The sequence below is a fragment of the Vibrio sp. 1727 genome (genome assembly GCF_033344415.1).
In the GTDB taxonomy this organism is placed as follows: Bacteria; Pseudomonadota; Gammaproteobacteria; order Enterobacterales; family Vibrionaceae; genus Vibrio; species Vibrio alginolyticus.
On record NZ_JAWPOT010000007.1, the window covers coordinates 1 to 57,671 of the forward strand.

Here is a 57,671-nt window from a genome sequence, read left to right on the forward strand (position 1 = left end):
GCTACGATGCTTGATGGGTGTAGCCGATCAGATCGTATCTTTTTGATTTAGTTCCATCGATTTAAGCAACAAAGCCGTCTTTAGGCTATGAGTTTTCTCATGCATTTAATGATACCACTTCATTTGCTCAAGCAGCTCGTTACAGCGAAATGGATGTTAAGCTAAGACAAATGTATTCGTACGTTTACTCGGCTGACGTGCCTGCGTTGGGGCCGGTTTTGGACCCATCAAATGAACGCAAAACCATACTTCGGGGTGCTTCAACAGAAGATGGGTCATCTGATGCTTTTAATATCGATAATCGTTTGATGCACCAAGTAAATTGGCGAAGTGTTGAGCATAACTTGATGTTGGGCATAGATTTTCAAATGATCAGTATCGATGGTAAAGATTTTGCCAATGACCCTATCGTTGCTAATGGTAATGCATTATTAAACACACCAATGGGAGCTTTGCCCGATCCTAGGTTTAATGTATTTAATCCTACTTATTCGGATAACATAATGTTACTCGATCCGAATACGCTACAACCATTGAGCGAAACCGATAAACAAAGAACGAAAATCGATAATCAGCAGCTCGGCGTCTACTTTCAAGATCATATGCTGATCAACGATAAATGGGCGATGTTATTGGGCGCACGTTACGACGATACAAGTAATGAAGTACATAATGTTACCACGGGTGCTCGCACGAAAGTCGATCATGGAGAGTGGACGTTTAGCGTGGGAACGGCTTATATTTCTAATTCTGGCTTCACGCCATACTTTAGTTACTCTCAGTACTTTGATCCAATTATTCAAGAAGACAGCAATGGTAAGCCAGCGAAGCCTGAAAGCGGTGATCAATTTGAAATCGGTATGAAATACCAACCGGATTCATTTGATGGCTATTTCAATATTGCAACGTATCGGGCAACAAAAGAAAACTTGGCTCGTATCTACTTGAGTGAATTAACGCAAATAGGAAAAATAGAAAATAACGGCGTTGAGTTTGAAGCTGTAGCTAATGTGACACCATCCTTAACATTGATCGGGAACATTGCGTACGTTGATGCAGAGATAAAAGAAGACATCAATAAGGCATGGGTTGGCAAAACACCTTCCCAAGTGGCGAATACCGTATCATCAGCTTGGGCACATTATCGTTTCTTTGATGGACCTCTTGATGGCTTTGCTGTTGGCTTAGGCGCGCGCTATACAGGTGAGTCATACGGAGACAATGAAGAGAGACTAAAAGTACCAAGTTATTTCTTAATGGATGCGACGGTCAGTTATCGAATCGGCGATTACAAGCTACAAGTCGCAGCTAAAAACATCGCGGATAAAAAGTACATAGCGACATGTGATGGTTTTTGTTGGTATGGCGACCGACAAAATGTTATTGCAAGTTTAACTTACGACTGGTGAGTTAACGTATAAATAAACACCCCTAACTTTAGGGGTGTTTATTTAGAAATCGGCTTTACGGACAAAGTGCGGGTTTTTGTACTTTTTCTGCGGACCAAACGATGATACGACAAGTTTGTTCCATAATGTTTTGTCAAACTCACCCTTTGGAATCGAAGGGTAGAGGGTTTCCTCTTCTTCTCTTGCAAAGTTCATATATTGTTTCTTTTTAATTTGATTGTACTTTTTGGCGATCTGGTTATGTTTTCTTACCCACTCCAGCTTGTAATTGTGGAGCACTTTTTCACCATCTTCGAGACTCATTCGAGATAGGAACAGTCGCTTGTATGAGACCTTTCTGTCCAGCATTGTGCGCATAACGGTTTGGATATATTTACCGTGATGCGTAATGGTAATGTCGTTTTCATCAACAGGAGTGACACACCAGCCTTTAGGTAAAAAGTCTGGCTTCTTAAATTGCTTATTACGCTCCATTAGCGCCTGATGTAAAACTAAATCAGAGGTGCCGCGGAACGTCTTTTGCCATTTACCGATACGAATTTGAATCGAACCAGGCAAGCGATAGATGTTAGTAAACTTATCTTTGTCCATGGACTTGTGTCATGAGATTAATGTGCATAATTAGAAAGCGGAATTCAGCCCAATGCCACAGGCAGTAGACTTAAGTACCGTACGATTTTACAACGACCTTGCGTGATATAGCGAGGGGTTATGTCAATAATAGGTAAGAAATAGAAAATTAGTTCACATTATGAAGAAATTGGAAGCTTACAAGGCTAAATTTTGAAGTTACACCAATTATGCCCATGCCGACTAAATAAAAGAAGGCACGGGCATAAAATCACACCGCTTCTTCGAGTTGCTTGGTGTCTTCTTCAATCTGTTGTAGGTGTCGGTTTGCTTGCTGTAACTGATACATTTGAGCATAACGACCATTTTGCGTTAAGAGTGCTTTGTGTGTGCCTTTCTCGACTAACTCCCCATGATGAAGAACAATGATTTGGTCTGCATCTAGGATAGTTGACAGCCGATGAGCAATAACAACGAGCGTCATGTCTTGTCTGAGTACCGCCAAGCTCTTTTGGATTAAAGCCTCTGTTCCTGAGTCAATATTTGCGGTTGCTTCATCTAATATCAATATCTTAGGTTTTACCACAAGCACACGTGCTAACGCCAAAAGCTGTTTCTGACCCGCAGATAAATTAGTTTCGCCTTGACCTAACTGCGTGTCTAGCCCGTTAGGGTAACGATGAATTTGTTCTGCCAAACCTACCTTGTCTAACGCATCCCATATTTGATTGTCATCAACCGCCCGACTGAGAGAGATGTTTTCTCTGACTGAAGCAGGGAGAATATGTGGATCTTGTTGGACCATTGCCACATCTTTGCGAAGTACGTCTTTCCCTAATGTTTTAAGTGGACGACCATCTATGAGCAGTTCGCCACATTGCGTTGGATAAAAGCCCATTAACAGTGACGCTAATGTGCTTTTACCGCTTCCTGTATGCCCGACAAGCGCGATAAAGTCTTGGTGGTTGGCCTTCAACGAAATGTCTTTTAGGACGTCCTGTTTACCATCGTAGCTAAATGTGAGATCTCTAAGTTCGATAGCACCTGACCTTAATGGTTGATGATTGTCCCCGTAAGTTTGTTCTTTCGCGTCAATTAATTCAAAAACACGTTCGCTTGATACTAACGCTTGCTGAAGTAGAGCAAGTTGCTGAGTCATCTCAATTAGTGGTTCAGTAACTCGCGCAAGATAACTGATAAATGCATACAGTACCCCCACACCAATCAACTCAATACCATTAAAACCAAAGATCGCAACCAAGCAAAGCAACGCAAGACCAGCGAGTAAGTCCATTAATGGTCTTAGCAGATAGCCGTTTAGCCGAATCACTCGTTTAGATGCCACCAGATGCTCTGCGGTTAGCTCGTTGAACTGTTTATTAAAACGCTCTTCTTGTTGCATTAATTGAATGACACTCATCCCTTGAATGGATTCACTCAGATTCGCATTTATATCGGTCAATAGGTCACGCATCTTTCGGTAGCTTTCTGTACTTAGCTGCTTAAACAAGTACATAAAGCCGATGACGATCGGCAGCAATACAAGCACAACGAGTGTGAGCTTCCAGCTCATGAAAAACATAACGCCAAGCATTACGACAATCATGACCACGTTTTTCACCACGGTCGCGATCAAAAGCTCATAAAATTGCTGTAAAGATTCCGTATCGTTGGTGATTCGCGACACCAATTTTCCAGCAGGAGTGTAATCAAACGCAGATAACGGCTGCTTAATCACGCCAGAAAATACTTGCTTACGAATCGCTTTGATCGTGTTAGCCGCGACAATGCTAAATTGCAATGACTGAAAATACTGGAATGTTGCCGATACGATCTGAAGAGCGATATAACCTACTGCTAGCGAAATCAGAACATTTTGTGAATAGTCACCTTTAGCGATGTGCTCATCAATGAAATATTGAATCAACCAAGGGCCGCCGGCGCTAGCTAACGCTGCAATAAACAGCAAGGCGAGTCCTTTAGTCATTGGCTTTGGTTGAGATAATGGGTAAGACATTAACCGTTTAAACGTGCTGGTCTGGTTCATTCATTATTCCTCCATCGCCTGTTCTAGTTTTTGGTACTCGAACATTTCGGCGTACCATCCCTGATGCGCTAATAAAGCGCTATGTTGCCCACGTTCAGTAATGTGGCCGTGATTCAAGACAATGATCTCGTCTGCTGCTTCCAATGCGGTGAGGCGGTGTGCAATAACGATTAGGGCTTGATCACGGTAGTGTGTTTCCAAATTCTTAAGGATTTGATGTTCGGTCCGTCCATCAACAGCGGAAAGTGCATCGTCCAAAACCAACACTTGGGCATTCAGCAGCATAGCGCGTGCTATCGCAATACGTTGTTTTTGCCCGCCGGAGAGTGTAATGCCTTTTTCACCAACTTCTGTTTGGTAGCCTTCAGGAAACTTCTCAATATCGTCATGTATACAGGCTAACTTTGCTGCTCTATAGACTTCTTCTTTCTCTGCATTAGGGTTGCCTAAGGCAATATTGTCGAAGATAGATTTGGAGAATAGAAACGGACTTTGGTTAACGACAGCAAAGCGGTTTCGCCACTGTGGAAGTAGGGCATCCTTGATCTCGACATCACCGAATTTAATTGAGCCGTTTTCTAAATCATGTTGACGCAAAAGTAGTGTTAACAGGGTCGATTTTCCGCTTCCTACAGGCCCTGCAACTCCCAACATTTTTCCGGGTTCAAGTTCGATGTTTACTTCCGTCAAAGCGGGCGGTAAATCACTAGACCAGTGGAAATCGTCGATATCAATTTTTAACGGAAGTGGTTTATTTTCTATTGGCTTATTACCACTGATAATTTCTGGCTTTTCATCAAAGATCTCTTGTAGTCGGTTCCATGCAGCTGAGCCTCTTTCTAAAATGTTAAATAGGAATGCGAATGCCAGCATCGGCCATATCATCAACCCTAAATACATCGTAAATGCGGTCAGATCACCAAGCGTGATCTCACCTTTATCAACAAGGTAAGCACCAGCAGCGACACTAAGAAGGAAAGAAAGACCGATGGTTAACTGAATTGCCGGGTCAAATCTAGCATCGACTCTTGCAACAGCGATGTTCTTTTCGCCAGTATCATCCACAACCTCTTCAAAACGTTGCTGCTCTTGGTTTTCTAATCCGAAAGCACGCAGCATTCGCACGCCATTAAGTGACTCTTGTGTCATGTCTGACATGGTAGAAAAGGCTTCCTGAGCGACACGAAAGCGTTGATGTAGGATGCGCACAATAAAGAAGATGATGATGGCAAGAAATGGCATTGGAAGAAGCGCCATTACGGTGAGCTTCCAGCTTACTTGCGTTACCATAATGATTAAAACCGCAATACCAGTGATCAAAGAGTCTGCGGCGGTTAAAACCCCTTCGCCGGCTGTCATAACGATATTACGCACATCATTAGTGCCACGAGCCATCAGATCCCCCGTCTTGTAACGTTCAAAAAAACGAGGTGGCTGTGTCGATAAATGCCTATATAGACGGTTACGTAGAATGGTCCCGAGCTCCCAGCTTGCGCCGAAAAGCCAAATTCGCCATAAGATGCGACACCCATAAATGGTAAAGATCAGTACAGTTAACCCTGACAGCCATAGAATCAGCGTATTTGTATCTAAAGTGTTGTCTACGACGCCGTCAACTATGATGCCAACTGCTTTGGGCGGAACAAGCTGTAGTGCTGATATCACAGCGAAAAGCAGAATGGATCCGACATAGTGCCTCCACTTTTGTTGGAAATACCAACGTAGCTGCCAGAATATTCTCATTACGCCTCCCGCTTTAAATTATTGAATTTGTTATAGAACTATTATTGAGCGAAATGATGAGTTTACAAGCACAAGTTATAGGCGGGTTTAAAAACGATAGATTGTTTCAATTATAGCCATGTGTCGGCGCAAATTACTGGTTTTATCTCTATGAGCTAACTGTGCGACGACATTATGTGAAATAGTTGTTAATGGTTGTTTTGGAGCCATTACCTTGCAATAACGATGAAGACACCAAAAGTAAAAGTGTTACTGCCACTCTATATGGGAATTAGCAATCGTCAGTTTGTATTTTGTATTTCACTTGGCCACCTGGAGTTTCTGGGTAGTAAACTTCGACATAGCACATATGTTCTGGACCAACAGGCTTGTTTGCAAAACCAATAAGGAAGTAGGGCTCGTCTGGGCTGTCTACCCCATACCAAGTGTTGATAGTGAGTTGCGGATCAAAGCCTGCTAGCTCTTTTGCTGGAATAACATTTTTGATAAATCCAAAGTAACCAATTAGGTCGTTATGGCCGTCATTATCTAGATCAATGTTATATTGTATGCCGCCATCTACTGTCTCTTGAGATTGAATCACTGCTTTGGTGTAGACAAAGTTGTTGGCGGTCATGAGTGCTTCTCTGGCTCCATATAGAACCGCCACTCTGGCATCTTTTTGTAAGCCAAGAAATTTAGGAAATGCAACGACGCTTACAATACCAAGAATGATGATGCACACAATGAGTTCAATAAGAGTAAATCCTTGAGAGCGACGCACAGCCTTTCTCCATGTTTTAGAAACGAATAGGCGGCTATTCTGATATAGAAACGTTCAGGTCAAGTATTAAAAAAGAATGATAATAAGAGATCGGGATTGCAAATCTCAAATATAAAACAAGTTGCTTATTTTCGAGATGAGGAGTGATTTTGATAAAAACCAAGGAATGAACTCGAGAGGATAAAATCCTCCCGAGTAAAGCGACTAAGATTCGTGTGTCAGAGCACTGCTGTTACGTTTAAAAATGAATCGCCAAATAAATAAGACAATTGCGATGTAACCTAATCCTACACCAAGCGCTTGCCAGTGCATGCCGTTATACATCGCGATTGGCATCAAAGAGATGATGAAGATGTCAGTGATTGAGCCAGGGACATAAGCGATGGCGTAATCATCAAGCACCTTGCTACGCATTTTTGGATCAACAATACGAAGCAACGCAATACCCATGGCAACCGTACCGGTTAACCAACCCCAAGAGAAAATGCCTTTCTCGAACCAATCTTCTCCCATGATACGTGGGGCAACCCAGAAGATTAGCCATAGTGTGAAGGCGATACCGCCGATTGCAAGCACTACTATCGGCATTAAATACTGGGCTAAGACGGTAATCTTGATGGCTGAGATACCAAAGATAATCAAATAATCGGTACTGATGCCCGCAGCATGTTTGAATGCACCGTCACAAAGATAGCGTGAAGCTTTCGTTTGTTTCGCGACGATTCGCACGAGCATGCCGCCAAGGAAGCCAGTTACGAACGTAGGGATTTGTACCTTATCGTGGAAAGAAGATAAGTAGTTAGCCGCTACATACGAGAAAGCTGTTACCACTACAACCAACGCCGCGTGAATCGCAAAAGAATCAACCGACAGGGAAGACATGGTGTCTTTCATTACCGGTTCTTGATCATCAGGCTTAACAAGGCCTTTGCGTTCGTGTTCGTCCATGCTCTCGAAGGTCGTAAAGCTACGAATCCAACCCATCTTCAATGCGAATTGCAGCATGAGCATGCCGACAGAAATCGAGATGAAAATACCCACGGTTGCGAACGTTAAGCCAAGTGTGAAGCCATCTTCCCAGCCAAGCCCCGTGAAGATTTCACCAACAACAGATGCAGAGCCATGTCCGCCCATAAAACCCGCAGACATTGTCACACCAAAGCCAGGATTAATCTCTGGCCAGAAGAAGGTTGTGAGAACTAGACCAAACATTGCCGCAAACAACCACTGAGAAACAGAAGCGATTTGGTTAAACGCCCACAATGAGCCAGCACGCTGTGCGACGGTTTTAGGTGATGGAACATCCGTTGCCAGACCTAACGCAGAAAAAAGTGCAGCAGTTAATAGGCTTGCGTTAGCGGTAAACGTATCGGTCCAAGGCAGTACGTCTAACAGGGCTGGTCCAAAAATTAGACCGAATAATCCCGCGAGAACCGCCGATGGAATGTACATACGTTGTAGTAGTGGCGTGTGAACGCGAATGACTTTTGCCAAAATCAATAGTAAGCCAGCAATGGCTAAGTCAGTCAGCATTAGACCTTTAGGCATTTTATCCTCCAGTAAATGCAGTCAAGGGGTAGCGTCCTTGTGACCAACCTTGATTGAAAAATCGCTCCCAACGAAAAAAGTCACATACGTGACCAAAAGTGTTGAGAAATCAATGTCGTTTTCATAAGCAAAGGAATGTGCTTATGCAGTTTGAAATGAGTGCAAATGTCGTGATTGCGCACGAACTTGAAGAGAAATTAGATTAAATTTCTCGATGTTATTTTGATAGTTCACTCAGGAAAGGCGGCAATCCTAGTCACTTTGTCAGAGCAATGCAATTGATGGGAACCAACAAATGATGTTCAATAAATGAGCGCTCTTTACTAACAGCATGAAAAATAAAGATAATTAGCAAGAAATAATATTTGTTGTATCGACAACAAAAGTTGATTGAGTGGTTAAATTGTCGCCGCTTTATGGTGTGGCGTTACGGATTCACATGCGAAAGAACAAAATCAACCAAGGTGCGGTTTTTAAGGGAAAGCTGTTTTGAACGGTAAAGCAGATGTATCGGTTTTGGCTTGGGGGCATGTTGCTGGAGAATTTCTACCAAGGCACCAGATTGGATTTCCTGCTCAACTAAGATCTTTGGTTGCAGAAGAACACCAGAGCCTTTTAACGCGGCAAACTTAAGTACATCGCCATTATTAGACGTTAATCGGGTGTTGCTGTTTCCAAAGGTATTAGATGGCATGTTCACCACTTGTTGGCTTTCTCCTTGGTGATACTGAAACCCCAAACAATGATGATGTTCAAGGTCATCAAGCGATTGGATAGGGGCATGTTGCTCAAGGTAAGAGGGTGAGGCGCAGTAAGTCATGTGGTATTCACCCAATTTTCTCGCGACTAACGACGAATCGACCAATTCACCGATTCGAATAATCACGTCAGCTTCGCTTCGATATGGGTCAATCAAATTGTTGTCCAACATCAGCTCAACGTTCAAATCGGGAAATTCAGCTAAGAAGTCAGCCACGATAGGAGCAATGACCTTTTTGCCATACGTGACAGGGCAGTTAACTTTTACTGTTCCGGTTGGACGGTTGATCAGCGTCTGGATTAGGTTCTCTGCGTTGGTGATGTCTTCAATAATGCGGTGGCACTCTTGATAGTAGAGCCTGCCAGCTTCGGTCAGGGACTGTTTGCGCGTGGTGCGATGAATCAGTTGTGTACCTAAGCTTTGCTCAAGAAAGCTCACGTGTTTGCCAACCATGGTCGGTGAAATATCAAAGTGGTGTGCAGCATTACGAAAGCTACCATGTTCGACCACGTAAGCGAAAACTTTCATGCTTGTTAATTTATCCATTGCACACCTAGAGTTGATAAAGAAATAACTAAAGCAGAGTTTATCAATCAAATGAGGTTAATTACAGTGGGCGTATGATTAAGAATGGAGAAAGAGATCCATCATGAGCGAGACGATTTTTGTTACCGCCGAACTGAAAATGAATGCCGATAAGCCAAGACAACAAGTGGTTGAAGCCATTGAACAATTTTGCCTTGATATGCAAAGCGAAGCGGGGTGCTTGCAAGCGAATGCGACCTACGATTCTAAAGATCCACAACGTGTGATTCTTTGGGAGCGATATGAAAACCGCGCCGCGATTGAAGCGCATTTTGCTATGCCGCATACACAAGCGTTTATTGCGGCTGAAATGGCGGAGTTAGTTCAAGCATTCGAAACCCAAGCTCAATAGGAGACGTGAACATGAAATGGGGCATTTTAGGCACAAGCTTTATCTCAGGTGTCATGGCTGAGGCAATCCAAGGCGATGACAAGAGTGAACTGTACGCGGTTGCTGGGCGTTCGGAACAGAACTTGAACGCATTTGCTGAGCAATATGGTATCGAGAACACGTTCAACGATTACGATGCGTTGATTGCCGATGAGCAAGTCGACATTATTTACATCGCATTGCCAAATCACCTTCATCATGACTTTATCGTTAAAGCGGCAGAGCAGGGGAAAGCGATCCTGTGTGAAAAGTCACTCTCGGTAGATATGGAAAAAACCGAGTTGGCACTAAAAGCAGTCGAGACGCACAAGGTATTCTTTGCTGAAGGCTTAATGTATTTACATCACCCGTTGATCAGCGAGTTGGTTTCGGTGCTTAAATCGGGAGAGATTGGTGAACTTCGCTCGATGCATACTTCTTACATTGCATCGATTGCGCAGTTTGTGAATCCAGATAGTAAAGGTGCTTTGTATAACTTAGGTTGCTACCCAATGTCATTGGTGCATTTGGTGGTGAAAACCATGTTGGGTGAACAAACCTTTGAGAACCGTTCAATGACAGCGATTGGTCGACAAGGTAACGATGGGAATATCTGTGAATCGAGTTTGATGATGCAATTCGGTGAGCAACAAACCGCGAGCGTACACACCGCTGAAGATCACGGATTGAAACACCAATTCACCATTCTGGGTAGCAAAGGCTGTATTACGTTAGATTCAAACCCATGGCTACCAACGCAAGAAAACCAGTTTAGTGTGGAAATTTACGAGACGTCGAAGCGTGAAGTGTTTGTTCCGGCGGCAGGGGATGCTTTCTTCTATCAAGTGCGCAATATTCGCCAGGCGGTTGAAGCAGGGCGTACATCGTTAGAGAACCCTTGTGCAACGTGGGAAGACTCTCACCGTATTATGCAGCTACTGACGGAGTGGGAATCACTGGCTTCAAAGTAAGTTTGTACTTGAACCAATGAACATTAAAACGGCACACTAAATATAATGATTAGTGCGCCGTTATTGTTTTGTGTGCAGTCTGGATTAAATACGGTTATCGCCGGTGCTGAACGCAATAATTTGGCTGATCTCAGACAGGCTTCTGCCACTTTCTTGCTGCCATTGAACAAACGCTTTGTTGGTGGCATCGAGCGATTTCTTCGTATCTTTGCCACCTTCAATGATCTTGCAATTACGCAGGTAAGCTTCAACGTCGCTAGACAAGATGAAGGTATCAACGCCCATTTGACGCAGTGTGTAAGGGCCTGTATTTCCGCCTAGGCGATTACCACGTTTCTTCAAATACGCCCATAGGTCGGTGATTTTCTCTTGCGGCCAATCGGCAACCATTTTGCCAAACGAACCGTATTCGATTTTTGCTTCGTGGATCATACGAGCGTTGGCAGGAATCGACATGACTTTAGTGAGGTGGCGAATGATGCGTTTGTCGGTTGCTTTGGTTTCCCATTGCTCATCTGACAGCATCAACAGCGGCTCAATCTTAAATCCGAAGAACACTTCTTCGAAGTTCGGCCACTTGTTGCGAACCACGCTCCACGAAATCCCACTTTGGAATACTTTCATCGAAAAAGCGGCCAGCCAACGGTCGTCGGGAATCGCTGCCAATTCTTCTTTGCTTAGTGGATGAGACAAAAGTGCTTCAAGTTGATCTTCACCACCTTTACGCTCAGCAGCGCGCTGATAAATCGCGTCAAATTTTTCGATACTCATAAAAGAAGTTAGTCCTAGTTTATGTCGATATTTGCGAAACATACTACGCTTAAGTGGCTGAATCGTAAATTGATGGAGTGTCACAAATGAAGAAGGTCACATTAACGTTTGTCGGGGAAGGTTCGGATCGTATTGCGGAAAAATTCTATGCGTGGATGACGGACGGTGGGTTGGAAGACAGCATGATTGAGAATTTATCTGACCGTGAAATCTCAGTTGTCGGCATCAGTGATATGGATAATGAAACGCGTGATGTGGTGATCAATACGGAAATGAACTAACGAGTTGTCTTTGGTCAGCAAGTCGAATCAGATAAAACAAAGCCCTTCACGAGAAGGGCTTTGTTGCGTTTATAAGCATGGGAGCTTAGTTGTTTACCAGCGTCAGACCGCTTGGGAGTGCATCACCGAAGATACGCTTCGATTCGCTCTCAGATAGCTCTTTGACTTCTTCAACCAGTGATACCCAAGATTCAGGCACCTTGCTTTGCTTCAACTTAGCCAGTACCTGCTCACGGTAGTCGTCTGAGATATCGAATAGGCGGTCGCCCGTCTTACGACAAATCATTACGGCTGCGAAAGCGATCATTGGCTCTTTCTGCCAGTTCTGTTCCAACAGCTTAGGTAACCATTGTTCCGCTTGTTCACGAGGAATGACATTGTGCTGGCTGCCATACAAAGGCGTACGTGATGCCAAGCGACCCATTGCCCACCAGTGCGCTTGCTCGAACTGGTTATGGTTGATGGCTTTGCTCAAGAACCACGTAGCCAATAGAACTTTGTCTTCGACTTCTAGATGCTCTAGAGAGGCAGACAAGCGAACCATCGACTCGTAACCCATGTCTTGCGCTGCTTTGGCGGATTGTGGGTTTTTCATCGCGCCAGGGTGTAGGTATTTCGCGATGTCCGCCAAAATAGTTTCTTGCTGCTCTTGGCTTAAACCACCGGCGATGCGACGCCAGAATACCCACCAGTCAGTCCAACCTTGATGGTTCTTAAACTGAATGTTTTGCTGGTAGAGACCCCAAACTTGCTCAATGCGCCATGAGTCGGTTGGATCGCCAAAGCCCGGACGCAGTGCAAAACCTGCCAAACGAAGCCAGTTTTTCTCGTGTTGTTCAGAACGACGGCGACGCTTACGACCTTGTGCAAAGGTATCGAACAGTTGACGTAGGGTAGTGAAATCCCATTCATCACGTTTGCCCAGTTTCTTCTCAAGATCTTTGGCTAAGGTTTTGATCTCTTTACTTTCCGCGCTTTTCTTATTACCGCTGTAAAGGCGAGCGACCAGCTCCTTACATTCGTTCAGTTTAGGGTGAAGCTTAACTTGCTCGCTGTCATCGGTTTGCTTGTTACGAACTTCGAATTCTAGCTCCCAACGTTTGCTATCGTCTTCTGCGCTGACACATTCCATCTTAAGTGTGCCGACTTCAGTCAACTGACATGCCAGTTGTACTTCTACACGCTCTTTCTGGTTGGCTTGCAGTTCGGCACCTTCACCTTCAAGGGTGGTGATATAAGGCGGCAAAGGAGCAAACAAGTCCGGATCAACGTCAACCATCACACCGTTTTGAATGGCGGTGTTATTGGTTAAGGTGTCGTGGGTAGAAGTCAGCAGGTTAAAGCGAACGGGCTCACCTAGGGTAAGCGAGAAACGACGACCACTTAAGCGGATTTCGTGACCTTCTTCTGTACCTTTTGCAAGCAAACAAAGCGCTTTGCCCATCTTGTTTTTCTCTTGAAGGTGCAAGAAGTAAGAACGCGCTGCGCCACCACCAATTTTAAGTTGTGCGCCACGACGCGCTTTACCAAATGCAACAGCACCCAGTGCAACCGACCAATCTGGATGTGGGTTGTCTAATACCGTAACTGGTGCGCCGCGCCAATCGGAAAGTAGGGTAGTGACACGCTCAGTCACAAGCTCACTGTTGAACACACCACCATTGAGTAGCAAACCGACTGGAATGGCATTTTGTTTGTCGTCTTCAATGCCAAGTGCGGCACGAGAGACTTGCTGATGCGTCGTTAAGAACTCGGCAACGTGTTTGCTCACTGCTGGGTCGGCAACGTATGGAAGACCAAACTCGACAACCGCGCTGCGGCGTTTATCTGGTACTTCACTGAAATCAGAAAGCGGGAAGAAGCCATCTAAAGCGATTTGGTGCACTTCTTGTTTGCTCAGCCCAATACTCTTTGTTCCGCCAAGAAGTTTCGAGCCGCTGCCCAGCATGGTGATTTTCACTTCTTCAGGTGCACTCGCTGAAAGTAGGTTTTCTTTCGCCTTGCGAGTTTGCTGAATCAGCTTAGTTAGGCTTGCTGCAGTGAGCTTCTTACTTTGGTTGAAGCGGCTCTCTGCAAGGTGTGCTAATGCTAAGTCGAGGTTATCACCACCCAGCATCAAGTGTTCGCCAACACCAATACGATCAAGGGCTAGTTCATCTTGAGAAGAGAAACTGGCTTCAATCAAGCTCAAGTCGGTAGTACCACCGCCCACATCACACACCAGAATCAGCGGTAACTCTTTGAGTTCATCAGCTGCGGTTTGCTGGTGGCGTGCGTACCAATCGTAACATACGGCTTGTGGCTCTTCGAGCAGGACGATTTTCTTCAAACCAGCTAGCTGTGCAGCTTCAAGCGTGAGTTTACGAGCGGTTTCATCGAACGACGCTGGAACGGTCACAACCACATCTTGGTCTTCTAGCTTATTGCTAGGGTGACGGTAGTTCCATGCTTGACGAATGTGGTTGAGGTAGCTTGCGCTGGCAATGACGGGGGATACTTTGTCCACGTCTTGCGCGCCAGCCCAAGGAAGAATGTCTGAACTACGATCCACTGCTTGGTGTGATAGCCAGCTTTTAGCACTGGATACCTGACGTCCTTCCACCTTAGCGCCTAATTCACGAGCCCATTCACCCACGATTACATTACTAATATCGCCAGATACAGGTTCGTTTTCCCAAGGGAGTGTTAGGTCAGAAGGGGAGATTTGACCAACCGCAGGGTGATAGCGGAAAGAGGGCAGCAATGGTTTACGAACCACTTCACCCGGACCAATCAATTGGTCGATGTCGAATAGGGATACTTCGGATTGTTCAAGGTTGTCGGTGATTTCACAATACGCCACCACAGTGTTTGTGGTGCCAAGGTCAATACCAACAAGAAAACGAGGAGATGCCATACAAAACCAAACCTTCGTGTATTTAAAAACGGCACCCGATTGGATGCCGTTTGACTTCTAATTATTGTTCTTCGTTTGAGTCACTTTTCGCGTCTTCGCGCACATCGAACTCAACATGCCATTTTTGCCCGTTATCTGCGGCGATGGCTTCTAAGTAAAGCGTGCCAAGCTCTGTGACGCGAGAAGCAAGAGTTACTGGAACCACTTCACCTTCACGACGACCTTCAGATACAGGCAACGTTACTTGGATTTCTGGAAGCTCTTCAAGCTCTTCTGGTGCCCAGTAGTCTAGGTGAGTACCTGCTAGGTCATCACGACGAACGGTTGAGCCGAAGAATTGGAAGTTAACTGGCTGACCGATGATCAAACCAAACTCTTGGCTTGGTACGTCAACGCTGGAACCTTCTTCCATACCAAATGGTGCAACGCAAAGTGCTTCCATTGGAGGCGCCATGCCAGGAATCGCTGGCATTGCACTTTCGATACCCACGTAGTACGCCGAAGCAATACCACCGCGGATACGAACGCCTTGACCACGACGTACAGAGCCGTAGTAAGCCGCACCGCTAGCAACCGCAAGGTCTAGATCCACACCTGTTAGGCGTTTCGCCATTTCAGCATCTGCTTCAAGGAGCCATTCGTTGATCGTGTCTTCTAGACGAGTTGCTAGAAGTTTCGATTTCAGAACACCACCGTTGAATAGGGTTGCTGTTGGCTTGATGAAGTCAGCCGATTGCGTCGCATCCGCACCTGGCATACCAGGCATGTTAGCGAATGGGTTGAAATCTTGGGCTGCTGCTTCTGCGTCATTTCCTGAAGCAGAAAGGGCGTTAGCTTGTTTAGACAAGAACGCAGCAATGTGACGAGTAATGCCTGCATCTTGTGCGTAAGGCAGACCCATTTGCGTTAGTGCACCACGGTTACGTTGAACAGGGTGGTCCGTAATCGCAACTTGAGGGAAGAAGCCGTCAACCAGTGTTTGTTGTACTTCTTCTTGAGTCAGTTCTGTTTTCAGCGTTGCGCCAAGCAGTTTAGAACCACGGCTTGGTACTACGATTGGCACTGACTGAAGTTCGCTGTCGTTCAATAACGCTTCTTTCGCGTCACGACATGCGTGTGTCATTGCCTGAACTTGCCATGGCTGTAGCTCTTTGCCTTCTTGCGCTAGCTTCATCTTCAAGCGGTACGCAAGTGCAAGATCCATGTTGTCACCGCCAAGTAGGATGTGTTCACCTACCGCGATACGGTTCAGAGTTAGGTTGCCGCCGTCTTCAGTTACTTCAACCAAAGAAAGGTCGGTTGTACCACCACCGATATCGACCACAAGCACGATGTCGCCAACTTCAACTTCGTCGCGCCATTTGTCGTTGCTGTTATCAATCCAGTTGTAAAGCGCAGCTTGTGGCTCTTCTAGAAGCGTTAGGTGCACAAAGCCAACGTTACGTGCTGCTTCTGCAGTTAGATCGCGAGCAGCAGGATCAAAAGAAGCAGGAACCGTAATAGTCACGTCTTGATCGGCAAGGTTGTGATTTGGGTTCGCGTGATTCCAAGCGTCTTTTAGATGCTCTAGGTAAAGCTCTGTCGCACGAAGAGGGGAGACTTTTTCCACTTCTTCTGGGCTACCTGCTGGCAGGAAAGCATCACGACGGTTTACACCAGCGTGGCAAAGCCAAGATTTCGCACTTGCAACAAGACGAATTGGCGTTTTCGAACCTAGGTTACGTGCAATTGCACCAACTAGAGCTTTTGGCTCGCTCGACCACGGAAGAACGCGTGATTGCGGGTTCATTTCGTGCTCGTGCGGCTGGTAAAGGAAAGAGCCTAATTGGCTACGAGTTTCTACCGTACCCGGCGCAGTCAACTGCGGGATAGGCATCACTTCAACGCGAGCGTCTTCGTTGTGTGTATCAACAAAAGACATGACACAGTGTGTTGTACCTAAGTCGATACCAACACTGAATTTAGGCGTCTGTTGAGCTTCAACAGACGCTTCTTGAGAATGGTTTTCTTGGTTCATGTGTTCCATTACAGCTCAACCTCAGCTGGAGCGATCACAGATGCATCGTAGTTCTCAGCCAGTTTAGGCAACGTCATTGATGTTGCTTTCCACCCTTTGTGAACTAGCGTGCCGTTGAATGGCGCGCTGCCTGTTACGTTGCCAGTTAGGCGGATTTCTTGTGGGTTGAAGCCTTCTTCAACCGTAATGCGAGTTTCTTCGTCTTCGTTACGAACGTGCGCTAGCGTCACGTAGTCGTTCAGTACTTTCTGACCGCCAGTGTGGATTACGCGAGCAGCTGCGCCTACTTCTTCATCAGAGAATGACGTTAGGTCTTCTTTTAGGAAGTCAATCAAACGAGCTTCTTGTTGCATGATAGAAAGCAGCTGCATTGCAGAGTCCGTTGACGCGGTTGCAAGTTTTGATTCAACTTCCACCACTTTTTCGACGACTTTCTCTACTTCCACTACTTTTTCTACTTCAACGATCTTCTCAACTGGTTTCTCAACCTCGACGATTTTCTCGACTGGTTTTTCTACCACTTTCTCGACCACTTTTGATTTGCGCGACACTGCAACTAGAAGAAGCAAAACGCTCGATGCGGTTAGGCCAGCGTGAAGCATATCGAACGTTTGAGGAATTAGGTTCAAATCAATGTTCATGACGTTTTTTCTCTTTCTATTGATTTATTGGTGCTCAGTATTGGCTCATATTTGTTCACTAAAACGATCGTCTTTGCGATCTTGCACCAAGTTTAGACATTAAAATGATGACGGATGGTAGCATATTCAAGGCTTAAGGCTGTAATAATTCGTGACTATACCGTACGAACAGCGTGAAAAATCGACGATCAGACTCCCCAATATAGGTTGTTGCTTGATGTTTGTGCATTGCTAACGCAGTATTTCAATAGATCCCGAAGTTTAACTTACGGAAGTATCAAAAATTACGATATGACACAAAGCACCGCTCATAAGAGCTTTATAAAACGACATTCAGACTCTATTTTAGCTTTTTTGGCGACTTTATGTGTCACTGCTGGTGTAGTAGGTGCTGCTTATACAATGCAGCAACGGTATACACAGACGACGTTTGATACTTTAGCCGACCGACAAGCAGAATCACTTAAAGCAAACGTCGAGAATGATCTAAAGTTCATTGGTGCGGGCGCAAACTTTTTCCATTCGATTGAGCGAAGCTATTGGCCATCGTTTCCCATGTATGCGGAACAAGTGATTAATAGCTCACGAAGTCTCATTGGACTTCAATGGATGCAAAAGGTCGAATTCGAAGATCTTGATGAACATATTTTAAAGACCCGTCAAAAATTTCCAAATTTCCAACCGTTTACCGTTCCTAAAGATGGTCCCAAAACCTACGGGTACATTTTTGAACACAATGAGCCAATTTTTATCGCGTCGGATATCTACCCAAGAACACCGGAAAACCTTTCTCTATTGGGTTTCTATTTTTCGCGCAAACGCTTCGATTTAATCTTGGATGATATTTCCGAAAATGGGCGAGCGAATGTCTCGGATAAAGTTCGCTTACTGCAAGATGGTTATGACAAGTCCATACCTAAGACTGGGTTGCTGGTGTTCCATCCAGTGTTCGACTTCGAGAACAAATATTTATTAGGAGTAGTGACCGGTGTTATCCGAAGTACGGTTTACTTTGAGGATTTGATTACGAAAACCGCGACGGAGCTCGATATGTCGGTGCGCGTAGAAGACTTGGGATTCGACGCAGCAGATGACCCTGTTCTCTTTCAAAGTTCTAGCTGGGATAACATTCGAGGAACCGTTATAAGCCGAACCATTCAACTGCCTAACCGTGAATGGCGTATTGACTTTAAACTTTCTGACGCAGTCTCAGCTTGGGAGCGTTCTATTTTAGCGGGCACGACGCTAGCCGGATTGGTAATCGCCTTTTTGATCAGTTGGATTGTGAATTTACAGTCTCGAGAAAAAGAGCGCTTAGCGGTCATGTTGGAGCTTAAAACCGTTGAATTAAAAAGAATGGCAGAGCGAGACCCTCTAACTCAACTACTGAATCGCCGAGCATTCAACGATCACTTGCTTAATCAGATAAACAAAGGTGTTAACTTCGCCTTGGTTGGTTTTGATATCGACCACTTCAAAGTGATTAATGACAAACACGGCCATTTAGGTGGAGATGAAGCGTTGCAACATGTCACTAAGCTGGTCAGTGCTAATTTAAAACCGGGAGATAAGTTTTACCGCGCTGGTGGTGACGAGTTTTGTATTATTTCTAAAGTCATTGATAGAGCGGTGCTAGAAGCTTACCTAGAAAAGTTACGGAGTGTTGTGGCAAGTACGGCTTTTGATTATGGTGATGCGTCAATCATCTGTACGTTGAGTATCGGTGCGGTTATCCATAAAGAAGAAGATCCTGAGAGCTTGTATCACAAAATGGACAGTCAACTCTATTTGAGTAAAAAAAACGGCCGTAATAATGTGTCGATCGGCGATTAAATGGGCGCACAAATTCGAGTTTTACGCCGTGTTACGATAGAATCGCACGCTTTAAATTTTATGTTAGGAACCAAGGCAAACTATGAACCATAACCGTATTGTATGCTTCGATTTAGAAATGTGTTGCTGGAACGAAAATGGCGTCGGCAGCACGGGTGAAATTATCGAAGTGGGGTTAGCTGAAATAGATTTGTCTAAAGGTGAGATAGTCAAGCGTGCTCAATACTACGTGAAACCAGAACACGATGAAGTGTCTCTGTTTTGCGCTGAGTTAACGGGCATCACACCACGTAAGATTGAAAAACAAGGACGCCCACTAGAAGAAGTGCTTAAATCCATGGTTAAGAACTTCGGTGGTCGCAACAAAATCTTTGCATCTTGGGGGCGAGATGACCTCATTCTTCTAGAAGAGTGTAAGCAAAAAGGTATTGAAGCACCGTTCACAGAGTTCATCAACTTAGCGACACTCTACCGTATTCAAAATCGTCTTAAAGATAAACGTATAGGCCATCGAGCCGCTCAAGAAGCAAAAGGAATAGACTGGGAAGGGCGTCAACACTCTGGCTATGTAGATGCATACAACTTAGCTAAGCTTGCTTTGACCATGTTTTAGTTATTCGAACCTAGCTAGCTTGTAATTAAATAATCATCCAACCATTGTTGTTTTGTCATGCAGTCTGTTTAGTGTGGAAAGAGCTAAACACATACCTTGACCAGTATTTTAATAACAATGTCGTTGGCTTATTGAAAAACGCGCAGAGTGCGCGTTTTTTTATGGCTACAGAAGCGATATCTGTTGTCATTCTAGGGGTAGCTTAGAGTTAGCCAGCGACTTATATACTCATCTCGTCACTTTACTGAGACTGTAACTTCGCTCGAATGAACTCGCTGTGATCAACATAGAGTAGCTCTGCTGTTTTACGGATCACCGCGTCTTCTAGCGGGTCAATTTCGCCGTCTGCGTAAGCGACTTCCCACATGCTTTTGATTAAGTTGTAACGAGTTTCTTGAGTCAGTTCTCTTAGTTGAGAGGTAAAGTCGTACAGCGAAGCGGAATCTTTTATTTTCTGTTGCGCTTGCTCTAACAAAGTATTTGATTCTTCTTCATTTAACGAAAGCAGTTTCATCAATAAAGAGCGCTTTGTTTCTTGTTCTCTATCATCGACACTATGGTCTGCGCCAGAAACTTCACAAAGCAAACACGCGATAGCCATGTTAGGGGAAAGTGTGTTGGTTTGGCTTAAATCAGAGCCATCAATGAGTTGTTTAAATAATGATGTGAGAGAATTAAACATAATGAACACCGAGCTATTGTTTATTTGGTTAACATGGTAATAAATACGGAAGATCTCAAGGTGCGATACCAAATTTAGCACGCCGTTGACATTTAAGAACGGCCACTTTCTCCCCAAAAAAACTAAACTCCTGAGTTAGTTCAAGGTGACTTGCCTCTTACAAAGGGCAAGTCATTTTGGGATTGATACTCAGCTTTCAGCACGTGTCGGTGGAAAATGAACTTCGTCACCATCACTCGTCAGAATACTAATTTGACTTGGTTTGCCTTCATCATCAAGGCGTAGCTCACCAATGGCACTATGGTTAACCAAGCGATAAAAGTTGTGCGTACTTGGTGCGCGTTTGTAAATCTTGAGTCGTTTACGTTTTGTGAACCAGTTTAAAGGTGAGCGAGGGCTGTATAGCAGTCTATCTAGGCCATCACAAATATTGAGCAGTTGTGTAGGGAACTGATTTTTAATTCCACTACAGGTGATTTGATAGATATTCGGACTGTTTTTTCGATAGCGGAGCTTAATATCGTATGCAAAAGAGTAGTGCACATCACCAGACAGAATGACAAAGTTAGTCGGGGTTTTGGTGTGAGTGAAAATACTGATCAAGGTATTCGCACTGCCTGGATGCGCCATCCAGTTTTCAGCATCAACCATCAATGGTTTACCAAGCATGGTCACCACACGTTGTAGTGCTTCGATAAATTTCACACCAAACATTGGCGCGGCAGAAACAATAACAACCTTGTCTTGATGCACGAGCTCCTGATGGAACTCAATCATCGCTTCCCAGTCCATTAAGCCAGAAGGTTTGTTCATTTTAGACTCAGAACGCCAGCGTCTGGTTCGTGTATCTAGCACGACAACTTTTGGTGTCGTAGGAATGGTGTAGTGCCAATTCTCAAAGCGATACAAATATTGAATAAATGCATCTTGGGTTTGCGAGCCTCGCTCATCGATAAAGCGTTGAGCGAGGCTCATAAATTCATCATTGAATTTTTCTGGCGCATTTCCCCAACCTTGGCAAAGCCAGTAAGCAATCAAGCTATTACCGATAATGCGTTTTGCAAACGTGTTGCTGTATGCGGCTTGTTCCCAGCCTATGGTGAGATTCCAATCGTCGGTGACATCGTGATCATCAAAAATCATATAGGTTGGAATGTGAGCGAGTAAGCGTTGAACCTTGTCCAGACCTGCGACGAATTTATCAATTTGTTTTTTTTCTTCGCGCCATTGCTGCTGCCATTTGGGTTCAAGAACTTCTCCGCCGACAGTAAATTCGTTTTCTAATAAACGATCCGTTCGAACAAGCTTCCACAAGGTCGGAGACCAAACCAATAAGTACATTGCAAAGCACTCAGCAAAGCTTATTAGGTGATTCTCACACTCTTTGGCGCTGAATATTGGTGTCCCTCGGTGTGGAAAAAACTTACTTAGTAAACTGTCATCACTCACATAATGAGGCAACAATTTATCTCGACCATAATAGCAAGCAGGGTGTTGGTAGAGCTCATTGGTATTTTTTATCGGAGCTTGATCGAATTCTTCGCCTGGCAAACCCAATAAAGCTATGACTTGCTCAATGGCATCGAGAGTGGGGCCTGCAACATGGTCTGCATAGATTTGATCACCACTCATGATGAGCATATCCGGTCTTTCTTCAATGGATTGAGACGCGATTTTATGATCCGCAGCGACCAATGTATCATCACTGAAGTGATGGGGATTACGGCAAGAGCCATGTAGGAGATAATCCGCTTTTTCACTAACGAGGAACTCAATACCCAAGTTTGGCGTATTATCTCGCTCATAAGTCAGGTGAGGGAGCAGTTCCGTCACTAATCCATATTGCGTTTTTATTTGATAGCGTAACGCTTGATGGGTTGGAAACTCGCCTTCTAATTTAAGTAAGCAACACCACGCATTGAGGCCGATTTGAAGCTGTTCTTTTTGTTCACTTAAAGGGGCTTGATAAAGGATGGAGGCATTTTCATCCGTAATTTGCACCATACCCTCCAAGCGTTGGGTGGTGACTAGCCAAATATTGATTTCAGTTGCGGTCACTTTACGTAGGATCGGACCTGCAACGACAAGAGGAAGTGAAGAAATTTCAGTCGTGTTCATCAATGCTGGCAAAACGGCTCCTTATGTGTCAGCTTCTTCTTCTAATATTTCGATAACTTGCGAGCTACTAAGTTCATGTCCCATAAGGAACAAACCAAGCATCGCATCGGCTTTTGACGCGTTATCACTGTCTTCATCCAAAATTTGCTGAAGCCGAGTTCTAATTAGGTCGATTTCGTGTTCGACGAAGCCACGCCCTTCTTCGTCACCTTGACCATCTTCTGGTGCATTATCAAAGTGCAAAAACAACATGTCACCATCGAGTTGAGTCCCTATCAACCTCTCTGGCAGCCATGCTTCTCCCATCACAATGTCTGGGTCTGTATCTGCGGGTAAATGATTCAAGGTAGAGATGAGTTCTGATGCTTTCACTTTTTACTTCATTATGTTTGATTTAGAACTAAGCTAGAGTTTAAGCGCTTGTTGTGATGGTAAAATATTCGCAAACAAGCTCACCTAGTCGTGCAATATTAATATGATCTTGGGACTCAAACTGTCACGAGGATGACAACATTTGCCATTGTAACGGCTATCATCAGCAGAACATAAGCTTTTAATGGCAAATCATTGATGTTTGCCTGCTTCTCAACCAACATTTTTCGAACTCATGAAGAGATTAATTCTAACAACACTCGCTTTACCTTTAGCTGCGGCAGTTTCTTCTGCGCATGGTTCAGAAGAACAAACGTGGGGGATTGCTGCGATGTATCGCACAGCATCGATTCCGTTTTATACCGCCGATAATGACTCTACGGTGAGTACATTTGTACCAATGATGTTCTTTGAAAACCAACATGTGTATATCAATGGCATTGAAGGTGGCGCTTTTTTGTATAACGAGAGTGATTCCGACTGGCGCGCGAGCGCACTCATGCGATTGAGATTTGTCGATATTCCCATGTCGCTACAAAATGCTAATGAAGGGGACAGAGTCGATTTCGGTGGGCAAGTGCGTTATAGCATTAACGACAATTGGCGCGCAGAAGTAGAGTTGATGACGGACGACGAACTCCAGTTTCACTCTAATTACCGCCTTGCTGCCAATTATGTATTTGGTGATTGGGAATTAGAGCCATCGATTACGATTCGATACAAAGACGCTGATTTCAATAGTGAATACTATTCCTTTAAGGATATTACTGGCGAGAGAATTGGAGCTGGACTTGACACCAATCTTGGTATTAAAGCTCGTTACCATGTAACTTCAAATTTGTATTTATTGGGTGAGACGAGTGTTACTCGCTTAGATGATAACGCCTACAACAGTCAGCTTGTAGAAGATCGATATCAGGGAGAAGTGTTTGTCGGTTTTGGCTTTTTCAACGATAAAAGCAAAGCTCCGAAACCAACACTGAGCAATAAAGCATACCTACGTATTGCGCATGGTTGGGCGACGCCTTCGAACATCGGTGAAATATTTAGCTTTGAGAGAGAAAAAGACCCATACGACAATCAACTTACTTCATTGTTTTATGGGCATCCATTAACGGATGAGCTGTTTGGTTTTCCTCTTGATATTTATTTAACTCCAGGGTTGGTTCATCACTGGTCGTCCAGTGTTCAGTCTGCGAGCACAGAATACGTCATGGCGATTAAGGCTTATTATACGGTTAATTGGCCTACGACTTGGCGATTTGGTGTAGCGGAAGGTGTGTCATACATTGATAGCATTACCTATATTGAAGGCACAGAAATGGAAGACAAGGGTTATACACCAAGCAAGTTGCTCAACTACCTAGATTTCTCGTTTGATGTCAATGTAGGCGATCTCTTCAACCAAAAGAGCTGGAACAATATGTGGGTGGGCTATTCATTGCATCACCGCTCGGCGATTTTTGAAAGCGCTTCCCAGTTTGGGCGAATTAAAGGTGGGAGCAACTACAATACTATTTATTTCCAGTTCGAGTTTTAGCGCATCGCGAGATGCATATAGGTCGGATTTGCAACTGACTTATTTATCGCCCATTATGAGTAATGATGAATAATACTATGCTGCTTTCAACGAGAAATTTCGTATATCGTGCCAGAGTTAAGGCTGTTTGTGATGCATCTGATGAATCGGATGGCATGAGCACCATGAGTATCGACTCCTCATTCAATATTCAAATTGAAGCGATAAATTGTACTAACTATGAATTTGCTAAACGCTTTTTTGCCATTCACGGAGAAGGGCATTTGGAGGGAGATGAATGGTTGGTGTTGTACGTCAACTCTCTTGACGTTAAGGCGGGAGACAATATAGAAATCCGTAGCGATGTCGCGTTTAATGCGATGATCGAGAATATGATAAGCGAAGCTGAGCGGTCTTTAGAAAAAGTCTACCTTGATGCAATACGCAACTTGGAGAAAGTGAATCGTCTTTGACGATGTAAGAGACCCTATAAATACGTTCAAGGCATCAGGATCCAAAAAGGGATTGGCGCGAACCAATCCCTTTTGTATTCTGGTTTATTCTAACTTACGCCATTGTTGCAAGTTGGCTTTGCGCTTCTGAAATGCCTTTTGCAGCCGCATCTTCACCCATGTTTAGCGCTTCTGCGTAAACAAATTCTACATCAGTGATTCCTACAAAACCCAGTACAGTGCGTAGGTATGGCGTAACGTTGTCAGTTGGTGAATCTTTATGAATACCACCACGAGTCGTTACTACAATCGCCTTTTTACCTTTAATCAAACCTTGAACGCCGTTTTCTGTGTATTTGAATGTCACGCCTGCACGAGCAATCAAATCAATCCAGTTTTTAAGCTGAGTCGGGATGGTGAAGTTGTACATTGGAGCGGCAATAACCAAAGTGTCTGCGGCCTTTACTTCTTCAATAAGGGTGTCAGACAAGTCGACTACCGCTTGCTGTTCTTGTGAAAGATCTTCCGTAGCGCGCAGTGCAGTCGCAACGGCGAAGTCCAAAACAGGTAGCGGGTTTGCAGCCAAATCACGAACAGTAAGCTTGTCTTGGTCTACATTTTTGATGAAGTCTTCAACCAATTTGTTTGATTGAGAGTAATCGCCAAGGATGCTTGATTTTAGAGCTAGTACACGAGACATAATGGTTATTCCTTAAATAAGTGCTTTCGACTATGGGAGCCATTATAAGCAACGTAAGTGAGTTCAAAAGCCTAGCGATTCGCTGAACATGTTCGAAAAAATTGAATGAGCTTTCGGTTATCTTGTTACAGATCTTGTGTGATACAATCCGCGCAGTTTTTGTAATGAAAAGAATAGGAAACGCTTTGACTTCGTCACAGCCCCCAAAAAAGAATCTAGCTGAAGAGCAAGCGACACCGTCAAATGGTGCGCAAAAAGCGACAGCGAAACAAGCTCAAACACCTCAGGCTCAAGTGAATAGTGCTGCATCTCTGCGTAAAGCGCTGAATCAGTGCATGATGCGCGACCGTTTCCGCTTGAGTAAACGTATTTCTGGTGCAAGCAAAATTAAGAAGGACGCAGCGCGTCATGCTGTGTTCGACGAAATCGCATTAGACATCGCAAAATCCATGATGGTTGCAGAGCAGCGCAGCAACTACAAACCAACGATTGAGTACCCAGAAATCCTGCCTGTAAGCCAAAAACGTGACGATATTGCGAAAGCGATCGAAGAAAACCAAGTGGTTATCGTCGCGGGTGAAACCGGTTCTGGTAAAACCACTCAGCTACCAAAAATCTGTGCTGAGCTTGGTCGCGGTAAATTTGGTCTGATTGGTCATACTCAGCCTCGTCGTCTTGCAGCGCGTTCGGTTGCTAACCGTATTGCCGAAGAGATGGAAACCAAGCTTGGTGAGTTTGTTGGTTACAAGGTTCGATTCAACGATCAGATCTCTGAAAATACCCAAATCAAATTGATGACGGACGGTATCTTGTTGGCTGAAATTCAGCATGACCGTTTCTTGAATCAATACGACACCATCATTATCGATGAAGCGCACGAGCGCAGCCTCAACATCGATTTCATCTTGGGTTACTTGAAAGAGTTGCTGCCACGTCGTCCTGATTTGAAAGTGATCATCACGTCGGCAACCATCGACCCAGAACGCTTCTCAAAACACTTCAACAATGCACCCATCATTGAAGTATCGGGTCGTACTTACCCGGTAGAAACACGTTACCGCCCACTAAGCGGTGATGACGACAATGATCGTGACCAGCTTGAAGGCATCTTCGAAGCGGTAGATGAACTGTGCGATGAAGGTTTAGGTGACATCCTGATTTTCATGAACGGTGAACGTGAAATCCGTGATACCGCAGATGCATTGTCCAAACGTAATCTGAAGAGCACGGAAATTGTGCCGCTTTACGCGCGTTTGTCGGCAGGTGAGCAGAATAAGATTTTCCAACCTCATACTGGTCGCCGAATTGTACTGGCAACCAACGTGGCAGAAACCTCGCTAACTGTTCCGGGCATTAAGTACGTTATCGACCCGGGTACGGCGCGTATCAGTCGATACAGTTACCGTACTAAGGTTCAGCGTCTTCCAATTGAGCCAGTTTCTCAGGCGAGTGCGAACCAGCGAAAAGGTCGTTGTGGTCGTGTGGAAGAGGGTATTTGTATTCGTCTGTACTCAGAGGAAGATTTTGAGTCACGCCCAGAGTTTACTGATCCTGAAATCCTACGTACCAATCTAGCGTCGGTTATCTTGCAAATGACGGCACTTGGTTTGGGTGATATTCAAGCGTTTCCGTTTGTGGAAGCACCGGATAAACGTAACATCCAAGACGGCGTGCGTTTGCTGGAAGAGCTTGGTGCGATTAACTCTGAGGTAAAAGACCCGAAAAAGCGCCTGACTTCCATTGGTCGCCAATTAGCGCGTTTGCCAATCGATCCGCGCTTGGCGCGTATGGTATTGGAAGCGCCAAAATATGGTGCGCTTAAAGAAGTGATGATCATCGCAGCTGCCTTGTCGATTCAAGATCCACGCGAGCGTCCTTCCGACAAACAACAATCTTCAGACGATAAACATCGTCGCTTCTTCCATGAAGAGTCGGACTTCCTGACATTTGTGAATTTGTGGGAATACATCCAAAAGCAGCAAAAAGCCTTGTCTAGCAATCAGTTCCGCAAACAGTGTAAGCAAGACTATTTGAACTACTTGCGCGTTCGCGAGTGGCAAGACGTGTACTTCCAAATTCATCAGTCGATGCGTGAGATGGAGTTCAAGCTTAACGACGAGCCCGCTTCTTACCATGGCGTACACAATGCCATTTTGGTTGGTTTGCTGTCGCACATCGGCATGAAAGACCAAGAAAAGAATGAATATCAAGGCGCGCGTAATGCTCGTTTCCATATCTTCCCTGCATCAGGTCTATTCAAGAAACAGCCTAAGTGGATCATGTCTGCTGAGTTGGTGGAAACCTCAAAACTTTGGGGTCGTATCATCGCAAAGATTCAGCCAGAATGGATTGAGCCGTTAGCTAAACACCTTATTAAACGCAGTTACAGCGAACCACATTGGTCGAAGAAACGCGCTGCGGTGATGGCGCACGAAAAAGTCATGCTTTACGGCGTACCAATCGTACCGAAACGCTTGGTCAACTACGGCAGTATCGATTCGACCATAAGTCGCGAAATCTTCATTCGTAGTGCATTGGTTGAGGGTGAATGGGAAACCAAACACGCGTTCTTTAAGCAAAACCGTAAGCTTCTGCAAGAAGTGGAAGAGCTTGAGCATAAATCTCGTCGTCGAGACATCTTAGTGGATGATGATGAGCTGTTTGATTTCTATGACCAACGCGTTGGCACCGAAGTGGTGTCTGGTAAGCATTTCGATACGTGGTGGAAAAAGGCATCTAAAGAAAATCCGGAACTGCTGAACTTTGAAAAAGAGATGCTATTCAAGGGTGATGCTAGCCATGTGACCGATTTGGATTACCCGAACTTCTGGCATCAAAATGGTTTGAAGCTCAAATTGAGTTACCAATTTGAACCAGGCGATGATAGTGACGGTGTCACAGTGCATTTGCCGTTGCCGATTTTAAACCAAGTTGAACCAGCGGGCTTTGACTGGCAGATCCCAGGTTTACGCCATGAGCTTGTGGTTAGCTTGATTAAATCGTTGCCAAAGACAATTCGTAAGAACTTTGTGCCTGCGCCGAACTATGCCGATGCATTCTTAGCGCGCGTTACGCCAATGGAAGCTCCGCTGTTAGATTCATTGGAGAAAGAGTTGCGACGCATGACGGGCGTAGAAGTGCTGCGTGAAGACTGGAACTTGGAACAAGTACCTGAGCACTTGAAAGTCACGTTTCGTGCGGTTGATCACCGAAATCGTAAACTGAAGGAAAACAAAGACCTTCATGAACTGAAAGAAAGTTTGAAAGACAAAGTTCAAGAAACGCTTTCCAAAGTTGCGGATGACGATATCGAACAGCAAGGTCTGCATACGTGGAGTTTTGGAGAATTGCCGAAAGTGTATCAACAAAAACGTGGCGGCTACGATGTAAAAGCGTATCCGGCGCTTGTTGATACCAAAGACAGCGTTGAAATCAAACTCTACGAAACGGAGTACGAGCAGATCACCGCAATGCGCGCTGGCCAGCGTCGTTTGATTTTGTTGAATGTACCGTCTCCAATTAAATATTTGCACGCTAACTTACCGAACAAATCGAAGTTGGGGTTGTATTTTAACCCTTACGGCAAAGTGCTTGATCTGATAGATGACTGCATTGCCTGCGGTGTCGATAAGCTTATTGAAGAGCAGGGTGGTTTAGTTTGGGAGCCAGAGAAGTTCGAAGCATTGAAAGAACACGTTCGTGCTGAATTGGGTGACACCGTTGTAGAGATCGCTCAACAGGTTGAGACTATTCTGACCACGGCGTTTAGCATCAATAAGAAGCTAAAAGGCAAGATCGACTTCACAATGGCGTTTGCTCTGTCCGATATCAAAGCACAAATTGAAGGCTTGATCTTCAAAGGCTTTGCAACGGAATGTGGCTGGAAGCGCTTGCCGGATATTCTTCGCTACATGCGCGCGATAGAGCGTCGTATGGAGAAGTTGCCAATCGATCCAAACAAAGATCGTTTACATATGCTGAAGATTGAATCTGTGACTCAAGACTATAAAGAGTTGCTGAACAAGATCCCGAAAGGTGTGGCCATTCCTGAAAATGTAAAAGAAGTGCGTTGGATGATTGAAGAACTTCGCGTGAGTTACTTTGCTCAACAATTAGGCACTCCTTATCCTGTTTCTGATAAACGAGTCAAAAACGCGATTGATGCTTGCTAATCAACCAGTAAAATAGTGTCAGATTTGTAATTATCGCTTAAGAAGTTGCTGGTACACTAATTGCTAGTAACTCAATAAGCATTATTTTTTAGTTCTGGGAGGCAATAGTTCGCCTCCCTTTATTTGTAGTACCAACGACTGAGTTATGCAGACGTGGGAATAATAAAGAGTAAAGGTAGATGATGAAAAAAACTCTATTAGCAGTGGCGCTACTTGGCGCATCTTCTGCGGCAATGGCGGATTCTTGGATTTACGGTGGTGCAACAGTAGGTCAGTCTGACTACAAAGGTGAGACGGACACATCATACTCTGTTCACGTTGGTACAGGCATTCTACCTATCATTGGTGTTGAAGCTGGTGTAACACAACACGGTGAGTTCAACGTAAATGGTCAAGACACTAAGCTAACTTCTTACTACGCAGCACTTAAGCCAAGCATCGACTTCGGTCCGCTACACGTGTACGCAAAAGGTGGTTTCCATCAGTGGGACAAAAAAGTGAAAGGCGGCAAAGACGATGACGATTTGGACCTAATGTACGGTGTGGGTGCTGAGTACTTCATTTTTGGCCCAATGTCTGTTGGTGCTAGCTACATGAACTACACTGCTGGTAAAGACGATATCAGCACGTTCTCTGTTAACGCAACACTACATTTCCTATAAGCGTCAAGCTTTCTAACACCATATGAAACACACCGGCTTTATGTCGGTGTGTTTTTGTCTGGAAGTCACAAAACAAAAGTTGAACATAAATTATTCACTTTTAGAGTCTTAAAATGCCTATGCTTTCCAATATATAGTGGCGATTAAATGCGCATATTTGCGTAATGTTTCGCTTAGGAATCGATCAGGAAGGGATAGTATGAAAAAAACACTCTCGTTATTCGCTCTAACGTTGTGCTCAACGTCAGCAATGGCTGACTCTTGGATTTACGCTGGTGGTCAAATTGGTCAGTCCGATATCGACAGCGAAAATGATACAACTTATGGTATTCATGTCGGTACTGGTATTTTGCCATTCATTGGCATTGAGGCAGGCTACTTTAACCACGGCAAAGTGGATTTATCTTTGAGTGGCAGCAGGGGTAGTGCTGATTTTGATTCATTCTATTTAGCGGCGAAACCTAGTATCGACTTCGGCCCGTTACACGTTTACGCAAAAGGCGGCATCAATGCATTCAACGTTGATTATGACGGCGGACTGAGAAACTTAGACAAAGATGATGGCGTCTCTTACATGTATGGTGTTGGTGCCGAATACTTCTTGCTTGACAATGTGTCTGTGGGCGCGAGTTATCAAGCGTTTGGCGTGGATATTGAAGGCGATAGCGATACCGTTAGCAGCGTAACAGGGAACATCACCTTCCATTTCTTATAACGCTCGCTGGATGAAAGGTTTGCTGATTTGGTTTCGTCGTTAATTGTGAAACCAAATCAGCGCAGGTCTTCTCTATTTGCGCAGTGACTGGCTATGAACTTAAGTCTTTCTTGTGTCTTTTCTAGTCTACAACCTACGACAAAATCAATCGTTAGACCTCATAATTTTTGTGTTGATATTATTTCCCCTTCATCTGTCTCGAATTGAGCTTAAAATGCAATAAATCACGACTTTTTGCAAAAATATGTGATTGCTGCTAAAATTCGTCCCGCTTTAAAACTTTAGAGTTCAAATTAATGGAGGGCGGTATTGGAGCTCTTCTCACCTGAGGGGCGTTTCAAATTCACGTTAAATTTGTATTTATGGATAATGCATTTAAAAAATATAGTATTGATACAACCGATTATCAGGTTGGACAGGATAACGTTCAAAAGTGGGGATTCGATATACATAACCCGGTTTTTGGCATTAGTGCGGGGCTCGTTGTTTTCTGTCTGATTTCACTTCTTCTTGTTGAGCCAACCACTGCTCGAGACGTATTAAACGGTCTAAAAAACGGAATTATCGAACAGTTTGATGCGTTCTTTATGTGGTCGACAAACTTCTTCTTATTGTTCGCCGTTGCTCTTCTTTTTTCTCCGCTAGGTAAAATCCGCTTAGGAGGCAAAGAAGCAACGCCGGATCACTCAACCGTTTCTTGGTTGTCGATGCTTTTCGCCGCGGGTATGGGTATTGGTCTTCTGTTCTGGAGTGTGGCTGAGCCGACCGCGTATTTCACTGATTGGTGGGGAATGCCACTTAACGCAGTACCATACACCGAAGAAGCAAAATCCCTCGCGATGGGTGCCACTATGTTCCACTGGGGTGTACATGGTTGGAGTATTTACGCACTCGTTGCACTAGCATTAGCGTTTTTTGCCTTTAACAAAGGTTTACCACTTTCATTGCGCGCGGCGTTCTATCCAATTTTTGGTGACCGTGCATGGGGCTGGTTAGGTCACGTTATTGATATCCTTGCCGTTTTGTCGACGCTATTTGGTCTTGCAACGTCGCTAGGTCTGGGTGCTCAGCAGGCGACCAGTGGTATTAATCATGTCTTTGGTCTAGAAGGCGGCATTGGTACACAAATGATTGTGATCACCTTCGTTACCTTTATCGCGGTGCTATCAGTGATTCGTGGTATTGATGGTGGTGTTAAGCTACTGAGTAACGTCAATATGGTGGTTGCGTTTGCGCTGCTTATTTTCATTACCTTCATCACGTTTGATACGGCGTGGAGCTCGCTACGCGACACAACAATGGCTTACATTGAAAATATTATTCCATTGAGTAACCCTCACGGTCGTGAAGATGAAACTTGGATGCACGGCTGGACGGTATTCTACTGGGCTTGGTGGGTATCTTGGTCACCGTTTGTTGGTATGTTTATCGCGCGTGTGTCTAAAGGTCGTACGGTTCGAGAATTCTTATTCGCAGTCATCGTTATTCCTACAGTTGTTACTTTGATTTGGATGTCTGTGTTTGGTGGTATCGCGCTTGACCAAGTGGTGAATAAAGTTGGTGAGCTAGGTGCAAATGGCCTAACTGATATTTCATTGACTCTGTTCCATGTTTACGATGCGCTTCCGTATAGCTCAGTGATTTCAATGCTTTCTATCGTGCTGATTCTGGTATTCTTTATTACATCGTCAGACTCTGGCTCGCTGGTTATCGATAGTATTACCGCCGGTGGTAAGATTGATGCACCAGTACCGCAACGCATTTTCTGGGCGTGTATTGAAGGTGCAATTGCAGCCGTAATGCTTTGGGTTGGTGGTAAAGAAGCCCTGCAAGCATTGCAATCAGGCGTTGTTGCAACAGGATTACCGTTTACTTTTGTTCTGCTGTTGATGTGTGTCAGTTTGGTGAAAGGGTTAAGAACTGAACTGCCAGCTTACAAATAAATACAACGCGATCCATGATTGAGTTTAAATGCCGAGCCTTATGTGCTCGGCATTTTTTATTTCTACTTTTCTTTTCCAATAATTTCGTTACAGTTTAGGCTTATTTCCACCTCATTAAACTGCATTATGTCACTGGCTAAACTCATTCTTATTCGTGGACTTCCGGGTTCAGGTAAAACAACCTTAGCAAAACAACTGGCAATAGAGCTTGGTGCTAAGCATTTTGAAGCTGACATGTATTTTGAAAATGATGAAGGTGATTATCACTTTGAACCGGTTCAATTACCTCAAGCGCATGAGTGGTGTTTTCAGCAAACTAGAAAGTGGTTGAACAAAGGGAAAGTTGTGATTGTGAGCAATACGTTTGTTCGACATTGGGAGATGAAGCGTTACATGGACTACTGCATGAAGAGGCGCATCGAGGTGGAAATTAAAGTGTGCCACGGAGCGTATCAAAGCATTCATGATGTGCCACCAGCGACGATAGAAAAGATGCGCCGCCAGTGGCAAGAGTGACCGTTACCAGAACCGGAAGTTATTGACCTCGTCCGTCAATCATCACAACGAATGTTTTGCTCATGATTGAAAGGTCCATTGAAATCCAAGAGTAAAACGAACCTAAGCTTAGTGCGTAACTGTGGTCAAACCCAACTTTGCGTCTTACATCCTCAATGCATGCATCATAGCCTTGGTTAACCTGAGCTAAGCCTGTGATACCTGGTAACACGCCATATGTGCGCTCTACAAAATAGGGGATTTCATCTTCCAATTTCTGGTAGAAAGCTGGGCGTTCTGGGCGCGGCCCAATCATCGACATTTCACCTCTCAACACATTAAACAGTTGAGGTAGTTCATCTAAACGTGTTTTGCGTAAAAAGCGTCCTACTGGCGTGATGCGGGGATCATTTTCAGTTGCCCATACTGCGCCAGAGCGTTGCTCTGCATCAATATACATGGTGCGAAACTTCATGATTTGAAAAAGATCCATTTTTTCTGGTGTGCAGCGTCCTACTCGCAATTGGCGATAAATCACAGGGCCTTTCGATGTGGTTTTGATCGCTAGCGCGATAAATGGGAATAGTGGTGCAGTGACGACCAAAATAAGCATTGCAACCAGTACATCAAACGTTCTTTTTGCGTGGCATACATTTGAATCGTAGCGTGAGTTTTTCATGATGCTTTCCTTATTGGTTGACGCGTTTCCAACGTCCATTTTCCATTCCGAGCAAATACTTCATACCGCCGATAAAGTTGGCGAGATGACCAATGACGATGTAGCTAATCAGCTTAAAAGGTTTAATAGTGTTAAGTGCTGGCATTAAGTAAGTAATAAGCGCGATGCTGTAAATACCAACTTGTGCGAACAGCATTACTTGAAACAGCGGATTGTGTGCCAGTAGTAGTGAGCAAATAAAGCAAACAATCATCAAATAGGGTGTTGCTAAGCGCAGAACCTTTCCCGATAGAAATGCAAAGGCAGTGCCACGATAACGAGGTAGCAGTAATTTCTTTAATTGCATGAGCTGCTGCATGTTACCCGCTGAAATTCTTAGGCGCCGCTTGAAATCTGCGTTGTCTGAGCTCTGTTCTAGTTCAAGAGCCAGCATGTTTGGCTCGTAAATAGCGCTATAGCCTCGCAAAACGATTCTCATAGGGAGAATAAAGTCGTCATTAATGGTGCTGACTTCCAGTGGTTCAAATAAGTGAGTTCTGAAAGTGTAAAATGCACCGTGGGAACCAATCGTTGAACCTAACAAGGATTCTTGATGCTTTACTCGAGACTGGTATCGCCAATACGCCGCTTCACCTTGGTTATTAGTACTCATTATTTGATATGTTGCGTTAACCACTCCAACGTTCTCATTTTGATAATGCTGACTAGCTAGCAACAGAGAATCGCAAGAAATCAATGCCGACGTGTCACTCAGTGCGGTAATGTCCGAGCTAACATGACGCATTTCTTCGTTGAGTAGGGCAACTTTACCGCGATTGACTTGGTGATCATTAATAATGAACAGAGTATCAGAGCAGATTGCTTCTTGAATTGTCGCTTGAGCAATCTCGGCTGTGTTATCTGTGCAGCCATCACATGCGATCACTACCCTTAATTTATCCCTCGGGTAATCTAGGCTCGCAAGGTTACGGATCTTCTCTGCTATCCATTGTTCTTCATTGTAGGCGGGCACGATGACAGTAATAGAGGGTAGCTGGTTATCTGCTTTGGAGGCTTTGTAAGCTCGCTCTACAAATGGTGCTTTGGTTTCGTCTTGCTGTTTTAAAGGAAGCCATTTAAGGAGCAGTGGGTACCCAACGTGATGATAGACAATCAAAAATGCGGATAAACCAAACCCTATAATCCAAAGTAAATCATTCATAGCTAGCCTCCTTGGCCAAACGTGAGTAGCGACTCACCATGTCTCTGATATCAAAGTGTTTGAGAATAAAAGTTCGAGGAGAGCGGTGTGATGATTCCAGTTGTTGTGATAACGCTTCGGCCAACAAAAACACGCGATTTGCTTCAACCAGTGTGCTGTTGTTCGGACAGAGCGTCTCTTTCACGCCGCCAACATCCGTCGCGACGCAAGGAATGTCACATGCTTGAGCCTCGAGGGTTGAGAGAGGAAAGCCCTCTTGAAGTGATGGTAAGCAAAACAAGTCTAGGCTTTGGTAAAAGCTGGGCATATCGTCCACCAAACCTAAAAAGGTTACTCGATCTTCAAGTTTTAACGTTCTAACTTGTGCTTCCAATTGAGTTCGCTGAGAACCATCACCGGCTATTGCTAGGTGTGTGTTTGGCGTAAGATGAGAGAAGGCTTCGATAAGCACTTTATGGCCTTTAACTGCTTCTAGACGCCCGGCAACGCCAATCACGATTTTGTCGGTTGGAAGTTCAAACAAGTGTCTTGTTGCCGTTTGGTCACCGCTTTTAAACTTCTGGCAATCGATTCCATTGTGAATGGTGCAGACTTTGCGGTAATTCAGTTTTGTCTGGATTTGTTCGGCGACAAAGTTCGCATCGGCAACCACATGTGGACGAATCATTTTTAGCAGTAGGGACTGCAGTCGAGCTGATTTTTTGTTATTAAGGTGCCATGCGTCGTGTTCGGTATGAATAACTACAGGTACGTGCGCTAAACGTGCCGCAATCCCACCATATAAGAGTGGTCCGATATGGTGAGTGTGGACCACGTCTGGTCGCATTCTTTTTATCATTGAAGTCAGTGTAGCGATGGTCTTCCCGCTGAATCCAGGTCTTTTATTAAGAAAGTGCAGTTGGCCTTGGTAGGGCAATAGTTTTTGCCAGCATTGCAGTGCTTGCGCTTTGCTTCCCTCTAAACTTACGACAAAAACGGAATGGTTTGGCTGCGCAAAACGAAGCATTTCTAGTACGAGCGTTTCTAAGCCGCCAGGAGCTAAGTGCTGCACGACGTGTAATATCACTTTTTTGCTGTGCTTAGTGTTATTGTGCTTTTGTCTGACTTCCATTTTCAAACCCTCGTTGAGTTCTTTGTTTATTTAGGAATTGCAGACAACGTGCCAAGAAATTAAGCATTTAAAAACAATAAGTTAGCTTCAGTTCGTGTGAGTTTCTATGTTTATTCTCAATTTGAGATTCATATTAGTGGACATGCTATGAGGCTGTATAAGGCAGTAGTAAAAGAAAAGCACTCGCCGACCGAGTGCTTGTAAATGAGTTCTTATGGCGGTTAGTTTCCGTACACTACGTTAGGTAAAGTGGTGATGACAGGAACACCAAGGTGTTTTTCTAATGCTCTTTTTGAGCGGATAGAGTTATCGGCTAACTCAAGTATCGTCGCTAATCCAATGCCTAAACCAGCGCCACCAATAAATCCTAAAGTGACAAATACAAAACTAGGTAAGTTAGTTGGAATCGTTGGCGTGAACGGTTCATCAATGATTTTTACGCGCTTATTCTCTTCAAACTCTCCCAAAGAACCCGTTAGTTGGGCCATCTCATAGCGTTCGACGAGTTCATCATACATTTCTCTCTTCACTGCGACGTCACGAGCTAAGCGGTTGATTTCTGTTGCTGTGCTCCCAAATTGGTGCGCATTTCGCTCTAATTCTTGGATCATATCTCGCAAGCTGTTGGTTTCTTCCGTAAGTGCTTCAAAACGTCCGCGCATCATTTGTAATTGATGTAGTTGGGAGACAAGTAGAGGCTGTGCTTCGCCAAGACTGTTTACTGTGGTATTGCTCGCGATATCCCATAGTTGAGCACTGTTTAGTTCTGGTTGTTTAGAGTTCAAGAGTACCGAGCGTTCCTGCTCCAACCGGTTTAATTCTCGCAACTTACCTTGCACCAAACTATGCGCCTCTGTGTATTTAGCGCGAAGCAGGGTAAGTTCACTACGAATGTCGATGATTTGCTCTTCCAGTTTACCGATAACCGGGTTCGTTTTGGATAGTTGTTGATCCAAACTGCCTAGACTTCGTGAAACACCAGCAAGCTCCGCCTCCTTTTCGGCTAGCGTTTGTTTGAGGCTAGCAAGGCGAGTAAGGCTTTGAGCTTGCATTTCGGGCGTCGCGTCTGAGTAAGTATTTTTATACTCTGCAAAAGCTTGTTCAGCCTTGTCTAGTTCTTCCCTGCGTTTGTTGATATGGATAGTCAAAAAATGACTCGAATCTTTAATCGAAGAACGCTCAGGAGCCAAAAGCTGTTCGACAAAATGCTCTCTGACAGAGAGCAGCATCGACTCCATTCCTTCTGATTTACCACTTTGCAATTGAATTTGAATGAAGTCTTTACCGAGTGGCTGAACAGACAGGCGCGACGCAAGATCTTTTATGATGAACTCTTGCTCTTTTGCACTCATCTCGTCATTGATCAGCGATTGTTCTTTTGCGACAGAATACAAAACGTGTCGGCTTTTTAGCAGAGTACTGAGTGCGCTCAATCGGTCTTTAAGCATTGTTGAGACGGCAAGGTCTTGAAGGAACGGGTTCATTTTCGCTGTCTCTTGAATAAGCATGCTGGTGTGAGCAACATAAGTCGTCGGAACCAGCTTACTTACGATGAAACCCAGCACCGGCAAGACAAGCATAGGGATAACGATCATGTAACGACGTCGCCAAGCGCCATGTAGTAATACACTAAGGTTCTCTCTCAAATCGTTCATAGCGTCCTCACTAATTTCTCAACTTGGTTGGCTCTTGCTTCCCAGCTTTGCTGTTGAACGTATTGCTTTGAGTTTGCTGGGGGTGGGATCAAGTGATCGAGACTGGCACATACGTCTTCTAAATTTTGAACTACATGGAGCATATGCTTGTACGGCATTAATGCAGGAAACGACGTGCTAATAACGGGGGTTCCCGTTGCCAAATACTCAAGAAGCTTGAGGGGGTTACACGCTTTGATTTGAGCGTTATTAACAAAGGGCAACCAGCTTGCGTCCCAGTGTTGAGAGTAGCTTGGCAAAGTGTGATGAGCTCTTGGGCCGAGATAGTAAACGTTACTTCTTTGAGGTAGCGGATTGTCACTGAACTCGTTAGGGCCGATGAACACGAGATCCCAGTCAGGCGCTTGGTCTGCGACTTGGGCAATTAAGTCGTAGTCTAACCATTCAGACAAACTGCCATAAAAGCCCAGCACTTTGCGACCATTATTAGGAAAATCTTCAGCCTTAGGTGCTGGCTCAGAAAACAGACTAAAGTCGACACCGTGAGGCAAAGTGACGGTTTTACCAGATGGAAATTTGGTGGAGAGTGTTTCGCTTGCCGTAAAGATAACGCTGGCCGCATTAACAAGAGTACGTTCGTGCTTGGCCACCGTGTCGTGGTCAACACCAGCTAAAGCGCTAAAGTCATCGCCACAATAGTAAATCAGTCCACGTGGGTTCATTTCTGCACAAAGATCGGCAGCAGTCGGGAGCGACGTCCAAAATACAGGCTTATCAAAACCAAGAGCTTGTAATTGTTTATTGAGTTGGTGTTTCATCATCTTAGCGGCCACTTTTCTTGCTAATGCAGAACTAGGGGCAGGAATGGTGAGCAAGTTGATGATGTGAATGTTTGGGTTTGTTTCAGAGTCCAATGTTGGCTTGTGTGAGCCTACGTTATGAAATACACGAGTGAGTTTGTTTAACGCACGCTGTATGTCTTTAGAATCCAGCTTAGGTTGACGAAGGCCAATGGAGTTCACCCAAAGGATTCGATGGTTCGCTGCTAGTTGCTTGACAATATGCTGAGTGGAAGAGGGTAACCCACCAAAATCTTCTCCAAATACTACGATGTCTGTCATGTGGCTCTCCTTGAGTCTTGGTTATTTGATTACTAATTAAGTGAGTAATCACAATGCGTGCCAAGGAATTAGCCATTTTAAAACAGTGAGTTATGGGTTTTGTTTATGTTTGAAACTAGGATTTCTCATTTTGACAATCACTTTGAACGATTCGGCTAACGACAACCGTTAACGCCGCTAGAATGTAAATTGGCCAAGTGAAACCTTGAGTCAGAAACGTGCCTGATACGATGGTACCGATAAGCCCACTTAACACGGCGTTTGCTCCTACAGAGAGGGTGTAATCTGATTTTGGTGTTAGCAATGAGATGGAATGCAAAGAGGTGCGGATCAATGACACAATTAAAGTAATGAACACCGCGAGCCCGACAAAACCCGTTTCTGCTAACACGCCAAACCAAGTACTATGGACGGCGTGGTTGATACCATCCCAGTGTGGGCTGTAGAAATAGTAATTAAAGTAGAAGTTATCTAGACCTACGCCAGTCAACGGGTGATGCAGCGCCATTTTAAATGCCGCTTCCCACGCATAAAGTCGCCCCATCGCTGAGGCATCTATACCATCCTCAGCGGCTCCCCCCGATTCTCGTCCTGAAATACCAGCGAATGCGTAGAGTACGATCGCTGCGATAGCGCCTAATACCAAGACTAATGTTTTGCTTTTGATGTGTTTAAAAGCAAAGTAGGCAAATACAGACAGTGAACCTAGTAACCCACCGCGGCTCTGCGTTTCAATGATCGCAAAGAACAAAACCAAACAGGTGATAAGGGCAAAGAGTCTGAGATGTTTGGGGGAATGTTTTTCCATCAATTGACTAACGGTAAAGGCAAGGGGAAACATCAGTACTAGTGCCAAATCGTTAGGATCGCCAAGTACAGAACCTATGGAGCGTCCTATTGACACGCGCGTTCCTTCGACTAAATCAATGCCATTCGCTGCGTTTTGTAATGCCACTAAGCCAATCAATAATCCGGCGAAAATAATTGCTTTTGACATCTGTGCGAGCTGTGAAGGTTTAGTAATAAGCCAGGTGATGGCCAACGTCATAATGATGATTTTCCAATAGGTATTTTTGAACACCGTTATTGCGATATCACGACTAGAAGCGAATATGATTCCGATGATCACCAGACCCCAAAATATACACAGCCACTTTAATGAAGGGTGCCAAAAAGCTGTAATCTGGCGGCTTATAAGAAGGTGAAAAGCGAGTGCGGCGAGTGCCCCCAGTGATAACAGTAATGGGATCTTGAAGTTATAGATAACAGGAAAGGCTTCGTGAATACGAAAGAATGAAAAAATAACGAACAGTGTGACAAGCCAAAACGTTTGATTGAGAACAAACAGTAACGCGAGTGGTGCGAAACACAACGCGACAATCAAAATGGGATGAGGCATAACAATCCAAAGCAGGCCGATACAGACAGTGATCGTCAGTGCTGCGATGGACTGTTTTGTTCTCACCTTGGTTTCATTCATAACGAGTATCTCTTCACCTGTCCACGCCTTTTCACTATGTATCGAGTGAGAGCATTTAGCGTCTCTTTACTCATGTAGCGAGTGGCTATCCCTGCCAGCAAACTGCATGTCAAAATGCAAATTGCGATGGCGATTCCTATTGATTGTGAAGAGTGAAGCAGGAACAGTGCCACACCGGATATAATCTGTAATAAAACCATCAGACTTAGGTGAAAAGGCAACGTCATACATTGTTGGCCTACTACATAAGTCAGGCCCAGCTTACACAGTTGTGCGTAATAAAGCGCAATGAACACACCATAAATACCCAGAGAAGATAAGCCAAACAGCAAAGCAATCGCAACGCACGCAGAGACGACATTTATACCCAGTAGCCAGCGAGTACGACGCTTGTACAAAATGGAGATGTTAATCAGCTCGCTCCATTCTTTTAACATAGCGATAGGCAGCAAGAATAAGCTGAATAGTACCGCCTCATGATAGGTTTCTGGCAGTAAGTGGGTGATCATCACCATTGCTAATGTGCCGACCACTACACTCAAACCTGTAATGTAAATCATACCTAAGTGTGTGATGCGCACTGCTTCAGTGTTCTTGCGCCCTTCTAAGTAGTTAAATCGACGTGGCATCCACCACATGCCAAATGGCTGCACTAAAATACACATGCCCACTGCAAATTTTACCGCTATCGCGTAAATCCCTAACGTCGCAAGAGAAGTGTTGGCACCAATGAACCAGCGTTCAGCGCCATTGAGACAAAATGCTACTAAACCGGCCATCATCATTGGTAGGCAGTAGTTTAGGTATTGTTTTGCCAATGTCAGTTTAGGAAGGGTGATATTGTAACTGTTAACGATGTGCAGCCAAACAAATTGAGTAATAGCAGCCAACAAGCCCCCCCACAAAACAGAAATAACATGGGGATGAACAGACAGCGCCGCGACGATAAAAATGACCTGAAAAATGGTGGTAGTGACCATGACGTTAAGCAGTGTTCTTGCTTTGTCGTCTTGTGTTCTTAACCAGGCAGTGCCGATTGCAATACTGCCTTCTAGAACGATGGCAAACATAACAATAGCAAATTCGACTCGCGTAAAAGGCGCGGGAATGGGGGCGATTAAAATGATAGTGAGCAAGCTAAGAGCAACGACGCCAGCGATGAGTAAAGCAAGTGAGTACAGCTGGTTTAGTAGGCTTGTGCGCGTATTTTTATCCTTTTCAACGCCGACGAATCGATAAAGCGCTTCATGCAAAGCGAAACTGACAAACAAGGTCGTAACAACACCAAAGGTTGTTAGAAGCTCAAGCTTGCCCATTTGTTCTGGTGAGAGAAAGTGGGGCAATACAGGCAGCATGATTAGGCTGATGCTTTTATTGATCACTAAGGCGATAGCAAATAGCGTCATGTTGGTCATTGCTTTAGACATGGTCATATCCTTTGATGTCTCGCGGTGTCTTGAGTGTGCAATCATTGTTGGTAGCAATTTCGGCAGCAAGGTGCTGGGCGATTGGCAAATAACAACGTTCGGCTGTGTATAGTTGAGAAACATTGAGTGCTTCGATACCCATCGTTACTTTCATCCACGGCGATTCATTCAAAAGGCGAATTGCGTTGTGTAACGAAGCCACATTGTTAGGCGTGTATTTAATACAATTTCGGCCGTGAGTTAACACGCGGTCCCAATAACTATCATCATGTGGAATGATGACACACATACCTGCAGCGAGCGCTTCCAAAATAGATAACCCAAAAGGTTCGTTGAGACTGGTGGAAACAAACACACCACACTGTGAACGCAATTCATCTAAGTTGTTTGGGCACTCATGCCATTCAACACCTTGTGTGTTGAAGTCCGGTGTTGAATATTCCACACCTGCCACGTTAGGTTTGATGTAACACACGGTGGATTTGATCTTTTTCGACTCATCAAGTGTTAAAGCATCAAGCAAAAGATCGATGTTCTTCCATTTTAGTAAGCTAGCTGCCCAGAAAACGCGGCTTGAAATCGGATTCGCTTGTTTTGGCCAGCGATCTTTCGATAATCCATTAACAAATGTAGATGTATTCAAACCACACCAATAGCGTTCGGTGGCTGGCTTCTCTGTTTTGAGGTAGGCCTGTAATGCTTCTACCATTGATTCGCGGGTGTTTGCCAAGTAGTAAACTGCCGATGCTTTTACTAAGCAGTAGCCAGCAGATCTCGATCGTCCAATAGGGCCATGAACCATCTGTACCACAGGCTTTTTGCTAATTAATCGTAGTAAGTACAAAGGCATATCATTACTTGGGCAAGATAGGCCCAAAAAGCTATCTATTTTTGGCAGCTTCATGCACGCGTAGAGAAGTTGGAGAAAGTAGTAAGCGTTCATCAACCAGTAGGTCAGTCCATGAGTCGAGTTAAATGGTGATGGTTTTATTTTTATAACTTGCACACGCGGTGTATCACTAAGCAGTGACGCCCAATGCTCTGGATTTGTAGTGAGTAGATAACCAATCACGTTCAGCTTATCGCACTGCTTAAGGAGCTCTGCATTCGCGATTTTGGATCCACCTTGCATTGGGATGGCGTCGAACATCAATACACGTTTCATGACCGGGCTCCTCAATTGATGCTCAACCAGCGTGAAAGAGGCTTCATGCAGTGAGTCATTGGCATTGGTGTAATGGCGTTGTTATTAAGTTCACCTTCGTAAATACGTTCAATAGCGTTGATAGATGCAGTCGTCGTTAAGTTCTGGCTAGCATGTAGGTAAGCGTTTTCCGCCAGCTTGTTTCTTAATGCCGCGTCTTGCATGACTTGTTGAATCGCGTTTAACAGGCTCGCCATTCCACTGTTCTGGTACAGCAATGCAGAGTGATTATGCTCGAACAACTCAGGAATGCCTCCTGTTTTAGGAGCCACGATAGGCAGTTGAGCTAAAGCCGCTTCCCCGAGCACGAGACCAAAGGCCTCTTCATAGGCGCCGCTAATAAAAGCGTCTGCATTACCACACATCCACGCTCCGGCATTGTGTTGTTCTCCGACAAAGTGCACTCGTTCTTGGATACCAAGATCCGATGCAAGCTGTTGCAATGCTTCTCTTTCTTCGCCGTCACCAACAATAACAAGGTGAGGGTTGTTGTGGTGGTAGTTGTGCATGCGCATTGCGCGAATAAGGCGGTCGAACCCTTTGCGCTTAATCAGCGAACCCACCGACAGAAAGGTAAAGGCCTGTGATGGGATTCCGAGGCGATCTTTAATGTCGATGGGTGTATCCACGCCTTGAAGTGACACGCCGTTGTGTACGACATGAAGTTGGTTTTGTGGGTAGCCGTCCTGAAGAATTTCGCGTCCAACATCTTTGCTAACGCAAATCAATTTTGGAGAGAGGTGAAGTCCGAGAGAGAAGCGATCGCGCAATGTATAATGGCAATGAAGTTGCGTGACAAGTGGTATATGATTCATGCGAGCAGCCAAACACATCCATTGACAAGGGCCGCCGCTATTGACGTGTACCAAGTCGATGTTGTGCTTTTCGATCAATGCTGAGCCTTGTTTGATAAGGCTATTCCACCCGCTAATATCCCAGCGCGGAGCGCTCCAACCACCCACCAAATTGAAGGCTGAATGTTCCGCTTCAATTCCGAGCGATTGGCACTTATCGATTAATGGTTGGCAGTTGGACCATACGAATGGCTCAAACTTATCGCGGTCGATTCCTGAAATGAGATCCAGAAGCACCACTTCACTGCCGCGAATCCAATTATCACCATAATGAACATATAGAATGCGTTTTGGCGTAGTCATAAGTCACCTCTGTCTCATCATTAATCTGCGTTAACTGCTGAGCTGCAATAGAGATGCCAAAATATGCCATTAGTTTATGTGATTGAATCTTATGTGATATTTATGTTTGGAACTCATCATTCTCATATTGAGAACCAATATGGATTAGTGATCCGTTTCAATTTGATATTTTTGTAGCAATACGGGAATCACACTTTGCGCTGAGAAATCATCAATGATGGTTTGTCGAGCATTCTGGCGAATGAGTGATTGTTGCGCTTCACCAATCGACATCCAGTCATGAAGACATTTAGCAAGAGAGGGAATGTCTTCGACGATAAAACCATTTTTACCCGTTTGGATAATATCTGGAAGACGACCTACACGTAAGCTCATCACGGCAATGCCTCTCGACATGGCTTCAAGCGCCGCCATTGGAAGACCCTCATAACGAGAAGAGATGATAAGTACGCTGATATTTTCCCAAACACCTTCCATATCGGTTTGATGGCCGAAGAAAGTCACATTTGGAGGGGCAGTTTGATTAAGCGATTCTTTTTCTGGGCCATCACCGTACACACTAAACTGTAATGTTGGACAGAGCCTCGCTACCTCAATAAATTGATCGGCGCCTTTTTCCTGACTCAATCGGCCGACAAAAGCGATCTCCTGATAGTTGAGTTGACTGTTGGGAATCGAAACAAAGTTATTCAGCAGTTCTGAAGAACAAAAAACTTTGCGCTGAATACTTGGACTGACAGCAAAGCAATAGTCAGATAGGCTGCCTGAGCTTCTATCAAGCCAATCGTATAGCCATAGCTTCCCTGAGGACGATTCACCAGCATGATAAGTTGAAATCAAACGAGGAAACGTACGGGTGAGCAGTTTGGCGCAGCGCGACAAAATCGACGCTTTATAACCATGGGAGTGAACCACTGAGGGTTGGTGATTGGCGACAGCGCTTGTTAGGTGTTTAATTTTTAAAGCTTTATTGGGCTCGCCAGACAAATAGTTTAAGTAACTCACAGGGATCGCGGCTTCTTTTGCCTTCTGTACAATTTGAGCGGCTGCCGAATACTCAGTGGTTAGCACAACTCGAGCTTTGTTTCCAAAGGCGATTAATCCCCGAGCTAGCTCGATAACGTGACTTTCAATGCCGCCGAATAGACGGCTATCAAGCAAGATCCAAATTTCACCAATGGCAGGTTTATCAAGATTGTTCGAGATTAATTTCATCCGCTTCCCACGCTTGTTTTTTTCGGTAAACCGTAGATGGGCTTAACTCCAGCATGACAGCGGCGTTGAGGACGTTGCCATCACAGTACGCAATTGCGTTTTGAATTGCTTCACGCTCTACTTGCCACATAGGGCGAATGGTTCCATCAGAGTTAAAGTACGGTGAGGTAGCAGCAGAGGACGGTGTACCAGGCTGCTCTGCTGCGGTAATCGACGGTTCGACCGCAGAAGGTGAAGGTTCCTCAGTATAAACAGGTGGTGGTGTGATTGGTGCAATGTTTGTTGACTCTTGAGCAACATGCGCAGGCGTCGTTGTTTTCGTCACTTTAGACTTTTTAGTAAGTTGAGCGGGTAGGTGGCTCACCGTGACTTTTTCGTCGTTATTAAGCACCACAATGTTACGTATGATGTTTTGTAGTTGCCTTACATTACCCGGCCATTCGTAATGCTTGATGATATGTTGAGCTTCACTGTCGATTGTTGAGAATTTCTTTTTGTCCTGTTTGGCGTAAGTGGTCAAGAAGTGCTTGGCAAGCGTGACGATGTCACTTCCTCGTTCACGTAATGGGGGCATATCGATAGGTATAACGTGCACACGGTAGTATAAGTCTTCACGAAAACGACCTTCTTCTACTTCTGTTAATGGATCTCGGTTAGTGGCACAAATGATTCTCACATCTACTTTCATTTCTCTAGTGCCACCAAGAGGGGTGTAAGTGCCCGTTTGTAGAAAACGGAGCAACTTCTTTTGCATCTCAAGTTCCATTTCACACAGCTCATCAAGAAAAAGCGTACCACCATGTGCCAGCGTCGCCGCACCTTTTCGATCTGTTGTTGCTCCAGTAAAGGCCCCTTTAACGTGACCAAAAATCTCACTTTCCATCAAATCTCGTGGAATAGCCCCACAGTTAATTGCAATAAAAGGCTTGTCTTTACGGTCGCTCTGGCGGTGGACGGCTTCAGCACAAACTTCTTTACCTGTGCCGCTTTCTCCCACAATAAACACACTGGCAGAAGTTGGCGCAACAGCATCAATGGTCTTGTATACCGCCTGCATCGGGAGGCTTGAACCGATGAATCCGTGATAGTTGTGGCGATCAAACTTGGACTGAATATTTTCCACCAAATCTTCCAATTTGGCGCGTTTAAGGTGCAATGCGACTGATGTTTTTAGGCGATCAGCGTTTATGGGCTTTTCTAAGAAATCTTCCGCACCTTTTTGAATTAGATTAACGGCTAAGTCGACGCTGCCGTGTGCCGTAGCAATAATAACGGACGTAGGAATGTCATTCTGGTTGATCCAATCCAACACGTCTTCGCCAGACATGTCGGGCAGTTTCAAATCGAGAATGATGAGCTGAGGTTTGCTTCTTTCAATAAATTGAATCGCTTCGCGACCTGTCTCGACATGAAAAATGTCATAAGGTTCGTCTTTCACATACTGCTTATAAAGTATGGCTAGTGAAGTAGAGTCCTCTACCAGTAACACCCTTGGTCTCATAGTCCCATCCCAACGTAGTTTGTTTCATTTTTTATGATTTTTGTCAGCACTACTATTTGGCATTATGAGTGGTTTATAGCTCTCTAGTGCTGAAAATTCTCAATTTGAGAAAAGCGTTATTTAAGTATTAGCACAAGGTAGGAAATTTGCGAAAAATCCATACTTTTTAATTGATTAAGTTATACCCAATTAATTTCAAGGTGTGTGGCTTGGCGAGGGTGACTGAATTTGGAGCCTAAATTTCTGAGATGATGTCGGCATCGCGCTTTATCAAACGCGATGCTTTGCTAGGGAGTAAGACACTGATACTACTCAAACCCTTGAGCTTTTCGCTTTTCTAACGCATCAAACGATTCATTGGCGAGTTGAGGAAGTGTTTCACAAAGCTCCAATGCTTTTGGTATTTTTCCTTCGACACAGTACTTCTCAATCATTCTTGCTTGTCTTGAAAGCGTTCGATTGCCTAGAGCGAGAGCAGAACTGCCCAGTGTGTGAACCTCGAACTCTAATGTTTGAAGGTCTTTTGTGCTTAATGCTTGCTCTATTTTCTCCATGCGATCGCGTGACTCTTCGACATAGTGATCAATCAAGGTAGGGATGATTTCGGCGCACGTATCTTTGATCATTTGCTGAAGAATATGCTCATCCACTAATTCTTGCTCGATAGTCAATGTGTTATTTATCGTCATAATAGCGCTCCCTATAACATAAACAGTTCGCTTTTTTTAATTTGCTGAGACAGTTTTTCTTTCCACTTTTTTGGTAAGAAACGCAGCTTGGAAACTTGGCGGATTAACTCATCTTTCAGGCTTGGAGTGTGCTTCATGTTCAGTACAGAACCAATCAAGTTCGCATCGCTAGCATCGAGTAGCTTTTTGGCTTGCTCGAGCTGGGTTGCAGTCGTAGAGCCATAATGCGCTACTAACAAAGTAGCATCACATACGCCAGCAATCACTTGAGGCGCAATATTGCTTCGGTTGACACTAAGAAGTGGCGATGTATCTATCACGACGCGCTCGTACTGCGTTAACCATTGTGCAATGTTTTGTTTCAGCGTTGTTGGGTCTCGGTACGCTAACTGAGTGCTGGCGAGAGACGGAGCAGGGAGGCCGACTAAAGTTTGATGTGTATTCTCTCGTGTGATCAAATGGCCAACCTTCTCGTCATCATCAAATTCGTGAACAGTGTGATAAGCGGGTTTGAATAAGTTAAGGTCTACATACAAAGTATTGTGGCCTGCTAAAACCAAGCGCTCTGCAAGAGATGACGCCACGGAAGTGACACCATCTTCAGATTTACAACCCACAACACAAATCGTTTTGTGGCCTTTCTGTTCACTCTGAAGATAAATTTGCTCAATCTCAGCGTGAGTTGCAGGAATAGTCATTACAACGCTCCTATTAACACGATGGTTGTGGTGATTTGTAAAATATCTCTTAATCCGGCCCTCGCTTTTTCAACAAAGCTTTCGTCTTTATGGGGAATGTAAATCGTGTCGCCTGCGCGAATGACTGGCAGCTCATAAATGTTGGCTGTTTTACTAAAGTTCACCAAATCAAATGTTCGGGCTTGGCCCTGGCAGCAAGACATATTGACCACACTGATCTTTTCAAGGTAGGCATTATCAGTTGGTCCTCCTGCTTCCGCTAAGAGATCAAGCACAGTCATGTTGTCATTGAATACGTACCGCCCCGGGTCTCTTACTTCACCTAATACGCGTACCGTGGATTCTTTTGAACGATCTAACCAGTTTTTGTTTTTTTCTGGAATGTAAATGGTATCACCAGGACGAACGTGGGGCAGAATTGACTCATCGCCTGTTTCAAAGTACATCGATAAATTCAATTTACTCACTTTGGCATAACCTAGGCCTCGGTGTGTGACACGAATGTTGTGAATATCTGCATCCATTGTCGGTCCATCGGCGGCAGACAAAATATCCAGAAAATGCATATCTTCGGTGAAACGATAGCGCCCAGGTGCATTGATTTGCCCGAAAACGTATATCGATGCGTCAGAGCTTTGGCTTACCCATTGCGACTTATTATCGGATGGGTCGTCAGGCAATGCATGTACCCTTACGACTGTACCAGCGGAAACTCGAGGTAGGCTTGATGTTGGTGAGCCATCCAGAATGTATTGGTCTAAGTCAAATTGTGTCATTTGACCGTTATTGGCGACTTCAATTTTGGTGGTATCAGCTCGTCGAGTTGGGCCACCAACGTGTGCAAGCAGATCAATCAAATCCATTTCGTCTGACCACTCGATGCGTCCAGGGCGAACAACTTCTCCCATCACTGCGACCGCTCGACTAGGTGCTACTTTTAACCAAGACTTCTCATTGAAATCGGTTTTCTCCGGCACGAAAATCGCATCTCCTGGTCCAACATTTGGTGGTCTGGCTGAAGATAGTCCTTCTGTATGCGCGGTAAGATCGAATTTGATGACTTTGCCATCGGCTTTTATAACGCGAATTTGGCGAGATTCTGCGTAGCGAGTGGGCCCGCCAGCGTTGGCGAGGATATCCATGAAGCTAGCGCCTTGCTTGCCTTCGTATGCCCCAGGATGGGCGACTTCACCCATCACGTAAACCACATTTGCACCTGCTTTGATTTCTTCTTCCTGTTTTGGGACAAAGATGGTGGCACCTGGCAGGATCTCTGGCAGTAGGCTTTGGTCTCCAGTATCAAGGTACTTTTTCAGGTTAAACATGGTTGGGTTATTGTTTGTTATCACGCGAATTTGTTCAACACTGGCATATCGTGTCACGCCGCCAGCTCGCATTACGACATCAACTAGCGTGGTGTTTGGCTTGTATGAGAACGAGCCAGGTGCGTTGACTTCACCAAAGACTTTGATTGCACGAGCGGAATCTGCGCTGTCACCTGAATTCGCGAGTTTTGCTGCATCAAACTCTTGCTCAATATTCCCTACGAGTGGGGAAGCGGGGACAAATAAGACATCCAGTGATTCTAGTTTTGGCAGTTGGCTATTGTCACCCGTATCAAGGAAGCGTTTGTAGTCAAATTCAATGTTTTTATTTCCACGTTTCACGATCATTTTATCAAGCTGAGCCCCAGCGCGCAGGCCGCCAGCTTCGTACACAAACATTTGAATGTTGGACCCAGAAGGTAAGGTATATTCACCGGGTTTGACCACGTAGCCTTGAACGGACACTAACAACTGTTGCTGTTTAATAAAAACTCGAGCGTTGTTAACGTCACGATACACGGTCTTTAGCCTGTCGATAATCACGTCTTGGAGTTGTTTTTCATTGTAGCCGGCCACTAATACAGGGCCGACTTCTGGTAAATTAATTCGTCCACGACGATCAACCTGAAACCCTTGGTTTAACGACGCCTCTCCAGGTAAGTTAATCTGTATTAAATCACCGACCTTAACAGTATTGCTCTCATCCGCTATGGAAGAAGGTACCCACGCGACCAGACACAACAACATTAAGAGGATAAATGGTTTCATCGTGTTCATAGCGCGCCTCCTGCCGTTGGGTTGCGGTTTATTGAGCTATCGCTATCTGAATTAGGGCTAATAACCTCGATGCTTACTCGACGATTAGTTAAACGCACGGCGGATGTTTCACCTTCATAGAGTGGCAGGTTATCTCCGACAGATTTGGTAGTGACTCTCTCTGAAGTGATACCAAATACGGTTAGGTAACGCTTTACTTGTTCCGCACGCGCTTGAGCAAGTTTCTGGTTGTAATCGGGTGTTCCAGTTGCATCCGCATGCCCCGTTACTACAAGAGATAGGTTGGGGTGGTCACGTAAAATGTAGGCTGCTTCTGCCAAATGTCCCATGTACTTCGGGTTGATTTCTGCTGAATCGACAGCAAACTGGTTGTCGATATTAAGTAGTGCATAGATATCCGAGACTATGTTTAGGTCGCTACGTAGAGCTTCAATATCATCGGGCGGTGTGCAAGTGGTTTGGCTCAGTACGTAGTCGAGTTGTTGTTCGAGCTGGTTTAAGCGTCGACGCTGAATCACAAGGTCGTTGGCAGCGTCGAGTAAAAGCCCACCTTCTAACTCGCGCGCAATTCTATTTTGTTTTTCAAAGGCCTGAACAACTGCCGCAGGAAAACACCAGCGCGCGCCCTCTTGGATTAGTGCGTCTAGATGTAACTTGGTCAGTTGCCAATCAAACCTTAACCCATGTTCTGGACCTAAAGGCTCGTCAGGCATCACTGGGGAAAACTGATAATTCTCGATCGAGATATCTTGATAGCTTTCCGCCAAGCCACCTTTCCCGTGTTCTGGGTAGTCAAACGACGAACAACCAAACATGCCGACAACAAGACCGCTTACTGCATATCGTCGTATAAGATTTACCATGCCAACCTCCGTTTAAACCGGTATTTTTAGTGTCCTTTTGAGTTAACGGGAATGGCATGGTTGATACGAAGCAAGCTCATGATTTCTAAAGGTTGGCCTGATACGTTTTCAATACTCATGCTTCTTTCACGTTCAACTAGACGCTTATATAAGTAAACAATGGCACCAATCCCTGAAGAATCAAGAAATTGGACGTGCTGTAGGTTAATTTCGACTTCTTTGTGATGATTGTTGTGAATTACTTCATCAATGTGATGTTGTGCTTGTCGACAGCCACTTGCGTCTAAGTCACCAAAAAACTCAATGGCTAACTTGTCTTGATTGATTTCTAGTTTGCGTAATTCCATGACTCTGTCTCCGTTTGGTTTTCTAATTGGATATAGAGCAGGTAACGTGCCAATTTGAAATTAATTAAAAATCAAATAGTTAAATATTGTTAATGATATTGTTCAATTTGAGAAAGGACTGATTCTCAAATTGAGAATCAAAAACGCACACAGAAATGGTTTGCTTATAAGAGGTGTTGAGCCGAAAGAAGTCGTTAGAGCTGGGGGCTCGTCATGATTAGATTCCAGCTCGATTGACGAACCATCCGCCTTACGTGAATAACGTGTAACGACTAAATGCAAAACCTGTCTAAAGTTTATGATTATCTTTGCAAATTATTACTAATGTTGATTGTTATGAGTCGAAGAATGACTAGTAATAAATAGGTCATCGAGAGGACTTACGTTTCAATAAAGACGATTTTTTGTACAAGGTCTTCTTATGCCATTAAAAATGACATTAATTGCGCTGGCTGTTATGGCAGCGTCTTCACAGCCTCAAGCGGATACGTCTTTCGCACCACCAGTTTCTCTTGCACAAAGCTATCAGGATGGCATTGATGTGTCTGAATATTGGTATAGCGAAAAACTTGATGGTGTTCGCGCTTATTGGACTGGGCAACATCTCGTGACGAGAAATGGTAATCGAATCTACGCCCCAGATTGGTTTACAGGACCTTTGCCTGATTATCCGTTGGACGGTGAACTTTGGGCTGGGAGAGGTAACTTCCATCTTGTTCAGCAAACGGTATTAGATAAAACTCCTGTAGAGTCTGCTTGGCGACACATCGACTTTATGATCTTTGATATGCCATATTCCGCTGGTGATTATCGGAAGCGTTATTACAACATCAAAGATTTAGTGCTTGAAGTCGACCAGCCTCATATCAAATATGTCGAGCACCGAGCGATTCAAAATGAAGCTCATCTGTTTACACAGTTGGATAAAATTTCAATATCCGACGGTGAAGGGGTGATGTTGCGAAAGGTATCAAGCCGCTATCAGGCTGGACGCGGTAGTGATTTGCTTAAACTAAAACGATACGCAGATGATGAAGCGTTAGTTGTGGGTTATAAGCCAGGAACAGGGCGCTTATTAGGTATGATGGGAGCAATGTTAGTTCGCTTACCAAATGGCATTGAGTTTTACATCGGTAGCGGATTTACCGATGAAGTGCGTCGCCAGCCTCCGAAAATTGGTTCAACCATTACATTTAGATATAACGGTTTTACACATACTGGTAAACCACGTTTTGCTCGATTCTTGCGTGAAAGGCTGAAGGAATAGAACGCTCTGCACTTACTAGTTGCCAACGGTTACGCCACATCGTTTGAAGAGACCCTGCCAAAACTGAACGTGGTTTAGGGTTTCTTGCCTAAATGTCCTATGTGCCTCAATGATGCCATACTGGTGACCATGGAGTTGCATACGGTTCTCCACCAAAGTAGCACCATCATTAAGTTGTTGATAGGTACTGTCTAAATAAGCCAAATAAGGTTGCACTTCTTCAACGTAAATGGATTGAAAGACATTTCTTAAGTAGCGGAACTGGGTGGTGTCTCTTTTCGGCCCGCACAATACATTGCTCTGGTTCTGCTCAAGTAGCTGAGTTGTCGCTTTTAACCAAAGGGATGTGTTTACCATTGAATAGTAAAGTCGTCCGAGTAAACGAGATTTCTCTAACTCTTCTTGATATTGCGTAACTTCCACATCGGGTAGACGTGAGACCGCGCGGTGGGGTAAATCATACATTTCGCTGAAAATACGATAGACATCGTTAATGCGTGCAATATCATTCGTCGTGTCTTGAGATAGCCAATCAGAGGCAGTTAGTTGCTTCTGCATGGCATCACTTACGAGTAGTAAGTTGTCGAGATGAATGTCTAAATGTTGCCACTTGGTTGAGTAAAGCTCTGTCAATGTCGCGCGTTCTTCATCGCTAAGTGGAAACTCGGATAAACATCGATGCATGACTCTTAAAAGGGCAGTTTGATAATCAAAATCATGAAAGGCATCCTGCACCTTGCCAAGTTGTGAGTTTTTCTCGGCAAGTAAATTAAAGAGTCCGCACTGTCGTAATTGATAGCTCTCTAGCAGGCCAATAGATAGCCTTGGCAATGGCTCGAACAAAACGCGTTTCGCAGGAATCGTTACCGTAGACTGTAGTGTTATTGGAATAGCAGGAACGTCCAATACATTGGCTACACGTTGATGATACTTATCAAACATGGCGTTCTCTGGATTGAACCAGTTATCACAACCATTAAGAATCATGATTAAGAACAATAAAATAGACCGCACAAATATCCTTTTTTCTAACTTCGTATCCGTTGTCTAGAGAGCAAAATCAACCGCTTTGTAATCTTGTTATAAGTATACTCAACCGTGTGATTATTCGATCAAAAAAGCCAGCGGATGCTGGCTTTTTTTACTTTTTATTGAACTGAAAAGTTCAATTGCACTTCTGGCTCTTGGCGATGCATCCAACGCATTCTGACGCCTAACATAAAGGCCGCAGAAGATAGGCCGATGATAAAACCAAGCCAGAAGCCTTGTGCTCCCATTGGCTCAACAATCCAGTCTGTACGGCCAAGGACGTAACCAATTGGCAAGCCAAGAATCCAATAAGCAATAAAAGTACGGTTGAAGATGGCTCGCATGTCTTTATAGCCGCGTAATGCACCAGCTGCGATCACTTGAACCGCATCCGTACATTGATAAACAGCGGCAAACACGAGCAGGTGCATCGCTAGAGTGATTACCTCTGGGTTGCTAGTATAAAGCTCGGCGATCCACTCACGAGACAAGACGGTTAAAATCGCTGTGAGAACGGACAATGCTAGACCAACCATAATGCCGACTCGTGACGCTACGCGCGCGCCATCTACGTTTTCTTCACCAAGTCGATGGCCGACACGAATGCTTACTGCTGCACCAATACTCATTGGTAGCATAAATACCAACGAGGAGAAGTTAATCGCGACTTGATGCGCTGCCACAATGATAGGACCCAGTGGTGAAACGAGCAGTGCAACGACAGCAAACAGTGTCACTTCAAAAAACAGCGCTGCTGCAACAGGAAAGCCGAGCTTGAATAGACGAACTTGCGCTTTCCATTGTGGGCGATGCCATTCTCCAAATAGGTTGATGCTTTTCAATCGCTCTGATGTCATCACATACAGCAATAGCATGGCAAACATGACCCAGTAAACAATCGTGGTTGCTACACCACAGCCAACACCGCCTAATTCAGGTGCACCAAACTTGCCGTACACGAAAATCCAGTTTAGAGGAATGTTGAGCAGCAAACCGATAAAGCCAATAACCATTGCCGGTTTCGTCAATGACATACCATCCGTAAAGCTTCTAAGCGTTTGGAAAAGTAAAAAAGCGGGTACTGCTAATATAACGGCATGAATGTATCCCACCGTTTTTTCTGCCATCAGTGCTTCAACATCCATCAGCCCGAGAATAAACTGGGTTTGAAGCAGGACTGCAATTATCGGCACACTGATAAGCAATGCCAAGACGACGCCTTGCTGAATTTCAAAGGGGATTTTCACTCGACGACCAGAGCCATTTAACTGTGCGACAACAGGGACCAATGCCATTAATAAACCCACCCCAAACAAAATGGATGGTAGCCAAATACTTGAAGCGACAGAAACCGCAGCCATGTCGGTGGCGCTAACGCCGCCAGCCATTACGGTATCAACAAACCCCATACCAGTTTGAGCGACAGATGCGATCAATACCGGGGTCGCCAATTTGATAAGACTTGATGCTTCTTCTTTATAGCGATGCACGAAAAATACTCCAGAGCGGAACAATAAGTTGAAAGAATGAGAGTACTCGAGGGCAAAAGATGTGGTGAACGGATCTGATGGTTGATTTTAGTCACGATAAGGTGAAAAAATGCCTCGGAGAAACTCCGCGCAAATGATAAACAATTGTATGTTTATATTCCATAGCTAGGTAGCGAATAGTCGATAACACTGACTGGACGCTCTCCACGCTAAGGATACGCTTTTACTGAGAACAGCAGCGAATCATGGTAATGTTGAAGCATGCATGAGAACAAACCAGTGTTCATTAAGCCATGGCTTTATCGTCTGCGGTCTTTATTTCCGACCTGTAGCGCAGTGTTTAGGGCTTAGTCTTCGACTACAGTTGGTATTAAATCAATAGGTAAAAAGAAATGTTTACAGGAATAGTTCAGGGTACGGCGAAGGTCGTTAAAATTGATAAAAAAGAACGCTTTCAAACGCACGTTGTCGAGTTAAGCGATGAACTTTGTAAAGGGTTAGAAATTGGTGCATCCGTTGCACACAACGGATGTTGTCTAACTGTGACTAAGATCGAAGGCAACCTTATCAGTTTTGATTTAATGCAAGCGACATTGGCTCTTACTAATTTAGGTCGGCTGGTGGAAGGGGATAGCGTAAACATTGAGCGCGCGGCTAAGTTTGGTGACGAAATAGGCGGGCATAGCATGTCTGGTCATATTAGTTTAACGGCAGATATTGTCGATATCATCGATACGCCCAATAACCGCACGATTTGGTTCCAACTGCCGCAAGAATCAATGAAATATGTATTAGCGAAAGGTTACATTGGTTTAGATGGCTGCTCGCTAACTATTGGTGAAGTTGAAGCGTGTCGTTTTTCGGTACACCTAATTCCAGAAACCTTGCAGCGAACGCTTTTCGGAGTGAGACAAGTAGGGGAGCGCGTTAATATTGAGTTTGATCCTCAGACTCAAGCAATTGTTGATACTGTTGAGCGCGTTCTTGCAGCAAAACAGCTTTAGAATGAGAAAAAGGAGCCTAGTGCTCCTTTTTCATTTAAGCGTTTTTATATTTCTGATGTTCACATGCTCGAGCTGCTATTCGTAATTGTCATCGATAAATAGTTCGACCTTATCTTGTAACTCATCCACTCGCATATTTAGGTGGATAGCGTGGCAACAAGCTGGGCAATCATCATAAAACTCTTGGTCACCATTACTTGCATCCAGTGTAATGCCGATAGAGTGTCCGCAATGCGGGCACTTTACATACCTTTCGGTATAATTTTTCATACAACAACTCCTAATCTCGCAGGGCTTTTAAACACACTATTTGAAGTACAGCCCTTTACTTACTTTGCCTACAAGGAAAATAGGCACAATCCAAAGTTAAGTCTCCTTTGATATTAGGCAGAGTTGTTGCTAATTGAGTCGAAATAAGTACAAAACTTGACCCCAAACTCAACCTTGAGCTTAGGGTGATTTTCTGTAGTGATGTGCCTCGAGATTTTACATCTTGAAATATGCAGTGGCTTCCAAATTAATAAGAAATGATTTTATTAATAACCAGTTGAGCCTGTTCCAAGTAATGGCCGCCAAACAAATTACAATGGTTGAGAACATGGTAAAGGTTATAGATATCTTTACGTTCCTCATAGCTTGAAGAAAGTGGCATAACCGATTCGTAGCCTTGATAAAATTCTGGTTGAAATCCACCAAAAAGCTCTGTCATCGCAATATCACACTCCCTGTCCCCCCAATAGCACGCAGGATCGTAACAGATAGGACCGAATGCAGTGAGTGCCG

The 57,671-nt window shown here is 44.5% G+C and carries 48 protein-coding genes and 1 pseudogene (1 of these 49 running past the window's edge); 15 read left to right on the plus strand and 34 right to left on the minus strand.

Going from position 1 to position 57,671, the window contains the following annotated elements:
- Nucleotides 1–77 precede the first annotated feature (77 nt).
- Nucleotides 78–1,409 (plus strand): annotated as a pseudogene (locus R8O10_RS08785) (TonB-dependent siderophore receptor); the annotation flags it as partial.
- Nucleotides 1,410–1,451: 42 nt separating this feature from the next.
- On the opposite strand, the gene R8O10_RS08790 reads toward R8O10_RS08785, so the two are convergent.
- The 6 genes from R8O10_RS08790 to R8O10_RS08815 all read right to left on the minus strand — a co-directional run bounded on the left by R8O10_RS08790 (nucleotide 1,452) and on the right by R8O10_RS08815 (nucleotide 9,386).
- Entirely contained in the window at nucleotides 1,452–2,000 is a 549-nt protein-coding gene (locus tag R8O10_RS08790; protein ID WP_017820633.1) for a hypothetical protein, read from the minus strand.
- 250 nt (nucleotides 2,001–2,250) lie between these two features.
- On the minus strand, nucleotides 2,251–4,026 hold the full coding sequence (locus tag R8O10_RS08795; protein WP_085569862.1) for an ABC transporter transmembrane domain-containing protein: 1,776 nt from the start codon (nucleotides 4,024–4,026) through the stop codon (nucleotides 2,251–2,253).
- 3 nt (nucleotides 4,027–4,029) lie between these two features.
- Nucleotides 4,030–5,769 carry an ABC transporter transmembrane domain-containing protein gene (locus R8O10_RS08800; protein WP_065274505.1) on the minus strand — a complete coding sequence of 580 codons (1,740 nt, stop codon included), beginning with the start codon at nucleotides 5,767–5,769 and terminating at the stop codon, nucleotides 4,030–4,032.
- A gap of 271 nt (nucleotides 5,770–6,040) precedes the next feature.
- Nucleotides 6,041–6,532 (minus strand): type II secretion system protein, encoded by a 492-nt coding sequence (locus R8O10_RS08805; protein ID WP_005377704.1) that lies wholly within the window; start codon nucleotides 6,530–6,532, stop codon nucleotides 6,041–6,043.
- A gap of 204 nt (nucleotides 6,533–6,736) precedes the next feature.
- On the minus strand, nucleotides 6,737–8,080 hold the full coding sequence (locus R8O10_RS08810) for a sodium/glutamate symporter (protein ID WP_318191308.1): 1,344 nt from the start codon (nucleotides 8,078–8,080) through the stop codon (nucleotides 6,737–6,739).
- Between the two features lie 427 nt (nucleotides 8,081–8,507).
- Nucleotides 8,508–9,386 (minus strand): LysR family transcriptional regulator, encoded by an 879-nt coding sequence (locus R8O10_RS08815; RefSeq protein WP_005389067.1) that lies wholly within the window; start codon nucleotides 9,384–9,386, stop codon nucleotides 8,508–8,510.
- Between the two features lie 103 nt (nucleotides 9,387–9,489).
- On the opposite strand from R8O10_RS08815, the gene R8O10_RS08820 reads away from it, so the two are divergent.
- Both R8O10_RS08820 and R8O10_RS08825 read left to right on the plus strand, forming a co-directional pair.
- Entirely contained in the window at nucleotides 9,490–9,777 is a 288-nt protein-coding gene (locus R8O10_RS08820) for a putative quinol monooxygenase (protein ID WP_005389066.1), read from the plus strand.
- Between the two features lie 11 nt (nucleotides 9,778–9,788).
- Complete coding sequence (locus R8O10_RS08825; RefSeq protein WP_318191309.1) at nucleotides 9,789–10,766, plus strand: Gfo/Idh/MocA family oxidoreductase; 978 nt, start codon at nucleotides 9,789–9,791, stop codon at nucleotides 10,764–10,766.
- Between the two features lie 84 nt (nucleotides 10,767–10,850).
- Here the strand turns inward: R8O10_RS08825 and R8O10_RS08830 are convergent, their stop codons facing one another.
- Nucleotides 10,851–11,537 carry a DNA-3-methyladenine glycosylase I gene (locus R8O10_RS08830; protein ID WP_005377694.1) on the minus strand — a complete coding sequence of 229 codons (687 nt, stop codon included), beginning with the start codon at nucleotides 11,535–11,537 and terminating at the stop codon, nucleotides 10,851–10,853.
- 86 nt (nucleotides 11,538–11,623) lie between these two features.
- Between R8O10_RS08830 and R8O10_RS08835 the strand changes: the two genes are divergently transcribed.
- Entirely contained in the window at nucleotides 11,624–11,818 is a 195-nt protein-coding gene (locus R8O10_RS08835; protein ID WP_005377692.1) for a hypothetical protein, read from the plus strand.
- A gap of 85 nt (nucleotides 11,819–11,903) precedes the next feature.
- Here the strand turns inward: R8O10_RS08835 and R8O10_RS08840 are convergent, their stop codons facing one another.
- From R8O10_RS08840 to R8O10_RS08850, 3 genes are all read right to left on the minus strand, one after another.
- Nucleotides 11,904–14,714, minus strand: a complete 2,811-nt coding sequence (locus tag R8O10_RS08840; RefSeq protein ID WP_318191310.1) for an Hsp70 family protein — start codon at nucleotides 14,712–14,714, stop codon at nucleotides 11,904–11,906.
- A gap of 61 nt (nucleotides 14,715–14,775) precedes the next feature.
- Nucleotides 14,776–16,740, minus strand: a complete 1,965-nt coding sequence (locus tag R8O10_RS08845; RefSeq protein WP_318191311.1) for an Hsp70 family protein — start codon at nucleotides 16,738–16,740, stop codon at nucleotides 14,776–14,778.
- Nucleotides 16,740–17,372, minus strand: a complete 633-nt coding sequence (locus R8O10_RS08850; protein WP_005389474.1) for a DUF2760 domain-containing protein — start codon at nucleotides 17,370–17,372, stop codon at nucleotides 16,740–16,742. Before R8O10_RS08850 ends, R8O10_RS08845 begins: the two co-directional genes overlap by 1 nt.
- 291 nt (nucleotides 17,373–17,663) lie before the next feature.
- On the opposite strand from R8O10_RS08850, the gene R8O10_RS08855 reads away from it, so the two are divergent.
- Nucleotides 17,664–19,205 carry a sensor domain-containing diguanylate cyclase gene (locus tag R8O10_RS08855; RefSeq protein WP_053307077.1) on the plus strand — a complete coding sequence of 514 codons (1,542 nt, stop codon included), beginning with the start codon at nucleotides 17,664–17,666 and terminating at the stop codon, nucleotides 19,203–19,205.
- A gap of 82 nt (nucleotides 19,206–19,287) precedes the next feature.
- Nucleotides 19,288–19,818: a 3'-5' exonuclease gene (locus R8O10_RS08860; RefSeq protein WP_005377684.1), complete on the plus strand. Its 531-nt coding sequence runs from the start codon at nucleotides 19,288–19,290 to the stop codon at nucleotides 19,816–19,818.
- Nucleotides 19,819–20,059: 241 nt separating this feature from the next.
- Here the strand turns inward: R8O10_RS08860 and R8O10_RS08865 are convergent, their stop codons facing one another.
- The 3 genes from R8O10_RS08865 to R8O10_RS08875 form a co-directional block, all read right to left on the minus strand.
- Entirely contained in the window at nucleotides 20,060–20,500 is a 441-nt protein-coding gene (locus tag R8O10_RS08865) for a TerB family tellurite resistance protein (protein WP_017820644.1), read from the minus strand.
- 189 nt (nucleotides 20,501–20,689) lie between these two features.
- On the minus strand, nucleotides 20,690–22,630 hold the full coding sequence (locus R8O10_RS08870; RefSeq protein WP_031778969.1) for an alkaline phosphatase D family protein: 1,941 nt from the start codon (nucleotides 22,628–22,630) through the stop codon (nucleotides 20,690–20,692).
- Nucleotides 22,631–22,639: 9 nt separating this feature from the next.
- A complete protein-coding gene (locus R8O10_RS08875; protein ID WP_005377676.1) occupies nucleotides 22,640–22,990 on the minus strand; it encodes a hypothetical protein in 351 nt (116 codons plus the stop codon).
- Nucleotides 22,991–23,225: 235 nt separating this feature from the next.
- Here R8O10_RS08875 and R8O10_RS08880 point away from each other — a divergent pair, with 235 nt between their 5' ends.
- On the plus strand, nucleotides 23,226–24,530 hold the full coding sequence (locus R8O10_RS08880; protein ID WP_005377671.1) for a MipA/OmpV family protein: 1,305 nt from the start codon (nucleotides 23,226–23,228) through the stop codon (nucleotides 24,528–24,530).
- Between the two features lie 62 nt (nucleotides 24,531–24,592).
- Nucleotides 24,593–24,982: a hypothetical protein gene (locus tag R8O10_RS08885; RefSeq protein WP_250155769.1), complete on the plus strand. Its 390-nt coding sequence runs from the start codon at nucleotides 24,593–24,595 to the stop codon at nucleotides 24,980–24,982.
- A 94-nt stretch (nucleotides 24,983–25,076) separates the two neighbouring features.
- Here R8O10_RS08885 and R8O10_RS08890 read toward each other — a convergent pair whose 3' ends face one another.
- Entirely contained in the window at nucleotides 25,077–25,661 is a 585-nt protein-coding gene (locus R8O10_RS08890; protein ID WP_213915009.1) for an FMN-dependent NADH-azoreductase, read from the minus strand.
- A 185-nt stretch (nucleotides 25,662–25,846) separates the two neighbouring features.
- Here R8O10_RS08890 and hrpA point away from each other — a divergent pair, with 185 nt between their 5' ends.
- From hrpA to R8O10_RS08915, 5 genes are all read left to right on the plus strand, one after another.
- On the plus strand, nucleotides 25,847–29,833 hold the full coding sequence (hrpA, locus tag R8O10_RS08895; protein ID WP_318191312.1) for an ATP-dependent RNA helicase HrpA: 3,987 nt from the start codon (nucleotides 25,847–25,849) through the stop codon (nucleotides 29,831–29,833).
- Nucleotides 29,834–30,015: 182 nt separating this feature from the next.
- Nucleotides 30,016–30,495 (plus strand): outer membrane beta-barrel protein, encoded by a 480-nt coding sequence (locus R8O10_RS08900; protein WP_021033871.1) that lies wholly within the window; start codon nucleotides 30,016–30,018, stop codon nucleotides 30,493–30,495.
- Between the two features lie 199 nt (nucleotides 30,496–30,694).
- Nucleotides 30,695–31,210 carry an outer membrane beta-barrel protein gene (locus R8O10_RS08905; RefSeq protein WP_005377661.1) on the plus strand — a complete coding sequence of 172 codons (516 nt, stop codon included), beginning with the start codon at nucleotides 30,695–30,697 and terminating at the stop codon, nucleotides 31,208–31,210.
- A gap of 362 nt (nucleotides 31,211–31,572) precedes the next feature.
- Complete coding sequence (locus R8O10_RS08910) at nucleotides 31,573–33,153, plus strand: BCCT family transporter (RefSeq protein ID WP_005377659.1); 1,581 nt, start codon at nucleotides 31,573–31,575, stop codon at nucleotides 33,151–33,153.
- Between the two features lie 126 nt (nucleotides 33,154–33,279).
- On the plus strand, nucleotides 33,280–33,669 hold the full coding sequence (locus tag R8O10_RS08915) for an ATP-binding protein (protein WP_262602228.1): 390 nt from the start codon (nucleotides 33,280–33,282) through the stop codon (nucleotides 33,667–33,669).
- Nucleotides 33,670–33,688: 19 nt separating this feature from the next.
- Here the strand turns inward: R8O10_RS08915 and R8O10_RS08920 are convergent, their stop codons facing one another.
- The 16 genes from R8O10_RS08920 to R8O10_RS08995 all read right to left on the minus strand — a co-directional run bounded on the left by R8O10_RS08920 (nucleotide 33,689) and on the right by R8O10_RS08995 (nucleotide 52,098).
- Nucleotides 33,689–34,327 (minus strand): sugar transferase, encoded by a 639-nt coding sequence (locus R8O10_RS08920; RefSeq protein ID WP_005377654.1) that lies wholly within the window; start codon nucleotides 34,325–34,327, stop codon nucleotides 33,689–33,691.
- Nucleotides 34,328–34,337: 10 nt separating this feature from the next.
- The gene (locus tag R8O10_RS08925) at nucleotides 34,338–35,528 is read right to left on the minus strand and encodes a glycosyltransferase family 2 protein (protein ID WP_262602227.1); all 1,191 of its coding nucleotides are present in this window, start codon (nucleotides 35,526–35,528) and stop codon (nucleotides 34,338–34,340) included.
- Nucleotides 35,521–36,639, minus strand: coding sequence for a glycosyltransferase (locus tag R8O10_RS08930; RefSeq protein ID WP_165935345.1), 1,119 nt, complete (start codon nucleotides 36,637–36,639; stop codon nucleotides 35,521–35,523). The genes R8O10_RS08925 and R8O10_RS08930 overlap by 8 nt, the downstream gene beginning before the upstream one ends.
- A gap of 221 nt (nucleotides 36,640–36,860) precedes the next feature.
- Nucleotides 36,861–38,294, minus strand: a complete 1,434-nt coding sequence (locus tag R8O10_RS08935; protein ID WP_318191313.1) for a chain-length determining protein — start codon at nucleotides 38,292–38,294, stop codon at nucleotides 36,861–36,863.
- Nucleotides 38,291–39,415, minus strand: coding sequence for a glycosyltransferase (locus R8O10_RS08940; RefSeq protein WP_053307081.1), 1,125 nt, complete (start codon nucleotides 39,413–39,415; stop codon nucleotides 38,291–38,293). The genes R8O10_RS08935 and R8O10_RS08940 overlap by 4 nt, the downstream gene beginning before the upstream one ends.
- Nucleotides 39,416–39,530: 115 nt before the next feature.
- Nucleotides 39,531–40,895 (minus strand): O-antigen ligase family protein, encoded by a 1,365-nt coding sequence (locus R8O10_RS08945; RefSeq protein WP_005377645.1) that lies wholly within the window; start codon nucleotides 40,893–40,895, stop codon nucleotides 39,531–39,533.
- A complete protein-coding gene (locus R8O10_RS08950) occupies nucleotides 40,892–42,322 on the minus strand; it encodes a lipopolysaccharide biosynthesis protein (protein ID WP_033905253.1) in 1,431 nt (476 codons plus the stop codon). The genes R8O10_RS08945 and R8O10_RS08950 overlap by 4 nt, the downstream gene beginning before the upstream one ends.
- Nucleotides 42,315–43,487: a glycosyltransferase gene (locus R8O10_RS08955; RefSeq protein WP_318191314.1), complete on the minus strand. Its 1,173-nt coding sequence runs from the start codon at nucleotides 43,485–43,487 to the stop codon at nucleotides 42,315–42,317. Before R8O10_RS08955 ends, R8O10_RS08950 begins: the two co-directional genes overlap by 8 nt.
- A gap of 11 nt (nucleotides 43,488–43,498) precedes the next feature.
- Nucleotides 43,499–44,683 carry a glycosyltransferase gene (locus R8O10_RS08960; RefSeq protein ID WP_053307082.1) on the minus strand — a complete coding sequence of 395 codons (1,185 nt, stop codon included), beginning with the start codon at nucleotides 44,681–44,683 and terminating at the stop codon, nucleotides 43,499–43,501.
- 144 nt (nucleotides 44,684–44,827) lie between these two features.
- Nucleotides 44,828–45,898 (minus strand): glycosyltransferase family 4 protein, encoded by a 1,071-nt coding sequence (locus R8O10_RS08965; RefSeq protein WP_318191315.1) that lies wholly within the window; start codon nucleotides 45,896–45,898, stop codon nucleotides 44,828–44,830.
- Complete coding sequence (locus R8O10_RS08970; RefSeq protein WP_053307084.1) at nucleotides 45,873–47,399, minus strand: sigma-54-dependent transcriptional regulator; 1,527 nt, start codon at nucleotides 47,397–47,399, stop codon at nucleotides 45,873–45,875. The genes R8O10_RS08965 and R8O10_RS08970 overlap by 26 nt, the downstream gene beginning before the upstream one ends.
- Nucleotides 47,400–47,707: 308 nt before the next feature.
- Nucleotides 47,708–48,088, minus strand: a complete 381-nt coding sequence (locus R8O10_RS08975) for an Hpt domain-containing protein (protein ID WP_005377636.1) — start codon at nucleotides 48,086–48,088, stop codon at nucleotides 47,708–47,710.
- Between the two features lie 11 nt (nucleotides 48,089–48,099).
- A complete protein-coding gene (locus tag R8O10_RS08980; RefSeq protein ID WP_005377635.1) occupies nucleotides 48,100–48,786 on the minus strand; it encodes an AAA family ATPase in 687 nt (228 codons plus the stop codon).
- Nucleotides 48,786–50,888, minus strand: a complete 2,103-nt coding sequence (locus R8O10_RS08985) for an SLBB domain-containing protein (protein WP_186584268.1) — start codon at nucleotides 50,886–50,888, stop codon at nucleotides 48,786–48,788. Before R8O10_RS08985 ends, R8O10_RS08980 begins: the two co-directional genes overlap by 1 nt.
- Complete coding sequence (locus tag R8O10_RS08990) at nucleotides 50,885–51,751, minus strand: OmpA family protein (RefSeq protein ID WP_318191316.1); 867 nt, start codon at nucleotides 51,749–51,751, stop codon at nucleotides 50,885–50,887. Before R8O10_RS08990 ends, R8O10_RS08985 begins: the two co-directional genes overlap by 4 nt.
- Nucleotides 51,752–51,777: 26 nt before the next feature.
- Nucleotides 51,778–52,098, minus strand: a complete 321-nt coding sequence (locus R8O10_RS08995; protein WP_017634929.1) for an STAS domain-containing protein — start codon at nucleotides 52,096–52,098, stop codon at nucleotides 51,778–51,780.
- 421 nt (nucleotides 52,099–52,519) lie between these two features.
- Between R8O10_RS08995 and R8O10_RS09000 the strand changes: the two genes are divergently transcribed.
- Complete coding sequence (locus R8O10_RS09000; protein WP_053307085.1) at nucleotides 52,520–53,365, plus strand: DNA ligase; 846 nt, start codon at nucleotides 52,520–52,522, stop codon at nucleotides 53,363–53,365.
- A gap of 15 nt (nucleotides 53,366–53,380) precedes the next feature.
- Here the strand turns inward: R8O10_RS09000 and R8O10_RS09005 are convergent, their stop codons facing one another.
- Together R8O10_RS09005 and R8O10_RS09010 are read right to left on the minus strand one after the other, a co-directional pair.
- A complete protein-coding gene (locus R8O10_RS09005; protein WP_017634927.1) occupies nucleotides 53,381–54,352 on the minus strand; it encodes a DUF3080 domain-containing protein in 972 nt (323 codons plus the stop codon).
- A gap of 161 nt (nucleotides 54,353–54,513) precedes the next feature.
- Nucleotides 54,514–55,884 (minus strand): MATE family efflux transporter, encoded by a 1,371-nt coding sequence (locus R8O10_RS09010; RefSeq protein WP_005377626.1) that lies wholly within the window; start codon nucleotides 55,882–55,884, stop codon nucleotides 54,514–54,516.
- 392 nt (nucleotides 55,885–56,276) lie between these two features.
- On the opposite strand from R8O10_RS09010, the gene R8O10_RS09015 reads away from it, so the two are divergent.
- The gene (locus R8O10_RS09015; protein WP_005377625.1) at nucleotides 56,277–56,888 is read left to right on the plus strand and encodes a riboflavin synthase; all 612 of its coding nucleotides are present in this window, start codon (nucleotides 56,277–56,279) and stop codon (nucleotides 56,886–56,888) included.
- A gap of 75 nt (nucleotides 56,889–56,963) precedes the next feature.
- On the opposite strand, the gene R8O10_RS09020 is transcribed toward R8O10_RS09015, so the two are convergent.
- Together R8O10_RS09020 and R8O10_RS09025 are read right to left on the minus strand one after the other, a co-directional pair.
- On the minus strand, nucleotides 56,964–57,158 hold the full coding sequence (locus R8O10_RS09020) for a CPXCG motif-containing cysteine-rich protein (protein ID WP_017634925.1): 195 nt from the start codon (nucleotides 57,156–57,158) through the stop codon (nucleotides 56,964–56,966).
- A 247-nt stretch (nucleotides 57,159–57,405) separates the two neighbouring features.
- Nucleotides 57,406–57,671, minus strand: partial view of a fructosamine kinase family protein gene (locus R8O10_RS09025; RefSeq protein WP_042522943.1) — the final stretch only. It continues 601 nt past the right edge of the window; the window shows 266 of its 867 coding nt (coding positions 602–867); its start codon lies off the right edge, out of view — the gene reads right to left on this strand; the stop codon is at nucleotides 57,406–57,408.

Coding starts and splice junctions, on each gene's coding strand:
- R8O10_RS08790 (WP_017820633.1), bottom strand. CDS start 2,000: ATGGACAAAGATAAGTTTACTAACATCTATCGCTTGCCTGGTTCGATT.
- R8O10_RS08795 (WP_085569862.1), bottom strand. CDS start 4,026: ATGAACCAGACCAGCACGTTTAAACGGTTAATGTCTTACCCATTATCT.
- R8O10_RS08800 (WP_065274505.1), bottom strand. CDS start 5,769: ATGAGAATATTCTGGCAGCTACGTTGGTATTTCCAACAAAAGTGGAGG.
- R8O10_RS08810 (WP_318191308.1), bottom strand. CDS start 8,080: ATGCCTAAAGGTCTAATGCTGACTGACTTAGCCATTGCTGGCTTACTA.
- R8O10_RS08815 (WP_005389067.1), bottom strand. CDS start 9,386: ATGGATAAATTAACAAGCATGAAAGTTTTCGCTTACGTGGTCGAACAT.
- R8O10_RS08820 (WP_005389066.1), top strand. CDS start 9,490: ATGAGCGAGACGATTTTTGTTACCGCCGAACTGAAAATGAATGCCGAT.
- R8O10_RS08825 (WP_318191309.1), top strand. CDS start 9,789: ATGAAATGGGGCATTTTAGGCACAAGCTTTATCTCAGGTGTCATGGCT.
- R8O10_RS08830 (WP_005377694.1), bottom strand. CDS start 11,537: ATGAGTATCGAAAAATTTGACGCGATTTATCAGCGCGCTGCTGAGCGT.
- R8O10_RS08835 (WP_005377692.1), top strand. CDS start 11,624: ATGAAGAAGGTCACATTAACGTTTGTCGGGGAAGGTTCGGATCGTATT.
- R8O10_RS08840 (WP_318191310.1), bottom strand. CDS start 14,714: ATGGCATCTCCTCGTTTTCTTGTTGGTATTGACCTTGGCACCACAAAC.
- R8O10_RS08845 (WP_318191311.1), bottom strand. CDS start 16,740: ATGGAACACATGAACCAAGAAAACCATTCTCAAGAAGCGTCTGTTGAA.
- R8O10_RS08850 (WP_005389474.1), bottom strand. CDS start 17,372: ATGAACATTGATTTGAACCTAATTCCTCAAACGTTCGATATGCTTCAC.
- R8O10_RS08855 (WP_053307077.1), top strand. CDS start 17,664: ATGACACAAAGCACCGCTCATAAGAGCTTTATAAAACGACATTCAGAC.
- R8O10_RS08860 (WP_005377684.1), top strand. CDS start 19,288: ATGAACCATAACCGTATTGTATGCTTCGATTTAGAAATGTGTTGCTGG.
- R8O10_RS08865 (WP_017820644.1), bottom strand. CDS start 20,500: ATGTTTAATTCTCTCACATCATTATTTAAACAACTCATTGATGGCTCT.
- R8O10_RS08880 (WP_005377671.1), top strand. CDS start 23,226: ATGAAGAGATTAATTCTAACAACACTCGCTTTACCTTTAGCTGCGGCA.
- R8O10_RS08885 (WP_250155769.1), top strand. CDS start 24,593: ATGATGAATAATACTATGCTGCTTTCAACGAGAAATTTCGTATATCGT.
- R8O10_RS08890 (WP_213915009.1), bottom strand. CDS start 25,661: ATGTCTCGTGTACTAGCTCTAAAATCAAGCATCCTTGGCGATTACTCT.
- R8O10_RS08900 (WP_021033871.1), top strand. CDS start 30,016: ATGAAAAAAACTCTATTAGCAGTGGCGCTACTTGGCGCATCTTCTGCG.
- R8O10_RS08905 (WP_005377661.1), top strand. CDS start 30,695: ATGAAAAAAACACTCTCGTTATTCGCTCTAACGTTGTGCTCAACGTCA.
- R8O10_RS08910 (WP_005377659.1), top strand. CDS start 31,573: ATGGATAATGCATTTAAAAAATATAGTATTGATACAACCGATTATCAG.
- R8O10_RS08915 (WP_262602228.1), top strand. CDS start 33,280: ATGTCACTGGCTAAACTCATTCTTATTCGTGGACTTCCGGGTTCAGGT.
- R8O10_RS08920 (WP_005377654.1), bottom strand. CDS start 34,327: ATGAAAAACTCACGCTACGATTCAAATGTATGCCACGCAAAAAGAACG.
- R8O10_RS08925 (WP_262602227.1), bottom strand. CDS start 35,528: ATGAATGATTTACTTTGGATTATAGGGTTTGGTTTATCCGCATTTTTG.
- R8O10_RS08930 (WP_165935345.1), bottom strand. CDS start 36,639: ATGGAAGTCAGACAAAAGCACAATAACACTAAGCACAGCAAAAAAGTG.
- R8O10_RS08935 (WP_318191313.1), bottom strand. CDS start 38,294: ATGAACGATTTGAGAGAGAACCTTAGTGTATTACTACATGGCGCTTGG.
- R8O10_RS08940 (WP_053307081.1), bottom strand. CDS start 39,415: ATGACAGACATCGTAGTATTTGGAGAAGATTTTGGTGGGTTACCCTCT.
- R8O10_RS08945 (WP_005377645.1), bottom strand. CDS start 40,895: ATGAATGAAACCAAGGTGAGAACAAAACAGTCCATCGCAGCACTGACG.
- R8O10_RS08950 (WP_033905253.1), bottom strand. CDS start 42,322: ATGTCTAAAGCAATGACCAACATGACGCTATTTGCTATCGCCTTAGTG.
- R8O10_RS08955 (WP_318191314.1), bottom strand. CDS start 43,487: ATGAAACGTGTATTGATGTTCGACGCCATCCCAATGCAAGGTGGATCC.
- R8O10_RS08960 (WP_053307082.1), bottom strand. CDS start 44,683: ATGACTACGCCAAAACGCATTCTATATGTTCATTATGGTGATAATTGG.
- R8O10_RS08965 (WP_318191315.1), bottom strand. CDS start 45,898: ATGAAATTAATCTCGAACAATCTTGATAAACCTGCCATTGGTGAAATT.
- R8O10_RS08970 (WP_053307084.1), bottom strand. CDS start 47,399: ATGAGACCAAGGGTGTTACTGGTAGAGGACTCTACTTCACTAGCCATA.
- R8O10_RS08975 (WP_005377636.1), bottom strand. CDS start 48,088: ATGACGATAAATAACACATTGACTATCGAGCAAGAATTAGTGGATGAG.
- R8O10_RS08980 (WP_005377635.1), bottom strand. CDS start 48,786: ATGACTATTCCTGCAACTCACGCTGAGATTGAGCAAATTTATCTTCAG.
- R8O10_RS08985 (WP_186584268.1), bottom strand. CDS start 50,888: ATGAACACGATGAAACCATTTATCCTCTTAATGTTGTTGTGTCTGGTC.
- R8O10_RS08990 (WP_318191316.1), bottom strand. CDS start 51,751: ATGGTAAATCTTATACGACGATATGCAGTAAGCGGTCTTGTTGTCGGC.
- R8O10_RS08995 (WP_017634929.1), bottom strand. CDS start 52,098: ATGGAATTACGCAAACTAGAAATCAATCAAGACAAGTTAGCCATTGAG.
- R8O10_RS09000 (WP_053307085.1), top strand. CDS start 52,520: ATGCCATTAAAAATGACATTAATTGCGCTGGCTGTTATGGCAGCGTCT.
- R8O10_RS09005 (WP_017634927.1), bottom strand. CDS start 54,352: ATGATTCTTAATGGTTGTGATAACTGGTTCAATCCAGAGAACGCCATG.
- R8O10_RS09015 (WP_005377625.1), top strand. CDS start 56,277: ATGTTTACAGGAATAGTTCAGGGTACGGCGAAGGTCGTTAAAATTGAT.
- R8O10_RS09020 (WP_017634925.1), bottom strand. CDS start 57,158: ATGAAAAATTATACCGAAAGGTATGTAAAGTGCCCGCATTGCGGACAC.